This is a genomic window from Streptomyces sp. NPDC047081, from assembly GCF_040643775.1.
Lineage (GTDB): Bacteria > Actinomycetota > Actinomycetes > Streptomycetales > Streptomycetaceae > Streptomyces.
Map to the genome: position 1 here is coordinate 1 of NZ_JBEYUY010000008.1, position 56,181 is coordinate 56,181.

Annotated in this window: 50 protein-coding genes and 1 pseudogene; 15 read left to right on the forward strand and 36 right to left on the reverse strand. The window is 70.1% G+C overall.

Annotated features, from left to right (window positions below; translation table 11 throughout):
• Positions 1 to 152: 152 nt before the first annotated feature.
• The 5 genes from ABZ848_RS16940 to ABZ848_RS16960 all read right to left on the reverse strand — a co-directional run bounded on the left by ABZ848_RS16940 (position 153) and on the right by ABZ848_RS16960 (position 4,943).
• A complete protein-coding gene (locus tag ABZ848_RS16940) occupies positions 153 to 1,100 on the reverse strand; it encodes an SCO1860 family LAETG-anchored protein (protein ID WP_360831983.1) in 948 nt (315 codons plus the stop codon).
• A 219-nt stretch (positions 1,101 to 1,319) separates the two neighbouring features.
• Complete coding sequence (locus ABZ848_RS16945) at positions 1,320 to 2,411, reverse strand: amidohydrolase family protein (protein ID WP_360831985.1); 1,092 nt, start codon at positions 2,409 to 2,411, stop codon at positions 1,320 to 1,322.
• Between the two features lie 71 nt (positions 2,412 to 2,482).
• Entirely contained in the window at positions 2,483 to 3,253 is a 771-nt protein-coding gene (locus tag ABZ848_RS16950) for an amino acid ABC transporter ATP-binding protein (protein ID WP_360831988.1), read from the reverse strand.
• Complete coding sequence (locus ABZ848_RS16955; RefSeq protein WP_360831991.1) at positions 3,250 to 4,083, reverse strand: amino acid ABC transporter permease; 834 nt, start codon at positions 4,081 to 4,083, stop codon at positions 3,250 to 3,252. The genes ABZ848_RS16950 and ABZ848_RS16955 overlap by 4 nt, the downstream gene beginning before the upstream one ends.
• Positions 4,080 to 4,943 (reverse strand): transporter substrate-binding domain-containing protein, encoded by an 864-nt coding sequence (locus ABZ848_RS16960; protein WP_360831993.1) that lies wholly within the window; start codon positions 4,941 to 4,943, stop codon positions 4,080 to 4,082. Before ABZ848_RS16960 ends, ABZ848_RS16955 begins: the two co-directional genes overlap by 4 nt.
• A 105-nt stretch (positions 4,944 to 5,048) precedes the next feature.
• Between ABZ848_RS16960 and ABZ848_RS16965 the strand changes: the two genes are divergently transcribed.
• The 6 genes from ABZ848_RS16965 to thpD all read left to right on the forward strand — a co-directional run bounded on the left by ABZ848_RS16965 (position 5,049) and on the right by thpD (position 10,199).
• Entirely contained in the window at positions 5,049 to 6,095 is a 1,047-nt protein-coding gene (locus tag ABZ848_RS16965; RefSeq protein ID WP_360831995.1) for an aminotransferase class V-fold PLP-dependent enzyme, read from the forward strand.
• A 118-nt stretch (positions 6,096 to 6,213) separates the two neighbouring features.
• Positions 6,214 to 6,738 carry a DinB family protein gene (locus ABZ848_RS16970; protein WP_360831998.1) on the forward strand — a complete coding sequence of 175 codons (525 nt, stop codon included), beginning with the start codon at positions 6,214 to 6,216 and terminating at the stop codon, positions 6,736 to 6,738.
• Between the two features lie 317 nt (positions 6,739 to 7,055).
• A complete protein-coding gene (gene ectA, locus ABZ848_RS16975; protein ID WP_360832001.1) occupies positions 7,056 to 7,574 on the forward strand; it encodes a diaminobutyrate acetyltransferase in 519 nt (172 codons plus the stop codon).
• A gap of 32 nt (positions 7,575 to 7,606) precedes the next feature.
• Positions 7,607 to 8,878, forward strand: a complete 1,272-nt coding sequence (gene ectB, locus ABZ848_RS16980; protein WP_360832004.1) for a diaminobutyrate--2-oxoglutarate transaminase — start codon at positions 7,607 to 7,609, stop codon at positions 8,876 to 8,878.
• A gap of 31 nt (positions 8,879 to 8,909) precedes the next feature.
• A complete protein-coding gene (locus ABZ848_RS16985; RefSeq protein WP_360832006.1) occupies positions 8,910 to 9,308 on the forward strand; it encodes an ectoine synthase in 399 nt (132 codons plus the stop codon).
• A gap of 3 nt (positions 9,309 to 9,311) precedes the next feature.
• The gene (gene thpD / locus ABZ848_RS16990) at positions 9,312 to 10,199 is read left to right on the forward strand and encodes an ectoine hydroxylase (RefSeq protein ID WP_360832008.1); all 888 of its coding nucleotides are present in this window, start codon (positions 9,312 to 9,314) and stop codon (positions 10,197 to 10,199) included.
• 19 nt (positions 10,200 to 10,218) lie between these two features.
• Here thpD and ABZ848_RS16995 read toward each other — a convergent pair whose 3' ends face one another.
• From ABZ848_RS16995 to ABZ848_RS17020, 6 genes are all read right to left on the reverse strand, one after another.
• Positions 10,219 to 11,238, reverse strand: a complete 1,020-nt coding sequence (locus tag ABZ848_RS16995; protein WP_360832011.1) for a maleylpyruvate isomerase family mycothiol-dependent enzyme — start codon at positions 11,236 to 11,238, stop codon at positions 10,219 to 10,221.
• 58 nt (positions 11,239 to 11,296) lie between these two features.
• Positions 11,297 to 11,923 carry a sigma-70 family RNA polymerase sigma factor gene (locus ABZ848_RS17000; protein ID WP_360832014.1) on the reverse strand — a complete coding sequence of 209 codons (627 nt, stop codon included), beginning with the start codon at positions 11,921 to 11,923 and terminating at the stop codon, positions 11,297 to 11,299.
• 45 nt (positions 11,924 to 11,968) lie between these two features.
• The gene (locus ABZ848_RS17005; RefSeq protein ID WP_360832016.1) at positions 11,969 to 13,018 is read right to left on the reverse strand and encodes an aminotransferase class V-fold PLP-dependent enzyme; all 1,050 of its coding nucleotides are present in this window, start codon (positions 13,016 to 13,018) and stop codon (positions 11,969 to 11,971) included.
• Positions 13,019 to 13,113: 95 nt separating this feature from the next.
• Entirely contained in the window at positions 13,114 to 13,830 is a 717-nt protein-coding gene (locus tag ABZ848_RS17010; protein WP_360832019.1) for a DsbA family oxidoreductase, read from the reverse strand.
• Between the two features lie 68 nt (positions 13,831 to 13,898).
• Positions 13,899 to 14,405, reverse strand: coding sequence for a GNAT family N-acetyltransferase (locus tag ABZ848_RS17015; protein WP_360832022.1), 507 nt, complete (start codon positions 14,403 to 14,405; stop codon positions 13,899 to 13,901).
• Entirely contained in the window at positions 14,402 to 15,418 is a 1,017-nt protein-coding gene (locus ABZ848_RS17020) for a helix-turn-helix domain-containing protein (protein ID WP_360832025.1), read from the reverse strand. Before ABZ848_RS17020 ends, ABZ848_RS17015 begins: the two co-directional genes overlap by 4 nt.
• 49 nt (positions 15,419 to 15,467) lie before the next feature.
• Between ABZ848_RS17020 and ABZ848_RS17025 the strand changes: the two genes are divergently transcribed.
• Positions 15,468 to 16,841, forward strand: coding sequence for an MFS transporter (locus tag ABZ848_RS17025; RefSeq protein ID WP_360832028.1), 1,374 nt, complete (start codon positions 15,468 to 15,470; stop codon positions 16,839 to 16,841).
• Here the strand turns inward: ABZ848_RS17025 and ABZ848_RS17030 are convergent.
• Complete coding sequence (locus ABZ848_RS17030; RefSeq protein WP_360832031.1) at positions 16,816 to 17,424, reverse strand: DUF1349 domain-containing protein; 609 nt, start codon at positions 17,422 to 17,424, stop codon at positions 16,816 to 16,818. The two genes, ABZ848_RS17025 and ABZ848_RS17030, sit on opposite strands and share 26 nt — an antisense overlap.
• 26 nt (positions 17,425 to 17,450) lie before the next feature.
• Positions 17,451 to 18,980 (reverse strand): aldehyde dehydrogenase (NADP(+)), encoded by a 1,530-nt coding sequence (locus tag ABZ848_RS17035; protein WP_360832034.1) that lies wholly within the window; start codon positions 18,978 to 18,980, stop codon positions 17,451 to 17,453.
• A gap of 154 nt (positions 18,981 to 19,134) precedes the next feature.
• Here ABZ848_RS17035 and ABZ848_RS17040 point away from each other — a divergent pair, with 154 nt between their 5' ends.
• From ABZ848_RS17040 to ABZ848_RS17050, 3 genes are all read left to right on the forward strand, one after another.
• Positions 19,135 to 19,908 (forward strand): IclR family transcriptional regulator, encoded by a 774-nt coding sequence (locus ABZ848_RS17040; RefSeq protein ID WP_242774417.1) that lies wholly within the window; start codon positions 19,135 to 19,137, stop codon positions 19,906 to 19,908.
• An 18-nt stretch (positions 19,909 to 19,926) separates the two neighbouring features.
• Positions 19,927 to 20,406, forward strand: coding sequence for a GNAT family N-acetyltransferase (locus ABZ848_RS17045; RefSeq protein WP_360832036.1), 480 nt, complete (start codon positions 19,927 to 19,929; stop codon positions 20,404 to 20,406).
• A 93-nt stretch (positions 20,407 to 20,499) separates the two neighbouring features.
• Entirely contained in the window at positions 20,500 to 21,951 is a 1,452-nt protein-coding gene (locus ABZ848_RS17050; protein WP_360832038.1) for a penicillin-binding transpeptidase domain-containing protein, read from the forward strand.
• Positions 21,952 to 21,961: 10 nt separating this feature from the next.
• On the opposite strand, the gene ABZ848_RS17055 is transcribed toward ABZ848_RS17050, so the two are convergent.
• Positions 21,962 to 23,413 (reverse strand): NCS2 family permease, encoded by a 1,452-nt coding sequence (locus ABZ848_RS17055; RefSeq protein WP_360832040.1) that lies wholly within the window; start codon positions 23,411 to 23,413, stop codon positions 21,962 to 21,964.
• Between the two features lie 232 nt (positions 23,414 to 23,645).
• On the opposite strand from ABZ848_RS17055, the gene ABZ848_RS17060 reads away from it, so the two are divergent.
• The 3 genes from ABZ848_RS17060 to ABZ848_RS17070 all read left to right on the forward strand — a co-directional run bounded on the left by ABZ848_RS17060 (position 23,646) and on the right by ABZ848_RS17070 (position 26,822).
• Positions 23,646 to 24,212 carry a SigE family RNA polymerase sigma factor gene (locus ABZ848_RS17060; protein WP_360832042.1) on the forward strand — a complete coding sequence of 189 codons (567 nt, stop codon included), beginning with the start codon at positions 23,646 to 23,648 and terminating at the stop codon, positions 24,210 to 24,212.
• A complete protein-coding gene (locus tag ABZ848_RS17065; protein ID WP_360832045.1) occupies positions 24,209 to 25,054 on the forward strand; it encodes a hypothetical protein in 846 nt (281 codons plus the stop codon). The genes ABZ848_RS17060 and ABZ848_RS17065 overlap by 4 nt, the downstream gene beginning before the upstream one ends.
• An 85-nt stretch (positions 25,055 to 25,139) precedes the next feature.
• Positions 25,140 to 26,822: a rhamnogalacturonan lyase B N-terminal domain-containing protein gene (locus ABZ848_RS17070; protein WP_360832048.1), complete on the forward strand. Its 1,683-nt coding sequence runs from the start codon at positions 25,140 to 25,142 to the stop codon at positions 26,820 to 26,822.
• Between the two features lie 93 nt (positions 26,823 to 26,915).
• Here ABZ848_RS17070 and ABZ848_RS17075 read toward each other — a convergent pair whose 3' ends face one another.
• Positions 26,916 to 28,070 carry a right-handed parallel beta-helix repeat-containing protein gene (locus ABZ848_RS17075; protein WP_360832050.1) on the reverse strand — a complete coding sequence of 385 codons (1,155 nt, stop codon included), beginning with the start codon at positions 28,068 to 28,070 and terminating at the stop codon, positions 26,916 to 26,918.
• Between the two features lie 188 nt (positions 28,071 to 28,258).
• Between ABZ848_RS17075 and ABZ848_RS17080 the strand changes: the two genes are divergently transcribed.
• The gene (locus ABZ848_RS17080) at positions 28,259 to 30,376 is read left to right on the forward strand and encodes a family 43 glycosylhydrolase (protein WP_360832053.1); all 2,118 of its coding nucleotides are present in this window, start codon (positions 28,259 to 28,261) and stop codon (positions 30,374 to 30,376) included.
• Here the strand turns inward: ABZ848_RS17080 and ABZ848_RS17085 are convergent.
• The 19 genes and pseudogenes from ABZ848_RS17085 to ABZ848_RS17175 form a co-directional block, all read right to left on the reverse strand.
• On the reverse strand, positions 30,369 to 31,166 hold the full coding sequence (locus ABZ848_RS17085; protein ID WP_360832055.1) for an HAD family acid phosphatase: 798 nt from the start codon (positions 31,164 to 31,166) through the stop codon (positions 30,369 to 30,371). The genes ABZ848_RS17080 and ABZ848_RS17085 overlap by 8 nt on opposite strands.
• Positions 31,167 to 31,275: 109 nt before the next feature.
• Positions 31,276 to 32,388 (reverse strand): chondroitinase-B domain-containing protein, encoded by a 1,113-nt coding sequence (locus ABZ848_RS17090; RefSeq protein WP_360832058.1) that lies wholly within the window; start codon positions 32,386 to 32,388, stop codon positions 31,276 to 31,278.
• A 42-nt stretch (positions 32,389 to 32,430) separates the two neighbouring features.
• Positions 32,431 to 33,487 (reverse strand): annotated as a pseudogene (locus tag ABZ848_RS17095) (alpha/beta fold hydrolase).
• Complete coding sequence (locus ABZ848_RS17100) at positions 33,474 to 34,556, reverse strand: pectinesterase family protein (RefSeq protein WP_360832061.1); 1,083 nt, start codon at positions 34,554 to 34,556, stop codon at positions 33,474 to 33,476. Before ABZ848_RS17100 ends, ABZ848_RS17095 begins: the two are co-directional and overlap by 14 nt.
• 1 nt (position 34,557) lies before the next feature.
• On the reverse strand, positions 34,558 to 35,721 hold the full coding sequence (locus ABZ848_RS17105) for a pectinesterase family protein (protein WP_360832063.1): 1,164 nt from the start codon (positions 35,719 to 35,721) through the stop codon (positions 34,558 to 34,560).
• Between the two features lie 100 nt (positions 35,722 to 35,821).
• Positions 35,822 to 37,093: a pectate lyase gene (locus ABZ848_RS17110; protein ID WP_360832066.1), complete on the reverse strand. Its 1,272-nt coding sequence runs from the start codon at positions 37,091 to 37,093 to the stop codon at positions 35,822 to 35,824.
• Between the two features lie 58 nt (positions 37,094 to 37,151).
• A complete protein-coding gene (locus ABZ848_RS17115) occupies positions 37,152 to 37,955 on the reverse strand; it encodes a rhamnogalacturonan acetylesterase (RefSeq protein WP_360832069.1) in 804 nt (267 codons plus the stop codon).
• A 121-nt stretch (positions 37,956 to 38,076) separates the two neighbouring features.
• A complete protein-coding gene (locus tag ABZ848_RS17120) occupies positions 38,077 to 39,414 on the reverse strand; it encodes a sugar ABC transporter substrate-binding protein (protein ID WP_360832071.1) in 1,338 nt (445 codons plus the stop codon).
• 65 nt (positions 39,415 to 39,479) lie between these two features.
• Positions 39,480 to 41,477, reverse strand: a complete 1,998-nt coding sequence (locus tag ABZ848_RS17125; protein ID WP_360832074.1) for a pectinesterase family protein — start codon at positions 41,475 to 41,477, stop codon at positions 39,480 to 39,482.
• Between the two features lie 46 nt (positions 41,478 to 41,523).
• Positions 41,524 to 43,023 (reverse strand): family 43 glycosylhydrolase, encoded by a 1,500-nt coding sequence (locus ABZ848_RS17130; protein ID WP_360832077.1) that lies wholly within the window; start codon positions 43,021 to 43,023, stop codon positions 41,524 to 41,526.
• The gene (locus tag ABZ848_RS17135; protein WP_360832080.1) at positions 43,020 to 43,865 is read right to left on the reverse strand and encodes a PmoA family protein; all 846 of its coding nucleotides are present in this window, start codon (positions 43,863 to 43,865) and stop codon (positions 43,020 to 43,022) included. The genes ABZ848_RS17130 and ABZ848_RS17135 overlap by 4 nt, the downstream gene beginning before the upstream one ends.
• Positions 43,865 to 45,010, reverse strand: a complete 1,146-nt coding sequence (locus ABZ848_RS17140; protein ID WP_360832082.1) for a Gfo/Idh/MocA family oxidoreductase — start codon at positions 45,008 to 45,010, stop codon at positions 43,865 to 43,867. Before ABZ848_RS17140 ends, ABZ848_RS17135 begins: the two co-directional genes overlap by 1 nt.
• On the reverse strand, positions 45,007 to 46,293 hold the full coding sequence (locus tag ABZ848_RS17145) for a pectate lyase (RefSeq protein ID WP_360832085.1): 1,287 nt from the start codon (positions 46,291 to 46,293) through the stop codon (positions 45,007 to 45,009). Before ABZ848_RS17145 ends, ABZ848_RS17140 begins: the two co-directional genes overlap by 4 nt.
• Positions 46,290 to 47,162 (reverse strand): carbohydrate ABC transporter permease, encoded by an 873-nt coding sequence (locus ABZ848_RS17150; RefSeq protein WP_360832858.1) that lies wholly within the window; start codon positions 47,160 to 47,162, stop codon positions 46,290 to 46,292. The genes ABZ848_RS17145 and ABZ848_RS17150 overlap by 4 nt, the downstream gene beginning before the upstream one ends.
• 8 nt (positions 47,163 to 47,170) lie before the next feature.
• The gene (locus ABZ848_RS17155; protein WP_360832087.1) at positions 47,171 to 48,088 is read right to left on the reverse strand and encodes a sugar ABC transporter permease; all 918 of its coding nucleotides are present in this window, start codon (positions 48,086 to 48,088) and stop codon (positions 47,171 to 47,173) included.
• Positions 48,089 to 48,289: 201 nt separating this feature from the next.
• Complete coding sequence (gene araD, locus ABZ848_RS17160) at positions 48,290 to 50,020, reverse strand: L-arabinonate dehydratase (protein ID WP_360832090.1); 1,731 nt, start codon at positions 50,018 to 50,020, stop codon at positions 48,290 to 48,292.
• Positions 50,017 to 50,928 (reverse strand): dihydrodipicolinate synthase family protein, encoded by a 912-nt coding sequence (locus ABZ848_RS17165; RefSeq protein ID WP_360832093.1) that lies wholly within the window; start codon positions 50,926 to 50,928, stop codon positions 50,017 to 50,019. Before ABZ848_RS17165 ends, araD begins: the two co-directional genes overlap by 4 nt.
• Entirely contained in the window at positions 50,925 to 51,593 is a 669-nt protein-coding gene (locus ABZ848_RS17170; protein WP_360832096.1) for a GntR family transcriptional regulator, read from the reverse strand. The genes ABZ848_RS17165 and ABZ848_RS17170 overlap by 4 nt, the downstream gene beginning before the upstream one ends.
• A gap of 149 nt (positions 51,594 to 51,742) precedes the next feature.
• Positions 51,743 to 52,504 carry an MBL fold metallo-hydrolase gene (locus tag ABZ848_RS17175; RefSeq protein WP_360832099.1) on the reverse strand — a complete coding sequence of 254 codons (762 nt, stop codon included), beginning with the start codon at positions 52,502 to 52,504 and terminating at the stop codon, positions 51,743 to 51,745.
• Between the two features lie 344 nt (positions 52,505 to 52,848).
• Here ABZ848_RS17175 and ABZ848_RS17180 point away from each other — a divergent pair, with 344 nt between their 5' ends.
• Positions 52,849 to 54,084 carry an MFS transporter gene (locus ABZ848_RS17180; RefSeq protein WP_360832101.1) on the forward strand — a complete coding sequence of 412 codons (1,236 nt, stop codon included), beginning with the start codon at positions 52,849 to 52,851 and terminating at the stop codon, positions 54,082 to 54,084.
• On the opposite strand, the gene ABZ848_RS17185 is transcribed toward ABZ848_RS17180, so the two are convergent.
• Both ABZ848_RS17185 and ABZ848_RS17190 read right to left on the reverse strand, forming a co-directional pair.
• Positions 54,021 to 55,184: a hypothetical protein gene (locus tag ABZ848_RS17185; RefSeq protein WP_360832104.1), complete on the reverse strand. Its 1,164-nt coding sequence runs from the start codon at positions 55,182 to 55,184 to the stop codon at positions 54,021 to 54,023. The two genes, ABZ848_RS17180 and ABZ848_RS17185, sit on opposite strands and share 64 nt — an antisense overlap.
• Complete coding sequence (locus tag ABZ848_RS17190) at positions 55,181 to 56,122, reverse strand: 5-dehydro-4-deoxyglucarate dehydratase (protein ID WP_360832106.1); 942 nt, start codon at positions 56,120 to 56,122, stop codon at positions 55,181 to 55,183. Before ABZ848_RS17190 ends, ABZ848_RS17185 begins: the two co-directional genes overlap by 4 nt.
• Positions 56,123 to 56,181 lie beyond the last annotated feature (59 nt).

The following is a 56,181-nucleotide window of genomic DNA, read 5'->3' on the forward strand; positions in this document are numbered from 1 at the left end:
CGACGCCACGCCGCGCCCCCTCTACACGGCCCGCGCGTCTAAACGGCTCGCACACCCCACCCCACAACCCACAGCGCCCCTACCCGTCCCATCCCCAGGGGCTGCCGCCCCCTCCGGCCCCGCCCAGGGGGCTCCGCGCCCCTGCGGGATCGTCAGGCCCGGCCCCTCCGTGCCACTGCCACCGCTCCGCCGCCCGCCAGCACCAGCGCGATCGCGCCGCCCGCGAGGTACGGCGTCATGGAACTGCCGCCCGTCTCCGCGAGGTTCGCCTCGTCGCCGGCGGCTCCCTGCGCCTTGACGTCTCCGGAACCGGAGCTGGAGCCGGACCCGCTGTCGGAGCCCCCCGCCGGGTCCTTGGCCGGCGTCGTGGCCGCGGCCGTCTTCGGTGTCTCGCACGTGGCCTTCGCGAGGGTCACCGTGCCCTCGACCTCCGCCACGTTGAGCTTCAACGGGTTGACGGAGACCTTGAGTTCGAGGGCGGTTGCCGCCGCCGTGGTCGACGTCTTCTCCGTCTTGGAGAGGTCCAGGCGGACCTCGCCCACCCCCGGCACCTTGACGTCCGTCGTGCCGCCGGTCGTCACCGTGACCTTCTTGCCCAGCACGGTGACCGCGCCGAGCAGGTTCGACGTGGCGACCGGTTCCTTGCCGGCCTCGCAGGTCGCCTTGGAGGTGACCTGGCCGATCTCGATCAGGGAGAGCAGCGGCAGGCCGGGGACGTGCAGCCTGGCGTGGGCGAGGTTCGTGTAGCCCTCGGCCTTCGCGGAGGTCGCGGTCGCCTTCGCCGTCGCCACCTCCGCGTCCAGGACGCTGAAGGGCTTGCCGCCGTCCACGCCGTCCAGCGTGGCGGTGAGCGCGGTCTTCTCGGCGCTCCGCGGCGCCTCGACCTGGTTGAGCGAGACCGCGAGCGGGACGTTCACGGTCTTGTTGAGCAGCGACACGTCGAGCCCGGTGCGCAGGACGACGGCGCTCGCGCGACCCTGGTCATCGGTCGCGTGCGCGGTGCCCGCCGCGGCGAGGGCCGCGGGACCGGCGGCCAGGGCCGTGGCCGTCGCGACGGTGGCGAGACGGCGTGCGGGCATACGGAAGTTCTTGCCGTTCAAGGTGGGGACCCCTCAGAGGAGACTTGCTCGGGACCCGCCAAGAATTACGCACCAAGAGTGAACTGGCGGCGTTCCAGCGCCAGTTCACCCCATCGTGCATTCCCCGTGAACGTTTTCGAATCGCCCGGCACACACGTTCCACATTTTCACCGCCGCACCGCCTTCTGTCCGAATACGGCGGTTGACACGGGGCGCGCAAGACGGCGCGTGCAGCGTCAACTAGCCGACGAGCAAGCCGTTCACGACGATGCGACTCGGCGCCGCCAGTACCCGTACATCGGCCCGTGGATCGGTCTCGTACACGACGAGATCGGCCGGCGCCCCCTCCTCCAGACCGGGCCGCCCGAGCCACTTCCGCGCCGCCCACGTCGTCGCCGACAGGGCCTCGACGGGCGGGATGCCCGCGGTGACCAGCTCGGCGACCTCGCCCGCCACCAGGCCGTGGGCGAGGTGGCCGCCGGCGTCCGTGCCGACGTACACCGGGATGCCGGCGTCGTAGGCGCCCCGCACGGTGTCGTAGCGGCGCTCGTGCAGGCGCCGCATGTGTGCCGACCACTGCGGGAACCTGCTCTCGCCGCTCGCCGCGAGCTGCGGGAAGGTCGCGATGTTCACGAGGGTCGGGACGATAGCGACGCCGCGCTCGGCGAACAGCGGGATGAGGTCGTCGGTGAGGCCGGTCGCGTGCTCGATGCAGTCGATGCCCGCCTCGACCAGGTCCTGGAGGGAGTTCTCGGCGAAGCAGTGGGCGGTGACGCGGGCGCCGAGCCGGTGTGCCTCCGCGATCGCCGCCTCGACCGCCTCGCGCGGCCAGCTGGGGGCGAGGTCGCCCAGGTCGCGGTCGATCCAGTCGCCGACCAGCTTGACCCAGCCGTCACCCCGGTTCGCCTCCTGGGCGACGTACGCGACGAGGTCCTCCGGCTCGATCTCGTGGGCGTAGCCGCGCATGTAGCGGCGGGTGCGGGCGATGTGCCGGCCGGCCCTGATGATCTTCGGGAGGTCCTCGCGGTCGTCGACCCAGCGGGTGTCCGACGGGGAGCCGGCGTCGCGGATGAGGAGGGTGCCGGCGTCCCGGTCGGTGAGCGCCTGCTTCTCGGCGACGTCCTGGTCGACCGTGCCGTGCGGGCCGAGGCCGACATGGCAGTGGGCGTCGACCAGGCCGGGGAGGGCCCAGCCCTCGACGGTACGGATGTCCCGGGCGCCGGCGGGACGGTCGTAGGAGACTCGACCGCCCACCACCCACAGTTCGTCGCGGATGTCCTCGGGTCCCACGAGGACCCGGCCCTTCACGTGCAGCACCGCCTGATCGCTCATGGGCGTCAGCCTAGGACGGCGGGCAGTCCCTGCTCGATACGGGCCACACGCCTCCGGCAGTCCGGCCCGGGTCAGGACTCGTCCTCCTCCACCTCCGCCATCGCCGGGTCCAGCAGCCGGGACAGGAAGTGGCGGGTGCGTTCGTGGGTGGGGTTGCCGATGACCTGGGCCGGGGAGCCGTCCTCGACCACGACCCCGCCGTCCATGAACACCACCCGGTCGGCGACCTCGCGGGCGAACGTCATCTCGTGCGTGACGACCATCATCGTCATGCCCTCGTTCGCCAGCATCCGCATCACCGCCAGTACGTCCCCCACCAGCTCCGGGTCGAGTGCCGAGGTCGGCTCGTCGAAGAGCATCACCTCGGGGCCCATCGACAGCGAACGGGCGATCGCCACCCGCTGCTGCTGCCCGCCGGAGAGGGAGGCGGGATACGCGTCCGCCTTCTCGGAGAGGCCCACGCGCTCCAGGTTCTCGGCGGCCACCTTCGCCGCCTTCGCCTTGTCCCGTCTGAGGACCCTGCGCTGCGGCAGCGTGAGGTTCTCGGTCACCGTCAGGTGCGGGAAGAGGTTGAACTGCTGGAAGACCATGCCGATACGGCGGCGCACGGCGTCGATGTCGACATCGGGGTCGGTGAGTTCGGTGCCGCCCACGAACACCTGGCCCTTGGTGGGTTCTTCGAGCAGGTTCACGCACCGCAGCAGCGTCGACTTGCCCGAGCCGGAGGGGCCGATGACGCACACGACCTCGCCCTGGCCGATCTCCAGGTCGATGCCGCGCAGCACCTCGTTGTCGCCGAAGGACTTGTGCAGGCCCTTCACCTCGATCTCGGGTCGGCTCATTTCACGGCCTCCTGGGCCTTCGCCTCCATACGGCGCACGACGAAGCCGAGCGGGATGGTCACCAGCAGGTAGCACAGGCCGGCGACCAGGATCGGCGTGGAGTTGGCGGTCGTACTGGCCAGGTCACGGCCGTACTTGGACAGTTCGCGCTCCTCCAGCGTGACGCCGAGGAAGAGGACCAGGGAGGAGTCCTTGAACAGGAGCACCAACTCGTTGGTCAGGGGCGGGAGGATGATGCGGAACGCCTGCGGGATGATGATCGAGACCATCGCGCGGGCCGGTGAGAAGCCCAGTGAACGGGCCGCCTCCATCTGGCCCCTGGGGACCGCCTGGATGCCCGCACGGATCGTCTCGGCCATGTAGGCGGCGGCCACCAGACCGAGCGCCAGGGCGACCTTGCCGTAGGTGCCGCCGACGATCTCCGTGCCGGGGAAGGCCAGCGGGACGGCGACCCCGATGAAGATGAAGATCAGCAGGGCGGGCAGGCCGCGGAAGATCTCGATGTAGACGCCGGCCAGCCAGCGGTACGGGCCCACCGACGACAGCCGCATCAGCGCGATCACCATGCCGAGGGCCAGGCCCACGACGAAGCCGGACACCGTGTAGAGCACGGTGTTCTTCAGCGCCATGGTGATGACGTCCGGGAACATCTGCTTGGCGATGGACCACTGCGCGAACTGGTTCTTCAGCCGCCCCCAGTCGGCGCCGACCGCGAACGCGACCACGGCGGCGACGAAGACGACGTACTGCACACCCCGTGACAGGCTGCGCTTCTGACGCCGGGTCAGGCCCTTCTTGCGGGGCTGGAGTTGTGCGTCGGCCGCGGTCATGAGGCGGAGGGCGAGGCCGTGGACCCGTCGTACGGGCCGATCCACTTCTCGTACAGCTTCTTGTACGTCCCGTCGGCCTTCGCGTCCTTGATGGCCTTGTTGATGGCGGCGAGGAGTTTCGTGTTGCCCTTCTTGACCGTGAAGCCGTACTGCTCACCGGTGTTGATGTTGTCGGCGAGCTGGAAGGCGCTCGCGTTGGCCTTGTCCTTCAGCCAGCCCTGGACCACCGGGTAGTCGATGATCACGGCCTTGACCTGGCCGGTGCGCAGGCCGTTGAGGACCGCGTCGGAGGACTCGAAGGAGACGGGGTCGAAGCCCTGGCTCTTGGCGTAGTCCTCGCCGGTGGTCTGCGCCTGCGCGCCGAGCTTGACCTTCTTGGTCTTGGCGTCGGCGAGCGAGGTGATCCCGCTGTCCTTGGTGACCAGGAGTGCCTGGGTGGCGTCGAAGTACGGGTCGGAGAAGTCGACGTTCTTCTTGCGCTCGGCGGTGATGGTCATGCCGGCCGCGGCCAGGTCGCACTCGCCGGAGTTGAGGAAGGCACCCGTCTTGAAGTTCTCGAAGGGCGTGTCGAGGATCTTCTGCTTCACGCCCAGGTCCTTGGCCACCAGGTCGATCAGTGACACGTCGAAGCCCTGCACCTTGCCGTCGATCTCCGACTGGAACGGCGGGTACGGCAGATGCGTGCAGGTGGTGAGCTGTCCGGCCTTGACCAGCTCGACCCCGCCGGCCGCGGTCTTGCTGCCGCTGCCTCCGCTGTCGCTCGAAGTGCAGGCTGCCGCGAGCAGCAGCCCGGCCGTGACGGTGGTGGCGGCCAGGGCGCGGGGCAGGGCGTGGCTTCTGCGGCCGGGGACGGTGTACACGGGAACCTCCGGTGGGGCGGGAGTGCGCAGTCACCGGCAAGGGGGGAAGTGGGGTGCCGGTTACTCTCGACACCTGTACCCCATGACCGAGGAGAAGGCACCGCCGTGACACACCCGTTCCTTGACCTGGCCCCGCTGAGCGCCGCCCGTTTCGCCGAGATCGAGGACCGGGTCGCCCGTTTGCTGGACACCCGGCAGGACGTGGTGATCATGCAGGGTGAGGCGCTGCTGCCGCTGGAAGGGGCGATCCGGGGGACGGCCGGTCCGGGCAGCACCGCGCTGAACGTCATCACCGGGCCGTACGGGCAGACCTTCGGGAACTGGCTGCGGGACTGCGGGGCGACGGTGATCGACCTGTCGGTGCCGTTCCACACGGCGGTGACCGCCGAGCAGGTCCGGGAGGCCTTCGCCGAGCACCCCGAGATCGACTTCGTGTCGCTCGTCCACGCGGAGGCGGCGACCGGGAACACCAACCCCGTCGCGGAGATCGGGGAGGTCGTACGGGAGCACGGCGCGCTCTTCTACCTGGACGCCGTGGCCTCGATCGGGGCCGAGCCGGTGCTGCCGGACGCGTGGGGCGTGGACCTGTGCGTGATCGGGGCGCAGAAGGCGATGGGCGGGCCGGCCGGGGTGTCGGCGGTGTCCGTGAGCTCCCGGGCGTGGGCGCGGATGGCGGCGAATCCGCGGGCGCCGAGGAGGTCGTACCTCTCGCTGCTGGACTGGAAGGAGCGGTGGGTCGACGGCGGGCGCAAGGCGCTGCTGCACGCGCCTGCGCAGCTGGAGATGCTGGCGCTGGAGGCGTGCGTGGAGCGGATCGAGGCGGTGGGGCTGGAGGCGGTGATGGGCCGGCACCGGGCCGCGGCGGAGGCTGCGCGGGCGGGGGCGCCGGGGGCGGGGTTCGAGCCGTTTGTGTACGAGGCTCGGGAGGCGGCGCCGGTTGCCACGACTTTGCGGGCCCCTTCCGGGGTTGTGGCGTCTGAGTTGGTGGCTCGGGCGCTGGAAAGGGACCCCGCGCTGCCGTTGGCGGCGGGTGGGGGTGCGTTGGCGAAGGAGATGATCCGGGTCAACCACTACGGGGTGGATGCGCGGGTGGACGTTGTGGAGGCGTGTCTGGCGGCGCTGGGGGAGGCGCTTGCGGTGGTGGGTGGCTGAGGTCCTGGGGGCGCGCCCCCAGACCCCCATCGGCCCAAGGGCCTCGTCCTCAAACGCCGGACGGGCTGAGAGTGCCGGGCGCGCTGAGATTGTCAGTCCCCGATGGCATGCTCGCTCCATGACCACTCCGACTCTTCCCGACGGCCGCCCCATCCCCCACTTCTCCGGTGACGAGCGCGCCATGCTCGACAGTTGGCTCGACTTTCATCGGGCCACGCTGGAGCTCAAGGTCAAGGACCTGGACGACGCGCAGGTGCGGGTCGCGGCGGCCGAGCCGTCCGCCCTGACGCTGCTCGGGCTGGTGCAGCACCTCGCCGAGGTCGAGCGGAACTGGTTCCAGCGGAAGGCGGCCGGGCTGGACGTACCGCCGGTGTACGGGGTCGAGAACGAGAGCGGATACGGGCTGGATCCCGCACGTGGGCTCGACGAGGCGCTGGACGTGTGGCGCCGGGAGATCGCGCGCGGGCGAGAGCTGTGTGCCGGACTGTCGCTGGAGCACATGGGGCGCGTCCCCGAGGGACCGATGGCCGGCATGGAGGTCAGTTTCCGCTGGGTGCTCATTCACATGATCGAGGAGTACGCCCGGCACAACGGCCACGCCGATATTCTGCGCGAGCGTATCGACGGAGTGACCGGGACCTGAATTCCGCCCCGTTTCAGGCTTTATTCGAGTAGCCTTTTCCTGAGCAGCTTCCCGTCTTCTTCTGCCCGCTTTTCCCGGACCTAAACGCAAAGATTCCGCGAACACCGAGGGGGGTAATTCGGGCAGATCTCGTGAGGGTTACACGGCTGTGACGCGTTACACATCGGGCCCGTTTTGTACGGTATTTACCGGACAGAACGGGCCTTTTGCACGCCCGTCACACCGCCACTCGCGCCCGCGTGATAACACATGCACCACGCACACGTAACCCCGTCCAGCCATGCATTTTTGAATTTCCCTCGGTAAGTTCAATTCGCATGACTGCCGCTCAAGCAGACACGTCAGCAGAACTGGAAATCGACCGTCCGTCGGTGACGGACGGTGCCTCGCTGTGGCGGATCGCCCGGGACTCGAAGGCACTCGACCTGAACTCGTCGTACAGCTATCTGCTCTGGTGTCGCGACTTCGCGGCCACCTCGGCCGTGGCGCGTGACGGCCGCGGGCAGCCGGTCGGCTTCGTCACCGGGTACGTACGGCCGGACCGTCCGCGCACCCTGCTCGTCTGGCAGGTGGCGGTGGACGAGGCGTACCGGGGCCGGGGAGTCGCGGCCGGGCTCCTCGACGGGCTGGTCGCGCGGACCGCCGGCGAGCACCGGATCACCGCCGTCGAGACCACCATCACACCCGGCAACACCGGCTCCGAGCGCCTGTTCACCTCCTTCGCCGAGCGGCACGGGGCCGAGGTGGAGCGCGAGGTGCTGTTCGAGACGGGCCTGTTCCCCGACGGGCCGCACGACCCCGAAGTCCTGTACCGCATCGGTCCCCTCTCCCTCTGACCCCCCACGCATCCAAAGAGGAGCGATTCGTCGTGACCATCACCCAGCCCGACCTCAGCGTCTTCGAGACCCTCGAGTCCGAGGTGCGCAGCTACTGCCGAGGCTGGCCCACCGTCTTCGACCGCGCGCAGGGCAGCCGCATGTACGACGAGGACGGCCATGAGTACCTGGACTTCTTCGCGGGGGCCGGCTCGCTCAACTACGGGCACAACAACCCCGTCCTGAAACGGGCGTTGATCGACTACCTGGAGCGGGACGGCGTCACGCACGGGCTCGACATGTCGACCACCGCCAAGCGGGCCTTCCTGCAGACCTTCCAGGACCTTGTGCTGCGGCCCCGCGACCTCCCCTACAAGGTCATGTTCCCCGGCCCGACGGGGACGAACGCCGTGGAGTCCGCGCTCAAGCTCGCGCGGAAGGTGAAGGGGCGCGAGGCGATCGTGTCGTTCACCAACGCCTTCCACGGGATGTCCCTGGGGTCGCTGGCCGTGACCGGCAACGCCTTCAAGCGGGCCGGGGCCGGTATCCCGCTGGTGCACGGCACGCCGATGCCCTTCGACAACTACTTCGACGGCACGGTCGAGGACTTCCTGTGGTTCGAGCGGCTGCTCGAGGACCAGGGCTCCGGGCTCAACAAGCCGGCCGCGGTGATCGTCGAGACCGTGCAGGGCGAGGGCGGCATCAACGTGGCGCGGCCCGAGTGGCTGCGGGCGCTGGCCGACCTGTGCGAGCGGCAGGACATGCTGCTGATCGTCGACGACATCCAGATGGGGTGCGGCAGGACCGGTGCCTTTTTCTCGTTCGAGGAGGCGGGCATCACCCCCGACATCGTCACCGTCTCGAAGTCCATCAGCGGCTATGGACTGCCCATGTCCCTCTGCCTTTTCAAGCCCGAGCTGGACATCTGGGAGCCGGGCGAGCACAACGGCACCTTCCGCGGGAACAACCCCGCCTTCGTCACGGCCACCGCCGCCCTGGAGGCGTACTGGGCGGACGGCTCCGTGATGGAGAAGCAGACCCGTGCGCGCGGCGAGCAGATCGAGCAGGCGCTCGTCGCCGTGACCGAGGAGAACCGCGCCGACGTCAAGGAGCACCGCGGGCGCGGGCTCGTGTGGGGCCTGGAGTTCCACGACAAGGAGCGGGCCGGGCGAGTGGCGCGGCGCGCCTTCGAACTCGGGCTCCTCATCGAGACGTCGGGCCCGGAGAGCGAGGTCGTCAAGCTCCTCCCGGCCCTGACCGTGACGGCCGACGAACTCGACGAGGGGCTCAGCGTCCTCGCCCGGGCCGTCCGCGAAACCGCCTGACCGCCATCCACCGAGGAGGAAGAGCAGCACTGTGATCGTCCGTTCGTTCAAGGAGATCGAAGGCACCGACCGGCATGTGAAGGCCGCGTCCGGCACCTGGGAGAGCAAACGCATCGTCCTCGCCAAGGAGCGGGTCGGCTTCTCGGTCCACGAGACGATCCTGTACGCGGGTACGGAGACGTCGATGTGGTACGCGAACCACATCGAGGCCGTCGTCTGCGTCGAGGGCGAGGCCGAGCTGACCGACGACGAGACCGGGCGGAAGTACACCATCACGCCCGGCACCATGTACCTCCTGGACGGGCACGAGCGGCACACGATGCGGATCAAGGAGGACTTCCGCTGCATCTGTGTCTTCAACCCGCCCGTGACCGGCCGGGAGGACCACGACGAGAACGGTGTCTATCCCCTGCTGACGGAGGAGGTCTGAACCATGACCACGATCACCGACCTGTACCCGAGCCGTGGCGCCACCGAGGTGTCGATCCCGCGCAAGGACCCCGTCGTCTGGGGCTCTCCGGACACCCCGGGGCCGATCGCGACCGATGAGCTGCAGGCGTTCGAGCGGGACGGCTTCCTCGCCGTCGACCAGCTGATCGGCCCGGGCGAAGTCACCGTCTACCAGCGGGAGTTGGAGCGGCTCGTCACCGATCCGGCGATCCGCGCCGATGAGCGCTCGATCGTCGAGCCGAAGTCCAAGGAGATCCGCTCGGTCTTCGAGGTGCACAGGATCAGCGAGGTGTTCGCGAACCTCGTGCGCGACGAGCGGGTCGTGGGCCGGGCCCGGCAGATCCTCGGCTCGGACGTGTACGTCCACCAGTCGCGGATCAACGTCAAGCCCGGTTTCGGGGCCAGCGGCTTCTACTGGCACTCGGACTTCGAGACCTGGCACGCCGAGGACGGCCTGCCCAACATGCGCACGGTGTCCGTCTCGATCGCGCTGACCGAGAACTACGACACCAACGGCGGGCTCATGATCATGCCGGGCTCGCACCGCACGTTCCTCGGGTGTGCGGGAGCCACGCCCAAGGACAACTACAAGCAGTCGCTGCAGATGCAGGACGCGGGCACGCCCTCGGACGAGGCGCTGACGGCCATGGCGAGCGAGTACGGCATCAAGCTCTTCACGGGCAGGGCCGGTTCGGCGACGTGGTTCGACTGCAACTGCATGCACGGCTCCGGCGACAACATCACGCCGTTCCCGCGCAGCAACGTCTTCATCGTGTTCAACAGCGTGGAGAACACGGCGGTCGAGCCGTTCGCGGCTCCGGTACGGCGCCCGGAGTTCATCGGGGCACGGGACTTCACGCCGGTGCGTTGAACGACGAGGTCCCACGCCCCTACAGCCACGAGAGTTCCGCCGCCCGTTCCAGTACGTTCCTGATGGCGCCCTGGTCTCCCGCCGCGCGGCGCGGCACCTCGTGCGGGGTGTGGCGGCCGCCGACCAGGAGGCAGAAGTCGATCGGGTCCAGGGTGAGTTCGGCGCGTACCGGTTCGGCGTCGGAGCCCAGCACCCACTCGTCGCCGCCGGTGACCGCGAACAGCACCGGCGGTGCGGTGGGGCCGAGGGCCAGGCCGAGGATGCGGACGGCGAGGCGGACAAGGCGCCAGAGGTGCTCGGGGGGCGGCGGCGGTATGGCGAGGCCGAGGGCGCGGCCGATGTCGTCGGTGTGGATCCACGCCTCGAAGGCCCGCACCACGAAGTGGTCGGCGACGGGCAGCCGTACGCCCATCAAGGTCGTGGCGCGCGCGGCCAGTTCGGGGTCGCGGGCCTCGGGCGCGGAGAGCAGCGCGGCGGCCTGGGCGGCCCAGTCGGCGACGGTCTCCTCGGGGGTACGGGCGTGCTCCTGGGCGATGACCTCGGCGGTACGCCGGTTCCAGGCGTCCGTCCAGTCCGCCTCCGTCTCCTCCGCGACGTCCGGCACCCGCGCACCGACACCGAGCCGTCCGGCGAGCGGCTCGTCGGCGGCCAGCAGGTGGGCGACGGTGGCGTGCACGTCCCAGTCGTGCACGACGGGCGTGGACCAGCGCCCCTCCGCCTCCGGCAGCAGTGCCTGGAGCCCGGCGACCGAGGCGGCGTAGGCGGCGGCGTGCGGGGCGACCCGGGCGGCGGCGGGGCGGGCACGCAGGGCGGCGGTCAGGGCACGGGGGGTACCGACGGCGGGCACCGCGCCCTCGGCCCGCCCATTCCCCGACGGCCCGTCCAACAGCCGTACAGTCTCCCGGAGTTGTTCCGCCTCCGCCGCGCAGCTCTCGCAGCGGGCCAGGTGGCGTGGGACCGCCTGCCGTTCGGCGGGAGGCAGGGCGCCGAAGGCCCAGGCGGCCAGCAGGTCGCGTACGCCGTCGTGGTCGTCGGTCATCGCGCGCCTCCTTCCGCCCGTTCCGCCGGGAAACAGCCTCCCATGCACCTTCTCGCCATCATGCGCCCCTTTCCAGCGCGGGGTCCGGCGGGTCGGGCGAATCCGCCAAAGAAACAGCCAAGGTGCGTAGGGCGGTGCGCAGGCGGGTCTTGGCGGTGCCCTCGGGAATGCCGAGTTCCACGGCGGCCTGCCGGTAGGTGCGGCCGGCGAAGTAGGCGAGGTGGACCACCTCCCGCTGGGTCTGCGGGAGTTCGGCGAGGGCCGTGTGCAGCAGGAGGGAGCGTTCGCGGTCGACGACCGTCTCGTCGGGGCCGGGCGCCGCGTCCGGGATGGCGTGCAGCGCGGAGTCGTCGGCGCGGGCGTCCTTGCGGTGCCGGGCCTCGCTGCGCACCCAGTCCACGGCCCGCCGGTGGGCCAGCATGGACAGCCAGGTGCGCAGCGAGCCACGGCGCGCGTCGAAGGCGTACGGGCGGCTCCACAGCTGGGCGAAGACCTCCTGTGCCACGTCCTCGGCGGCGCCCGGGCTCCGGGTGACCCGCGCGGCGACGCGGCGCACCAGCCCGCCGTACGCCGTGTACGCCTCGGCCAGCGCGGACTCGTCTCCGTACACGAGCCGCCTGTGCAGCTCCGCGTCGACGGGAAGCTGGACGGACGTATCGCCCGTGGACTCCACCGGCACCACCACCCCTGGTGCCCTTCCTAGCGTCCCTGCGGGGCCCGCGCCAGTGGTTCAGGAAGACAGCACGTCCAGCAGGCGATCGACGTCGGCCGGTGTGTTGTAGAGGTGGAAGGCGGCGCGGAGGTTGCCCGCGCGGTCCGACACCTCGACTCCGGCTGCGCTCAACTCGGCCTGGCGGTGGCCGAGTTGGGGTACGGAGACGATCGGCGAGCCCGGTGCCGGGACGGGCTCGTGGCCCAGTGTCGCGAGGCCGGCGCGGAAGCGGTCGGCGAGCTCCAGGTCGTGGGCGCGTACGGTGTCCACGCCGAGCTCCTCCAGGAGTTCGAGGGAGCGGCGGGCGCCGGCGTACGAGAAGAGGGCGGGGCTCTCGTCGAACCGGCGTGCGGAACGGGCGAGTTCGTCGATCGGGCCGTAACAGGCGTCCCAGGGATGCTCCCCCGCCACCCAGCCCGCGAACAGCGGGGTGAGCGAGCCGAGGTCCGCCGGGACGACGAGGAAGGCCACGCCCCGCGGCGAGACGAGCCACTTGAAGGCGACGCAGGCGGAGTAGTCGTAGGCGTCCGCGTCGAAGTCCAGCCAGCCTGCGGCCTGGGACGCGTCGATGTACGTACGCGCCCCGTGCGTCTGCGCCGCCGCCCGGATCGCGGGCAGGTCGGCGACCCTGCCGTCGGCGGACTGGGCGGCGCTGACCGCGACCAGGGCGGTGCCGGGGCGCACGGACTCGGCGACGCGCTCCAGGGGGACGGTGCGCACCTTGAGGTCGGCGCGGACGTGGAAGGGGTTCACGACGGAGCTGAAGTCGCCCTCGGCGGTGAGGACTTCGGCGCCCTCGGGCAGGGAGGCGGCGATCAGGCCGCTGTAGACGGCGACCGAGGCGCCGGCCGCCACGCGCGACTCCGGTACGCCGGCGAGCCGCGCGAAGGAGGCGCGGCTCGCCTCGACGTCCCCGAACATGTCGGTCGGCGCGCCCGCGGCCGCCGCCTCGACGGCGGTCCGCATGGCGGCGACGGTACGGGCCGGCAGCAGCCCGGTGCTCGCGGTGTTGAGGTAGGTGTTCTTCGGGGCGAACTCGGCTCGGACGAGGCTCTCGAAGGTCTCCATGGCTCCACTCTGAGCCCGGGAGAAGTCGTAGTCCATTGCCGATTTTTACGTGGATTCGCTAAGCGATCCTTATGGATCCGCCCCGACCTGCACTTTTACTTCTGCGGTACGGCGCACCCGTCCGGGCCGCACGCGTCCGCGTCGCCCTGGTCGATCAGCTGCAGCGGGGAGCGCTCGCCCCAGGCCTGGGTCAGCGCCTGCTGGAAGACCTCGGCGGGCTGGGCGCCGGAGACGCCGTACTTGCGGTCGAGGACGAAGAAGGGCACGCCGTTCGCGCCGAGCTGGGCGGCCTCGCGCTCGTCGGCGCGGACCTCGTCGGCGTAGGCGGTGGGGTCGGCGAGGACCTTGCGCACGTCGTCCGCGTCCAGTCCCGCGGCGACGGCGATCTCCACGAGCCGCTCGTCGCCCTCGGTGAAGAGGGAGCGCTCCTCGGCGAAGTTGGCCTTGTAGAGGAGCTGGATCAGCTCGTCCTGGCGGCCCTGCTCCTTGGCGAAGTGCAGCAGGCGGTGCATGTCGAAGGTGTTGCCGTGGTCGCGGCCGCGGGTGCGGTACTCCAGGCCGATCGCGGCGGCCTGCGCCCCGAGGTTGTCCTCGCCGGCCTCGGCCTGGGCGGCGCTCATGCCGTACTTCTTGGTGAGCATGCTGATCACCGGCTGGACGTCGCCCTTGGCGCGGCCCGGGTCCAGCTCGAAGGAGCGGTGCACGACCTCGACCTGGTCGCGGTGCGGGAAGGCCTCGAGCGCCTGCTCGAAGCGGGCCTTGCCCACGTAGCACCAGGGGCACGCGATGTCCGACCAGATCTCGACCTTCATGTCCACTCCACCTCGTACGGTTACGGAGGCACCCTCCGCCGGGAGCGTGAACGTTCAAGCAGCCGCGATCATTCCCCGGCCACGGAGTACCGCAGGTACAGGTGGTGGTCGTCCTCGGCGGGCGGGTTCTCCGGGTCCGGCACCCAGCCCTGGCGGGCGTAGAAGGCCTGGGCGCGCTCGTTGCCGACGTGCACGTCGAGTACGGCGGTGCGCCGGCCGTCGGCCCGCCACTGCTCGACGCAGGCGGTGTGCAGGGCCGTACCGACTCCGCCGCGCCAGTGGCCGGGGTCGACGTGGAACTGGAAGAGCTTGACCGTTTCCGCGGAGGTGTCCGGCGGGGTGCGGAAGGAGGCGATGGCGATCAGGCGGGAGTCGCGGACGGCGCACAGGACGTTCCCGTCGGGCCGCTCGATGGCCTCGCGCCACAGGGTCGGCCAGTCGAGACCGTCGTCCGGGAGGCCTTCCGGGTAGTAGGTCGCCCGGGCCCGCAGGTGCAGCTCGGCGACGGCGGCCGCCTCGGCGGGCAGGGCCGTTCTGATCACCAGGGAGTCGATGGTCCGGTTCGCTTCGATCATGCAGCCGAGGACGAGTCCGCGTCGCTCCCGGTTCCCAGGCGGCTGAACTGGGCCCGGTAGGCGCTCGGGGTCAGGCCCGTGCGGCGGACCACGTGGGCGCGCAGGGAGTCCGCCGTGCCGAGGCCGCAGGCTCGGGCCAGTTGGTCCATGGGGAGGGTGGTGGTCTCCAGGAGTTCCTTGGCGCGTTCGATGCGCTGGTGGAGGAGCCATTGGAGGGGGCTGACGCCGCTCTCCGCGTGGAAGCGGCGGGTGAGGGTGCGGACCGAGACGCCCGCGTGGCGGGCCAGGTCGGTGAGGGTGAGCGGCTTGTCGAGGTTGCGCATGGCCCAGCCCCGGGTGTCGGCGCAGGCCGTGCCGCGCTCGGGCGGCAGCGGGGTGTGCGTGAACTGGGTCTGGCCGCCGGGGCGCACGGGTGCGACCAGGGCGAGGCGGGCGACCTCGTTGGCGACGGCGGCGCCGTAGTCGGTGCGGATGACGTGCAGGCAGAGGTCGATCCCGGCGGCGTAGCCGGACGCCGTGACGTAGGGGCCGTCCTGGACGTAGAGGACGTCTCCCTGGAGGTCGACGCCCGGGTAACGGGCGCGCAGCGCCTCGGCGTGCGCCCAGTACGTCGTGGCCCGCCGGCCCTCCAGCAGACCCGCCTCGGCGAGCTGGAAGGCACCGGTGCACAGGGACGCGATCCGCTTCCCGGCCTCGGCCGCCTCGCGCACGGCGGCCACGATCCGCGGCTCCGGCTCGTACGGCGCCCCGGTGCCGGCGACGACCACGGTGTCGGCCTCGCGTACGGCCTCCAGACCGTGGCGGACGTACAGGTCGAGGCCACCGCTGGTGGGCACGGGGCCCGGGTCGGCGGCGCAGATGACCACCTCGTAACCCGGCCGTCCGGCCAGCTCGACCTTGCCGAACAGCAGCTCGGGGATGGCGAGGTTGAACATCGAGACCGGCGAGGGCGCGATCACGGCGATGCGGTGCGGGGCGAGCCGCTCGGACATGGCCAGAACCTCCGGATGCATGGCATTCAGGTCACTACTGTACGCGGGCGGCCATCCGCAGCATGGAGGCATGTCGACCGACCAGACCCTCGGGAGCGAACAACTCCCTCTTGCCGAGCGGGACTTGGCGCCCAAGAGGCCCTCTCCCGCGCTCACCCTCACCGCCGCGCTCCTCGGCTTCGCGCTGATCTGCCTGGACGCCTCCGTCGTGAACGTGGCACTCCCCTCGATCGGCGCCTCGCTCCACGGCGGGATGTCCGGGCTGCAGTGGGTGGTGGACGCCTACACGCTGGCCTTCGCCGCGCTGATGCTGTCCACCGGAGCCTTCGCGGACCGGGCCGGGGCGAGCCGCGCGTTCGCGCTGGGCACCGCCGTGTTCACCCTCGCCTCGGTGGTCTGCGGGCTGGCGCCCGGTCTGCCGGCGCTGGTCGGCGCGCGAGTGGTGCAGGGCGTGGCGGCGGCCGTCGTGCTCCCGGCCTCGCTGGCGCTGGTGCGGCAGGCGTACCCGGATCCGGCGCGGCGGGCCCGTGCGGTGGCCGCGTGGGCGGCGGGCGGTTCGGCGGCGGTGGCGCTCGGGCCGGTGGCCGGCGGGCTGCTGACCACGGTGTGGGACTGGCGCGGGATCTTCTTCGTCAACCTGCCGGTGGGGGCGCTGATCCTGGCCCTGCTCGTCCGGGCCCCGCGCTCCGAGCGCCGCCCGGCGCCGCTGGACCTGCCGGGGCAGGCGACGGCCGTACTGGCGCTCACGGGCCTGACCTTCGCGGTGATCGAGGGCGGCACGGCGGGGTGGGTGGCCCTGGCGGTGGCCGTCGTGGCGGCCGTGGTCTTCTTCCGCGTGGAGGCGCGCAGCCCGCACCCGGTCGTCCCCCTCGGCCTCTTCCGCAACCGGACGGTGGCCGTGGCGGTGGCGGCCGGCGCGGCGGTGAGCGTGGCCTTCTACAGCGTGGTGTTCGTCTTCTCGCTCTTCTTCCAGCAGGTCCAGGGCCTGTCCGCACTGCGCGCCGGGCTGGCGTTCCTGCCCATGACGGGCCTGATCGCGGCGACGAACGTGGTCGCGGGCAAGCTCGCGGGACGGTACGGGGCGAGGCTGCCGATGCTGATCGGGCAGGCCCTGGCCGTCGTGGGACTGCTCGTGCTGTTGTACGTCGACGCCGGGACGTCGTCCGTTCTGACGGCCGTGCTGCTCGTGCCCCTGGCCCTGGGCTGTGCGCTGACCGTGCCGCCGCTGACCGCCGCGATGATGGACGCCGTACCGGCGGAGCGGGCCGGGCTCGCGGCCGGGGTGCTCAACTCCGCGCGGCAGGTGGCGGGCGGTCTGGGGATCGCCGTCTTCGGGACGCTGGTCTCCGGCGGGTTCGTCGACGGCATGCGGATGAGCCTGGCCGTCGGCGCGGCTCTGCTGCTGGTGACCTTCGGGCTCAGCTTCCGTCTCGCAGATCGCTAGGCCAGCTGTTCCGGAACTCGATGTGGTCGTACGTCACCACGCACCCCTCCCCCATCGGCGACTGCGTCATGAAGCCGACCAGGGCCGCGTCCGTCTCCTTCTCGCTGCCCAGGGTGAACAGGCGCACGAAGGTCCAGCGGCGGCCGTCGCGGGAGGCGTGGAAGGCGAAGGCGCGGCCGGTGCGGCTGACCCGCAGCCACACCGAACTGCCGTCGACCGTGAAGGAGTTGGAGTCGTCGGAGTGTCCCCGGGTGACCACCGTGCAGACGGTGGGCACGTCCGGGGAGTTCTCCAGGCAGAGCTTGGCCCAGGCGTGCTCGCCGACATGGACGTACAACACCCCCGCGTCGAAGGCCGCCGCGAAGCCGACGGTGACCCGGGCGATCAGCTGGAAGTCGCCTTCGGGCCAGCCCAGCAGCCGGGGCGCGTCGGAGGCGGGCTCCAGCGCCTCCCCGGTGGGCGGCACGAAACGGTCCTGCCGGGGTCCGGCCCATCCGGTGAGGATCCCGTCCTCGTAGGACCAGTTGCCTTTGGGGCCGTACGTGCGGAGGGCGAAGGGGAGTTCGGGAAGTTCCACGTCCATGGAGGGAGTGTGTCAGGTGCGGGTGTTCACCGTTCCAGGCGGCCGTCGAATCGGCGCGGGAGGCCGAGCGGGTTGTCGTCGCGCAGCTCGGGCGGCAGCAGCGCCTCGGGAGCGCCCTGGTAGGTCACCGGGCGCATCCAGCGCTCGATGGCCGTGCCGCCGACGGAGGTCGACGTCGAGGTCGTCGCCGGGTAGGGGCCGCCGTGGTGCTGGGCGGGGGCCACCGCGACGCCGGTCGGCCAGCCGTTGACCAGCACGCGCCCGGCCAGCGGCGTCAGTTCGGCCAGCAGCTCGGGGCCGCGGCCCTCGCCTGCCGCCTCCTCCGTCGACAGGTGGACGGTCGCCGTGAGGTTGCCCGGCAGCCGGGAGAGCACGGCCTGCGCCTGGGCGTCGTCCTCGTAGCGGGCGACGACGGTGACCGGACCGAAGCACTCCTCCAGGAGCAGGTCGTACGCCCCCTCCTCGGCGAGCTTGTCCGCGCCCACCGTCAGGAAGCCCGCGCTCACCGTGTGCTCGCCGCCCGCTCCGGGCGTCACCGGCGACTCGACGTCGGGCAGCTCGGTGCGCTCGGCGACGCCGGCGAGGAAGTTGTCGCGCATGCGGTGGTCGAGCAGTACGCCCGCGTCGGTGTCGCTGACCGCGTCCGTCAGGGACTTGACCAGCCGGTCGCCGGCCGCGCCGCTCGGCGCGAGGACCAGGCCGGGCTTCACGCAGAACTGTCCGACGCCCAGCGTCATGGACCCGGCGAGACCGGTGCCGATGGCCTCGGCGCGCTCGGCCGCCGCGGCCTCCGTGACGAGGACCGGGTTGAGCGAGCCCAGCTCGCCGTGGAAGGGGATCGGGGTCGGGCGGGCCGCTGCCGCGTCGAAGAGGGCGCGACCGCCCCGTACCGACCCGGTGAAGCCGGCCGCGGAGATCAACGGGTGCTTGACCAGCTCGACGCCCGCCTCGAAGCCGTGCACCAGGCCGACGACGCCCTCGGGTATGGCGTGCGCGGCGGCGGCGCGGCGCAGCACCTTGGCGACCAGCTCGGACAGGGCCGGGTGGTCGGGGTGGGCCTTGACGACGACCGGGCAGCCCGCGGCGAGGGCGCTCGCGGTGTCGCCGCCGGCGACCGAGAAGGCGAAGGGGAAGTTGGAGGCGGAATAGACGGCGACGACGCCCAGCGGCACCTTGTAGCGGCGCAGGTCCGGGATGGGCGGGGTCGCGGTGTCGTCGGGGTGGTTGATGATCACGTCGAGGAAGGCGCCCTCGTCGACGATGTCCGCGAAGGCCCGCAACTGGTAGCAGGTGCGGGCGAGTTCGCCGGTGAGGCGGACCGGGCCGAGCGCGGTCTCCGCGTCGGCGGTCTCCACGAGCCAGTCCTTGGCGGCCTCCAGCTGCTCGGCGGCGGTGCGCAGGAAGGCGGCGCGGACGGCACGGTCGGCGAGGGAGCCGCGCGCCTCGTGCGCCGCGCGGACGGTGGCGTCCACCTCCTGGGCTGTGGCCTCCACCGCAACCTGTTCCCGCTGCTTCCCGGTTCGGGGGTCGACACTCCAGACTGGTGCTGCTGCCACCGCGGGTCCCTCCACGTATGTCTTGCGCTCGTTATTGCCGCAGTATCTGGGTCATCCACCAGGGTCGTTCGATATACTGAACGCTGTCTCTGATGATGAATATGCTGTTGGAGACTATAACTCTGTGTCTCGTCGAACGAAGGGGTCAAGGGCGATGTCGGCAGTCGAGACAGGCGGCGGGGCGCAGGTCAAGTCGGCGGTGCGGACCGTCGAATTGCTGGAGTACTTCGCCGGCCGCCCCGGAATGCACTCGCTCGCCTCGGTCCAGGAGGCCGTCGGCTATCCCAAGTCCAGCCTCTACATGCTGCTGCGCACGCTGGTCGAGCTGGGCTGGGTGGAGACGGACGCGACGGGCACGCGGTACGGCATCGGGGTGCGGGCGCTGCTGGTCGGCACGTCGTACATCGACGGTGACGAGGTGGTCGCGGCGGCCCGCCCGACCCTCGACCGCCTCTCCGACGACACGACCGAGACCATCCACCTCGCGCGTCTGGACGGCACGAACGTGGTCTACCTGGCCACCCGCCAGTCGCAGCACTACCTGCGCCCCTTCACCCGGGTCGGCCGCCGGCTGCCGGCCCACTCGACCTCCCTCGGCAAGGCGCTGCTGAGCACGTACTCGGACGAGCAGGTCCGCAAGATGCTCCCGGAGACGCTGCCGGCCCTGACCGAGAACACGATCACCGACCGCGAGAAGCTGATCGAGGAGCTGCACCAGGTCCGCGAGCAGGGCTTCGCCGTCGACCGCGAGGAGAACACGCTGGGGCTGCGCTGCTTCGGCGTGGCGATCCCGTACCGCACCCCGGCCCGCGACGCGATCAGCTGCTCGGTGCCGGTGGCCCGGCTCACCCCGGCCCATGAACAGATGGTGAAGGACGCCCTGTTCGACGCGCGCGACCGCCTCACCCTGGCGACTCGGAGGCTCTGACTCATAGGGTCGGGTCTCATGGACGTCGTACTGCGTGAAGTGCACGACAGCGATCTGCCCGTCTTCTTCCGGCAGATGAACGATCCCGAGGCCCTCCACATGGCCGCCTTCACCGCGAAGGACCCGGCCGACCGGGACGCCTTCGAAGCCCACTGGAAACGGATCCGGGCCTCCGACGCCGTAATTCGCACGATCCTGGCGGACGGCGACGTGGTGGGCAGCACGGCGGTGTACGGGGAGCCGGGCGAACGCGAGGTCACGTACTGGGTGGACCGGGCGTACTGGGGGCGGGGCGTGGCCACGGCCGCGCTGCGGGGGCTGCTGACGGAGGTGCCGGAGCGCCCGATGTACGCACGCGCCGCCGCCGACAACGCCGCCTCCCGGCGGGTCCTGGAGAAGTGCGGCTTCCGGATCACGGCCACGGCGACCGGGTTCGCGAACGCGCGGGGCGCGGAGATCGACGAGGTGGTGCTGACACTGGCCGCCGAGGCCGGCTAGCCCGCGTCGACGACCGCGGCTTTCATGAGCGCCCGATGAGAAATCCGGGCGGACGGGAACGATCCGGGCCGTTTCGTTCGTCTTCTGGGCGGGATGAACAAGACGATCAGGCGGGCCTCCGTCTTCGCGCTGCTGCTCGTGTTCGCGCTGCTGGTCAGGGCGACATGGGTGCAGTTCTACGACGGCAAGGCCCTGGCGGACGACAAGGACAACCGGCGCAACGCGATCGAGACGTACGCGGAGCCGCTCGGGAACATCATCGTGGCCGGGGAGTCGGTCACCGGCTCGGCGCGCACCAGCGGCGGCGACCTCGCGTACAAGCGCACGTACAAGGACGGCAAGCTGTACGCCGCGGTGACGGGCTACGCCTCGCAGGCGTACGCGCCGACCCAGCTGGAGGGCATCTACCAGGACCTGCTCAACGGCACGGACAGCCGCCTGAAGACGGTCATGGACACGATCACCGACAAGCGCGCCGATCCGGGCAACGTGGTCACGACGATCGACCCGGACGTGCAGAAGGCCGCCTATGACGCGCTCGGCGACAAGAAGGGCGCGGCCGTCGCGATCGACCCGGAGACCGGCAAGATCCTGGGCGTGGTGTCGACGCCGTCGTACGACCCGTCGTCGCTGACCGACGCCAACACGGCCGGTACCGCCTGGAAGAAGCTCAACGCCGACCCGGACAAGCCGCTCACCAACCGCGCGCTGCGGCAGCCGCTGCCGCCGGGCTCGACGTTCAAGCTGGTCGTGGCGGCGGCCGCGCTGGAGGACGGGCTGTACTCGTCGGTGGACGAGAAGACGGACAGCCCGGCCCCGTACACGCTGCCGGGCACGGTCACGCCGCTCAACAACGAGAGCAAGTCCGCGCCCTGCGAGAACGCGTCGATCCGCGTCGCGCTGCAGTACTCGTGCAACACCGTGTTCGCGAAGATGGCCGTCGACCTCGGCCAGGACAAGGTGCGGGCGATGGCCGAGAAGTTCGGCTTCAACGACACCGAGCAGGACGTTCCGGTGCGGGCCTACACCAGCGTCTACCCCAAGGACATGAACAAGTCGTCGACGGCCCTGACGGGCATCGGCCAGTACGACGTCACGGCGACGCCGCTCCAGATGGCCATGGTGTCCGCCGCGATCGCCAACGGCGGCAAGCTGGTCACTCCGCACATGGTCTCGCAGATCACCGACAGTGGCGGTGACGTGCTGAAGAACTACGACGACAGCACGAGCACGAAGGAGATCGTCAAGTCCTCGACGGCCGAGCAGCTGCAGTCGGCGATGCAGACGGTCGTCGAGAAGGGCACCGGTACGAACGCGCGGATATCGGGCGCGACAGTGGGCGGCAAGACGGGCACGGCCCAGCACGGCGAGAACAACAGCCAGACCCCGTACGCCTGGTTCACGTCGTACGCCAAGGCCGGCGACAAGGAGGTCGCCGTGGCGGTGGTGGTCGAACAGTCGAACGCGGCCCGCTCGGAGGTCAGCGGCAACGGCCTGGCCGCCCCCGTGGCCAAGGCCATGATGGAGGCGGCACTCAAGAACTAGGCCCGGACGGCTACTTCACGCCGAGGATCTGTTCCACCGGGTCGATCGCGAAGTACACCAGGAACAGCGCGGACACGCCCCACAGCAGCCAGTGGACCTCCTTCGCCTTGCCCAGGACCGCCTTGATGACGACGTAGGCCAGGAAGCCCGCGCCGATGCCGTCCGTGATCGAGTACGTGAACGGCATCGCGGCGATGGTCAGGAACGCCGGGATGGCGATCTCGTACCGGTCCCAGTCGATGTGCTTGACGTGGGTCATCATCAGGAACCCGACCGCGATGAGGGCGGGGGCCGCGGCCTGGAGCGGGACGATCGTCAGGATCGGCGTCAGGAAGAGCGCGAGGCCGAAGAGGCCGCCGGTGATGAGGTTCGCGAATCCGGTGCGCGCGCCCTCGCCGACGCCCGCCGCCGATTCGATGTACGCGGTGTTGGAGGAGGCCGATCCGAGGCCGCCCGCGACCGCCGCCGCGCCGTCGATGAACAGCACGCGCCCGATCCCCGGCACCTGCCCCTGCTCGTCGAGCAGCCCGGCCTCCGCGCTGATGCCGACGATCGTGCCCATCGCGTCGAAGAAGTCGGACAGGATCAGCGTGAAGACGAGCAGTACGGCGGTGAGGATGCCGGCCTTCGCGAAGCCGCCGAACAGGCTGAAGTGACCGACGAGTCCGAAGTCGGGCGTTGAGACGATCTTGTCGGGCACGTGCGGGGTGGTCAGGCCCCAGCTCTTGATGTCGGCGACCGCGTCGATGATGATCGCGACGATCGTCATGGTGACGATGCTGATCAGGATCGCGCCCTTCACCTTGCGCGCGAGCAGCGCGATGGTGAGCAGCACGCCGAGACAGAACACGAGGACGGGCCAGCCGGTGAGCCGCCCGACCGCGCCGAGCTGCACCGGCACCGTGGTCTGCGCCGCGTCCGGGATACGGCTGACGAACCCCGCGTCGACGAAGCCGATGAAGGCGATGAACAGCCCGATGCCGACGCCGATGGCCTGCTTGAGCTGCTGCGGAATAGCGTCCATGATCGCTTTCCGCAGCCCGGTGACGACCAGGACGCAGATCAGGATGCCCTCGAGGACGACGAGCCCCATCGCGTCGGCCCAGCTCATCAGCGGCGCCAACTGGAAGGCGACGACGGCGTTCAGGCCGAGGCCGGCGGCGATGGCGAGCGGGAGGTTGCCACCGACCCCCATGATGATCGTCATCACACAGGCCACCAGGGCGGTGGCGGTGACGAGTTGACCGGTGTCGAGGGTGTGCCCGAACTTGTCCTTCGCGCTGCCCAGGATGATGGGATTCAGGACAAGGATGTAGGCCATCGTGAAGAACGTGGCGAAGCCGCCGCGTACCTCCCGGCCGATGGTGGATCCCCGTTCGGAGATCTTGAAGAACCGGTCGACCCCGTTCGCCCCTGGCGGCGCGGCACTTGGCCCGGCGGTCGCCCTCTTCGTCTCGGACATGGCGGGTGCTCCTAGGTACATGATCGTTCGTGTGCGGATGCTGGCTGGATTGTTCCCGCGTTGAACGCGTTTCAGGTTTTCCTCGTGTTACGGAATCGAAGTCGACCCGTCAGACTGCGTTCGACAGCGCGTACGAAGCATCGAGTCGATCACTGCTACGCTTCCGGATCTCGCCCGGACCACCTCCGGATGATCACATGTCATACACATGACACGCACAGGAAGGTCACCCGTGGGCACTGTCGTCGACGACGCAGCCTCCGTGGAGTTCCATGCCTTCTTCGAGCGGCACTACGCCGAACTCTCCCGGCTCGCCCATCTGTTGACCGGTGAGGCGGACGCCGCCGACGACCTGGCGGCGGACGCGCTGCTCGCACTGTGGCACCGCTGGGACCGGGTACGCGCCGCGGACCACCCGGTCGCGTACGCCCGTGGCGTGGTCGCCAACCTGGCCCGCACCCGCATCCGCAGCGCGGTGCGCGAACGCCGGCGGATCTCGCTGTTCTGGTCGCAACGCGAGGAGAAGACCGAGAACCCCGACATCGCGGGTGTGGTCGACGTCCAGGAGGCGCTGCGCCGGCTGCCGTTCCGGAAAAGGGCGTGTGTGGTGCTTCGTCACGCCTTCGATCTGTCGGAGAAGGACACCGCGCTCGCCCTGGGTGTTTCCGTGGGTACGGTTAAGTCCCAGACGTCCAAGGGGATGGCGGAGCTGCAGAGGCAGCTGGGCTCCCAGGGCGTCCCACAGAAGGTGCACGCGGCGATGGCACGCGGCGGCGAGACCGGAGGACGGGACCGATGAGGCAGCAGGACGTGCACGACGAGCTGCGCGCCCGGCTGCACGAGGCGGCCGAGGCGCACGAGCCGGACCGGGCCAGGATCCTGGCCCGCGTCGAGCGGGGCATGACCGCGCAGGACCGCCGCGACCACCGGGCGACCCGGCCACCGGTGTGGGGCTGGGCGCGGGTGGTCGGTGCCACGGCCGCGGTCGCGGGCATGCTCGCGGTCGGCGGCTACGCGGTGGCGTCGGCCGTCAAGCACGACACCCACCCCCAGCAGCAGACCGTCGAGACCTCGCCGACGCCCACGCCGTCGCCGGACGCGACGAGCCGCGCGCCCGTCCCGCCGGTGAACCCGAAGCCGAGCCGGTCGCAGGAGACCCACAGGGCGAGCAGCTCGCCCACCTCCCAGCCCTCGGCCTCCGTCTCCGTGCTGCCGTCCGCCGGCGGCGAGAGCGACGGCCCGCTGTGGTCGGACGGCTCGGTGGACCCGCACAGCGGCGACTTCTGGGCGCAGAGCAACCTCACCCTGAAGACGAGCTCGCAACTGACCGCGCTCACCGTGCAGTTGAAGATCGCGCAGACGGGCGGGGTCACCAACGCCGGCGCCTGGCGCTCGCTGCCGGAGCAGGACTTCGACCTCACGGTCACCGAGCAGGACGGCTTCCTGGTCTACACCTGGACGCTCAAGCCGGGCAGCACGGTCGCCAAGGGCGAGTGGGTGTTCGCCGGGCAGTACAACCACACGCGCGGCGGCCGGGACGCGAAGGACGACAGCTACACGATCACGGCGACGGCGGACGGCAAGCAGCGTTCGGTGGGCGGCGGCTTCGCGGCCCACACGGACGGCGAGGGCGACTCGTAAAAAGTTCCGAAGTCGCGGCAACCCTTTCCGTGCCGGTGGCGACCAGGAGACAGAAGGTTCCTCGAGTCCCCACGGAGCAAGACCCTTGAGCACGCACAAGAAGCACCTCACCCGCAGACGTGTGCTGGGGGCCTCCGCGATCGGCGTGGCCGCCACCGGCGCCGCGGTCGCGGGCGGCACCGGCCTGCTGGCCTCCGCCTCCGCCGCGGGCTTCGGGTACAGCGACGACGGCAAGAACTACGTCGTGAACACCGGCTCCGCCCTCGTCTTCAGGGTCTCCAGGACGACCGGCGACATCACGTCCCTGGCCTACAAGGGCAAGGAGTACGAGGGGTACGGCGGCAAGCACTCGCACGTCGAGTCGGGGCTCGGCGCCTCCACGGTCACGATCGAGCAGTCCGGGTCGACGATCCTGATCAAGGTCGTGCACGGCGCGATCACCCAGTGGTACGCGGCCCGCAGCGGCCAGGACAACGTGTACCTGTGGACGGACAAGGCGGACGCGTCCTTCACCGCGACCCGCTACATCGTCCGCCTCAAGCCTGGCATGTTCCCCAACACTGGCTCGGACGCCTGGGACTCGACGAAGGACACGATCATCGAGGCGGGTGACGTCTGGCGGGCCCCGGACGGCACGACCCACTCCAAGCACTACTCGGGCAAGCGGACCATCGACTACGACTACGTCGGCCTCACGACGGGTTCGGTCGGCCTCTGGCTGGTCCGCTCCAACCACGAGAAGGCGTCCGGCGGCCCCTTCTACCGCTCCCTCCTTCGCCACTCGAACGAGGGCGGTGCGGGCCTGTACGAGATCCTGCACTACAACGAGGCCCAGACGGAGGCGGAACGTTTCGGCCTCCAGGGTCCGTACGTCATCTCGTTCACGGACGGCGGCGCGCCCTCCTCCTCGCTCTTCCAGGCCAACCTCGACACCTCGTGGGTGGACGGCCTCGGGATCACGGGCTGGGTCGGCAAGGCAGGGCGCGGCAAGGTGGCGGGCGTCGGCCTGAAGGGCATGGACGCGAAGTACCCGTACACCGTGGGCTTCGCGAACGCGGACGCGCAGTACTGGGCGAAGGCCGCGGCCGGCACCGGGGCCTTCTCCTGCAAGGGGATGCTGCCGGGGACGTACACGCTGACCGTCTACAAGAACGAACTGGCCGTGCACACCGAGTCGGTGAAGGTCACGGCGGGCGGTACGACGTCCCTGCACACGCTCGCCATCACCGGCGACCCGTCCACCGCGGGTGCCGTCTGGCGGCTGGGCGACTGGGACGGCACGCCCGGGGAGTTCAAGAACGCCGAGCTGATGACGTACGCGCATCCGTCCGACGGGCGCGCGGCGAAGTGGACCGGCAACGTCACGATCGGCAGCGGCAGCGAGGCCGCGTCCTTCCCGGCGTACATCTGGAAGGACGTCAACGACGGGATCCTGGTCTACTTCAAGCTGACCAAGGCGCAGGCGGCGGCCGCGCACACGCTGCGAGTGGGTGTGACCGACGCATTCTCCAACGGGCGGCCGCGGGTTACCGTGAACGAGTGGGTGTCCCCGATTCCCACTGCGCCCACACAGCCCTCAACGCGTTCCCTCACCACGGGTTCCTACCGCGGGAACAACCACACCTTCACTTTCAGCGTCCCTAGTAGTGCGTGGAAGACGGACACCTCCCAGTACAACGTCCTGAAGATCAACATCGTGAGCGGCTCGGGCGGCGCTGCGTACCTCAGCGCCGGCACGTCGTTCGACGCCATGGACCTGCTGACCTGAGCCCCCCTCGGTCAGCAGCCGCCGACTGAGCCCCCCTCGTCGGCGACAGACGCCCCGCCGGTGACGACCGGCGGGGCGTTCGGTCTTCCCGGTTCAGTTCATGGTGGATCCGATGGTCGTGGACCCCGTGGTGAGGAACGTGGTCGCCGGGAGCGAGCCGTCCGACTTGCGGGCTCCGTACGCCGTCGTCGCGTCCGTCGACTTGAAGGCCGGGGTCGAGACACCGCTGTCCCAGTTGTTCGCCGCGGACACCGTCGACGAACTCAGCTTGTCCAGACCGCCCTTGTTGCTCACCGCCAGGTTGCGGGCCAGGCGGGCCTTGCCCGTGGCGAAGTAGAAGCCGGCCTCGGCGTTGGAGTACGCGGTGTTGCGGTTCAGGACGATCGCGCCGGTGTTGGAGTTCTCGGTGAAGCCGTTGAGCGTGTTGTCCCAGGCCGCGTTGTTGTTGACGACGTGCGCGACCGCGACGCCCCCGCCGCCCAGCTTGAACCCGTTGCCGTTGCCCTCGAAGGCGGAGTCGTTCCAGCGGTTCTTGCCGTTGCCGAAGGCCCAGCTGTGCTCGATGGTGACCGGCGAGGAGAACTGCCACAGGTCGAGGCCGTCGTCGGAGTTGTTGTAGAGGCGGGCCCCGGTGACCTTGTTGCCCGTGCCCGAGCCGAACTTGATCGCGATGCCGTCCGCGTTCTGACCGTGCCCGGCGGCGTCGTAGTTGCCGTAACTGTCCAGGTTCTGGACGAGGTTGTTCACCGTGTCGTCGCCGCGCAGCGTGAACCCGGAGTCGCCGTTGTTCGCGGTGACGAGGTTCTTGAAGACACCGCCGGTGGACGAGGTGACGACGAAGCCCTGGGCCGGGGAGTTCTGGAAGGTGAGGTTCTGGACGGTCCAGTAGCTGCCGTAGATGCCGGTGAGCCAGGAGCCGGCGGGCAGCTTGGAGCCGTCGATCTTCACCTTCTCGCTGCCGTACGCCTGGAGGGTGATCCGGCTCGAACTCGTGCCGCTGGCCGTGGACTTGAGGGTGGCCGTCGGGTAGTACGTGCCGGCGCGCACCTGGATGACGGTGCCCGCGGCGGCGTTCTTCACGGCCGACTCCAGCTGGGCCGTGGTGGACACGGTGACCGTCGTCGTCGCGGCCTGGGCGCCGCCGTTCGACAGGCCGAGGTAGACGCCGCCCGCCCCGGCGGAGACGGCCACCGCCGCGGCGATGGAGAGCGTGCGCGTCCGACGGTGGCGTCCGGTGCTGAGTCGCACTGGGCGTTCCTTTCCTAGGGGATGCCTACGCGATCAGGTCGCCGCCAAGGCCGGAAAGGTTGCCGCGCCCCACCGAAAACCCCCGAAACTTTCGCCCCGCTCCATCCCCCGTCTACCGGTTGACGTGCTGTTTCCCACTGGTGACACTCCGAAGGCGCGCATGCACCGCCCACTCAGGAGCCCCGCCCGTGAACCACCCCAAGTACGCCGGTTACCTCTTCGCCTACTTCACCGGCGAGGGCACCGCCGACGGCGAACAGATCCGCTACGCCCTCAGCCGCGGCAACGACCCCCTGCACTGGCGGGAGTTGAACCAGGGCAAGCCGGTCCTGACGTCGACGACCGGCGAGAAGGGCCTGCGCGACCCCTTCGTGATCCGCTCCCCCAAGGGCGACAGGTTCTATCTCATCGCCACCGACCTGCGCATGTACAAGAACAGCAGCGGCAGTTGGGACTACGTCCAGCGGCACGGCAGCAGGTCCGTCATGATCTGGGAGTCCACCGACCTGGTTCACTGGACCGACCAGCGCCTGGTGAAGGTGGCCCCGGACAACGCGGGCAACACCTGGGCGCCGGAGGCCTCTTGGGACGGCTCGCTGGGTGAGTACGTCGTCTTCTGGGCGTCGAAGCTGTACGCCGACGACGACCCCGACCACACCGGGTCGACGTACAACAAGATGCTCTACGCCACGACGAAGGACTTCCGCACCTTCAGCGAGCCGAAGGTCTGGGACGACCCCGGCTACTCGGTGATCGACTCGACTGTCGTGAAGTACAAGGACACTTACTACCGCTACACCAAGGACGAGCGCGACCCGTCCTCCAGCTCGCCGTGCTCGAAGTTCATCACCGGCGAGAAGTCGACGAGCCTGACCTCGACCACGTACGACTTCGTCTCGGACTGCATCGGCAGCGGCGCGATCGACCGCGGCGAGGGGCCGACGGTCTTCAGGTCCAACACCGAGAAGAAGTGGTACCTGTTCATCGACGAGTACGGCGGCCGCGGTTACGTCCCCTTCGAGACGACCGACCTCGACTCCGGGAAGTGGACGCCGTCCAGCAACTACCAGCTGCCCTCAAGTCCGCGGCACGGCACGGTACTTCCGGTGACGCAGGAGGAGTACGACCGGCTGCTGGCCGCGTATCCGGCGACCCCGACCTCGGTCGTGGACGCGACGGCCAAGGACCAGAAGGGGTACGCCGTCGTCACCGAGGCCTCCTCGAAGGTCGTGCTGCCGATGAAGCCGGACGCGGACCTGTCCCGCCTGGCGCCGAAGCTCGCGGTGGGTAAGGGCGCGAGCGTCAGCCCCAAGTCCGGTACGCACCACGACTTCCGGACCCCGCAGACGTACACCGTGACGGCCGCCGACGGCACCGCCTGCACCTGGACCGTCGAGGCCGTCCGCACCCGCAGCCCGATCCTGCCCGGCCTCGACGCCGACCCGGACGTGCACTGTCTCGACGGCCAGTACTGGATCTATCCGACGACCGACGGCAACCAGGGCTGGGGCAGCACGAGTTTCAAGGCCTACTCGTCACCCGACCTGGTCCACTGGAAGGACCACGGCGTCATCCTCGACCTCGGCCCGGACGTCTCCTGGGCGGACGAGTACGCCTGGGCGCCCGCGGTCGCCGAGCGCGACGGCAAGTACTACTTCTACTTCTGCGCCGAGCAGCAGATCGGGGTGGCGGTCGCCGACTCCCCCGCCGGGCCCTTCAAGGACGCGCTCGGCAAACCCCTGGTGGCGAAGGGCGGTTCGCTGGCGGGCCAGATGATCGACCCGGCCGTCTTCACGGACGACGACGGGACCTCGTACCTCTACTGGGGCAACGGGCACGGGTACGTCGTACCGCTGAACGAGGACATGACCTCGTACGACCCTGCGAAGGTGAAGGACATCACCCCGGACGACTTCCGGGAGGGATCCTTCGTGATCAAGCGGAAGGGCACCTACTACTTCATGTGGTCCGAGGACGACACCCGCAGCGAGAACTACCACGTCGCCTACGCGACGGGACCGTCCCCGCTCGGTCCGTGGACCAAGCGGGGGACGATCCTGTCCAAGCGTCCCGAGTACGGCATCCTCGGCACCGGCCACCACTCCGTGGTGAACGCGCCCGGCACCGACGACTGGTACATCGTCTACCATCGCTTCGCCCTGAACGGGCCTGGCAGGCCCGGCGGTGACGGCATGCACCGGGAGACGACCGTCGACCGGCTGTGGTTCGCCGCGGACGGTACCCTTCAGCCGGTCGTGCCGACCCTGGAGTCGATCGGGCCGGTACGGACCGACAAGCCTAGCTGACGAAGTACGTCGGGTTCGGGAGCTTGTAGGTGCGGTCGGCGTATCCGCCGTCGAGGTCCGAGTACTGGTCACCGAAGTTGGCGACGACCTCGTACCCGAGGTCGTCCTCGATGTGCTTGCGCGTGCCGGACTTGTACTGCACGGTCGTGCAGTTCCAGGTGCCCGGGGTGGCGCAGGCGCTCAGGTAGGCCGGCGGGTTCGCCTTGTCCTTGAGGAACATGTGGTCGGCGTCGAGGTTCACATCGGCGCCGATCTTCTTCAGGTTGGCGACGGCGGCGGTGCGCTGCGCCTCGCTCAGACCGGAGTTGTAGAAGACCTCGACACCCTTGGACTCGGCGTACTGGACCAGCTCGGCGCTGCCGAACACGCCAGGGCGGTCCGCCTTGTTCACGTAGTCGGCCCAAGTGGTCGAGTTGTACGTGTAGTTGTAGCGCTTCTCGTAGTCCAGGCTGAGCAGCAGCGTGTCGTCGATGTCGAAGACGACCGCGGGCTTCTCGCCGCGGTGGTGGGCCTTGCGGGCCGCCTGGTCGATGTACTTGCGGGCAGCGGCGTCGATGCGCGCGAGGTCATCGGCGTACGGGCTGTCCGGGGACGCCTGGTACACGCCGTTGGCGTCGGCCGTGGTGCCGTAGTAGGTGTCGATGTCCTTGACCAGGAGCCCGATGTTGTAGGGCTCGTGGGTGGAGTTGGCCGTGGACTGGCCGGCCGTGGCGGCACCGGCGCCGTAGAGAGCGGCGCCGGTGACGGCACACGCTGCGGCGATCGCCGCGATACGCAGTGGCTTATGCATGACAGGTTTCTACGCGCGTCACCCCCGTGGGCGCGAGACCCGTTGCCCGATCGAGACCTATGTGTCGGGCAAAGAACGGGTCAAGCGCCCCGGACGGGCGGGTTCCGGTTCAGTTCATGGTGGCGCCGATCGTGCTGCTGCCGGTCGTCAGGAACGTGGTCGCGGGCAGGGTGCCGCTGGAACTACGGGCGTTGTACGTGCTGCTCGCGTCCGTCGAGATGAACGCGGGCGTCGAGATCCCGGAGTCCCAGTTGTTGCCGGACGAGGTGACCGAGGAGCCCTTGGTGACCGAGCCGCTGCCGTTGCTCACGGCGAGGTTCTTGCCGAGCTTCGCCGAGCTGGTGGCGAAGTAGTAGCCCCACTTGCTGTTGGCGTACGCGGTGGTGCGGTTGATGACGATCGCGCCGGTGTTGGAGTTCTCGGTGAAGCCGTTGCCGGCGTTGCCCCAGGCCGCGGAGTTGTTGACGACGTGGGCGACCACCTCGCCGTCGCCGCCCAGCTTGTAGCCGTTGCCGTCGCCCGCGAAGGCGGAGTCGGACCAGCGGTTGACGCCGTTGCCGAAGGACCAGGTGTGCTCGACGGTGACCGGCGTGGAGAAGGACCAGAAGTCGATCCCGTCGTCCGAGTTGTTGTAGAGCCGGGCGCCGGTGACGAGGTTCCCGCTGCCGGAGCCGAACTTGATGGCGATCCCGTCGGCGTTCTCGCCGTGGTTGGCGGCGTCGTAGTTGCCGTACGAGTCGATGTTCTTGACCGTGTTGTTGACGGTCCCGTCGCCGGTGAGGGTGAAGCCGGAGTCGCCGCCGTTGATGGTCTTGATGTTGTTCCAGTTGGTGCCGGTGCAGGACTGGCAGACGACCGCGCTGTCCGGGGAGTTCTGGAAGGTGATGTTGGAGACGTTCCAGTAGTCGGCGGTCAGCTTGAAGATCCAGTCGCCGGAGGGCAGCGAGGACCCGTCGATCTTCACGGTCTCCGAGCCGTACGCGGTGAGCGTGATCGGCGACGAGGAGGTGCCGTTGGCCGTGGACTGGAGGGTGGCCGTCGGGTAGTAGGTGCCGCCGCGGACCTGGATGACGGTGCCGGCGGTGGCGTTCTTGATGGCGTTGGACAGGTCGGTCGAGTTGCTGACGACCACGGTGGCGGCCTGCGCCTGGGTGGGGAGGACGGCGAGGCCGGCGCCGAGGGCGAGGGCCGCCGCGGTGGCGAGAGCGGTACGACGAGACATGGAGTGCGGTCCTTTCGTCGTGCGGGGATGTGGATGGGGGGATCACAGGACGCGGTCGAGCCAGGTGAGGACCTCGTCCTGCATGCGGTCGGTGAAGACATGGCCGAGGTCGGGCCAGGACTTCAGGTGCAACCGCTCCTCGGCGTGGCGGGAGCGCCAGACGGCGCGCAGCCGGTCGTAGGCGGCTTGGACGCCCTCCGGCGGGAACAGCGGATCGAGGCCGCCGTCGAAGAAGAGCACCGGCCTGGGTGCGGCGATGCTCGCCACGTCGGGGAAGTCGAGGTAGCGGGGCAGCCCCGGGTGGAGCATGTAGTACGCGGACTGCCCGCGCAGGATGTTGTTGCCGGGCACCATCAGCTGCTTGAGACCGCTCATCCAGCAGACGGCGGCGACGGCAGCGACGGCGTCGGTGAGCGCGGCGGTCTGCCAGGCGCGGTAGGCGCCCATGGAGTAGCCGACGGCCGCGACCCGCCGGGGGTCCACCCGGTCGAGGCCGGCGAGGAACTCGGCCGCGCGCGTCCTCGCGGGCCATGAGTCCGGCGAGGGAGGAGCCGAGGTTGAAGAAGTTGCTTGCCAGGGCCTGCTGTTGCTCGTAGGTGACGGGGCCGCGGTCGCCCCAGCCGGGAGCGTCCAGGCACAGCACGACGTATCCGCGCCGGGCGAGCTCGTCGCCGACGAACCGCCCGCTGAAGTGACAGCCCGCCCAGTCCCGCGCGGAGGCGAGGCGCCGGTCGTCGTACCAGGGCCGGACGAACTTCTCCTTCCCGATGTCGAACCGGGACCCGTGGTCGTGGAGGAGCAGCACGGCGGGGAAGGGCCCGGGGCGGCCCCGCGGGGTGAGCAGGGCGCCGCGGACACGTTCGTGACGGGTGAGGGAGAGGGTGACCAACTCCCTTGTGTATCCGTCACCTTCGGAGATGCCGTCGTACTCGGATGCGTACGGCGTCTCGTCCTGCCGCTCCACCAGGAGGTGCTCCTCGACCTCGGCGCGGGCGGTGTGCCGCCACTCCTCGAAGTCGCGGACGGGTGAAGTGCCCCAGGCGAGGGGGAAGTTGAGCTCCTTCTTCAGCGCCGGGTAGAGACCGTCAGGAGCGCTCATACGGCCGCCAGTCGCCCAGGTAGGCCTTCCTGGTGTGCGAGCCGGCCTCCTCGGGCGTCAGCTGCGGCCGGTTGTCCGGCACCGAAATCACCGCGCCGGGGCCGGAGTTGGCGTACTCCCTGAAACGCATGGTCTGCCAGGGATAGGTGTCCCGCATGTTGGTGTAGGGCACGACGGGGTCGATGCCGGGCCCGATCCAGGAGTCGCGGACGACCAGCGAGGGCCAGGCGGTCGTCTCGTACGACGGGACCCATGGGCGGGCCAGTTTGTACGCCGCGTCCTCCGCGCCGGAGGTGATCCGGGAGCGGACGGCGAGGATGCCGTGCGGGTTGGCACGGGCGGTGGAGGGGGCGAAGACCATGCCCTTGGGGGTGAAGGTGACGTCCCGCTGGAGGGTGTGGAAGTGGCACTCGTCGAAGACGGCGGTGGCCCGCCCGAAGACGAAGTCGACGTCACCCTCGATGTGACAGCGGCGGAAGTACTGCCGGTCGAAGGCGTCGAGCGCGCTCGTGTCGACGAAGAGGGTGTCCTGGCGGGCGAGGAGCCGGACGTTCTCGAAGTACGACCGGTCGCCCGTGACGTAGGCCGCGACCGCCTGGGTGCCGGTGATGTCGGGGTGGTCGGCGCGCAGCCAGTCGTTGGCGAGGGTCAGGTCGCGGACGGTCAGCCCGGGCGCGGCGGAGGTGAAGGTGGCGGAGCCGGCCGTGCCGTAGGTGGTGCCGTCGGGCTTCTTCGTGCCGTTGGCGTGGTCGAAGACGACGACGGTGGCGCGGGGGTCGCGGGTGGCACCGCGGATGGTCAACTCGGCAGTGGTCGCCGGGATGTTGACGACCTCGCGATAGGTGCCAGGGTGGACGACGATCGTCCGGCCCGGGCCGCCCACTGTGTCGACGGCTGCTTGGAGGGAGTCGCCGGGGTGGACGTGCAGGACACGGCGGGAGCCGGTGGAGACGGGGTCGGCGCCGGAAAGGCTTGCCGCAGAGGCGGAGCCGGCTGCGAAAGCGCGGCCGGTGCCCGCGGCGAGGAGGCCTCCGGTGAGGCCCGTCAGGAGAGCGCGTCGGGTGGGCATCTCAGCAGCCCTCCTTCCAGGGCGCCCAGTCGCCGAGGTAGGTCTCGCGGGTCGCCGACTCCGCTTCCGTGCCGGTGAGTTGGGGCCGGTTCGCGGGGACGGTGATCCTGGCCCCCGGCCCGGTGTTGCGGTACTCGGCGAACCGCTGGCTCTGCCACGGATAGGTGTCCGACATGTTGGTGTAGGGCGTGACCGCGTCGATGCCGGGGCCGAGGTGGGTGTCCCGGACGGTCAGCATCGGGCGGGCGGTGGGGTCGGAGCCGGGCACCCAGGGGCGGGCCAACTTGTAGTAGGCGTCCGGGGCTTCACTGCTCACGGTGGAGCGGGTCACCAGGTAGCCGCGCGGATTGGCGACCGCGGTGGACGGCGCGAAGACGAAGCCGTAGGGCGCGGCGGCGAGGTCGGTGCGGTTCAGCGTCCGGAATTGGCAGCGGTCGTAGACGGCCGTGGCCCGCCCGAAGACGAAGTCGACGTCACCCTCGACGTAACACCCCGTGTAGTACTGGCGGGCGAAGGTGCCGAGGGCCATCGAGTCGGAGTACAGGGTGTCCTGGTGGCCGAGGAAGCGGCAGTGGGCGAAGGCACTGCGGTCGCCCTGCACCTTGATGGCCACCGCCTGGGTCCCGGTGATCTCGGGGTGGTCGGCGCGCAGCCAGTCGTTGGCGAAGGTGATCCAGCGGGCGGTGAAACCGTCGGCCTGCACGGTGGTGGTGGCCGAGCCGGTGGTGCCGTAGGTGCCGCCGCCGGGCTTGGGGGTGCCGGCCGCGTTGTCGTAGACGATCACGACATCGCGCGGGTCCTCGGAGGCGCCGATCCAGGTGGCCTCCGTACGGGTGACGTCGACGGAGACCGTCTCGCGGTAGACGCCGGGCGCGAGAACCAGGGTCCAGCCACTGCCGGCGGCCGCTGTGACGGCGTCCTTGACGGTGGTGTGGTCGCCGCGGCCCTGGGCGTCGACATACAGGGTCTGCGGGGTGAGGCGGGCGGCGGGCGAGCCGAAGCGGCCGAAGGGGCGTCGGTGGCCGTCGGTGCCGGTGAATACCGATGCGGACGTGCCGTCGGCCCGGGCCGGGCCCGACGCCAGGCCGAGCGCGGTGGCCGTCGCGGCGGTCGCGAGCAGGAATCCCCTTCTGGACAGGGGGAGTTGGCTGTGGTGCGAGGACATGCGGGTGCTCCTTGGGGGTGCGGCTCAAGCAGGGGGTTTCCTCGCGTGGGGGATGGGGCCGGGGCAGTGGTCGGCATCCGCCCCGGCCGGTACGGCGGTGTCAGCAGATGCGGCCTGCGCCCGCGCCGCGGTCGACGATGCCCGGTACCTTCTTCGCCGGGTCGGTCTTCGTGCGCAGGGTGGGCGTCCAGCCCGCGCCCGACTGGAGGATCTCCGTGGGTACTTCGGCGTTGTGGACGGCGATCAGGTCGGTGAGCTCGCCGTTGACGTAGTTGTCGTCGGCGGTCAGCGGCGCTTCCTTCCACTTCTTCAGGATCGAACCGGCGCTCACCCCGTCGGCCAGCGTGAACGCGTTGTGCTCGGCGACGAGTTGGGACTCCATGCCGATGCCGTAGCTGTAGGAGAAGCCGTCCTGGGCCACGAAGTGGTTGTTGTACGAGTCGACTTGTCCGAACCGGACGCGCGGCGCCCGCTCCACCAGGTTCGAGAACAGGTTGTGGTGGAAGGTGACCTTCAGATGCCCCCGGTCGACGGCGGCCGTCGAGGCGCTGTCGCTGTTGCCGATCAGGATCGTCTTGTCGTGGTCCTCGAAGACGTTCCAGGAGGCGGTGACGTAGTCGGCGCCCTTGACGATGTCGAGCTCGCCGTCGTGCTGCTCGTAGATCCGCCCGAAGTAGTAAGGCAGCGTGCTGTCCGGGTGGTCGCCGTCGGTGAAGGTGTCGTGGTCCATCCACACATGCGTCGACCCGTAGACGACGGCGCTGTCGTACTCGGAGTTCCAGTTGCCGTCGGCGGTGTCGGTCGGGTCCCACTGCGGGAAGCAGTCGAGCGGGCTCTCGAAGGCCAGATTCCGCACGATGACGTTGTCGACGCCCTTGATCTGCAGGCTGGCGCCCTTGAAGCCGGCGTCCTTGCCGACGCCGATGATCGTGGTGTTGGCCGGGATGTCCGCCTTGATGTAGGCGTCCTGCTGGGCGGCCGAGGCACGCCTCAGCCCCTCGGGGCTGTCGTCGGGCTCGGCGTCGAGCGTCTTGTCGTGCCCCCAGACGGCGGGGTCGTACTTGGCGAGGTAGGCGGCGAAGTCGTACCCGGCCACCGCGAACGAGTCACAGCTCGGCCCGTCGGCATCGATGGTGCCCTTCACCTTGATGATCTTCGGCGCGCTGCCTCCGTCGGCGAGGGCGGCCTTGAAGCCGGCCCAGTCGGTGACGGTGTAGACGTGCGCGGAGTCGGCGGCCGAGCCGCCGGTGGTGCCGGTGCCGTAGGAGCCCCAGCCGTCGTTCGCGCCCAGCACCTGGCGGGCGAGGTCCCTGGGCTGGGCCTGGGCGGCGGAGGCCCCGGTGACGCCGAGCACCAGGGCGGTGCACCCCACGACGGACGCTATGACGCGTCCATGACATTTCTGTGTACGCACTGTGCGGCTCTCCTCGTTACACGGCCGAGGCGTCGGTCGCCTCGGGCCAGGTGATCCAGGACGTGGGAATCTCGTCGTGCAGCCGGATGACGTCCCGCGGTGCGAGCACCCGCGTGCGCAGCAGCTCCCGCGCCACGAGCCGCGCCACGGCGATCGCGCCCGGCGGGTTGAAGTGCGTGTTGTCCTGCTCGGTGTCGGTCCAGTTGAAGTAGACCTTCGTCTCCTCGACCCCGAGCTCCTGCCAGAGCGCGAGCGACAACGCCTCGACGTCGAGCAGCGCGACCCGCTCCTCCTGGGCGAGCGCGCGCATGGCCGCGGGATAGTCGCCGTGGGTCGGCACCGCGTTGCCGTCGGCGTCGAACTTCCGGCGCTCGACGGGAGTGGCGAGCACGGGCCGGGCCCCCTTGGAGCGGGCCCCCTCGATGTACAGCCGCAGATAGTCCTGGTACGTCGTCCAGGGCTCGGTGTACCGGATGGGATCGGCGCTCTTCTCGTCGTTGTGCGCGAACTGGATGAGAAGGAGATCGCCGGGCCAGATCAGCCCGAGAATGGCATCGAGCCGACCTTCGTCGACGAAACTCTTCGAACTCCGCCCGTTCACGGCGTGATTGGCGACGGCGAGTTCTTTCCGAAGGAAGAACGGAAGCGCCATGCCCCACCCGGTCTCCGGGGCGGCGTCGGCGTATTTCTGCGCGGCGGTGGAATCACCGGCGATGTAGAGCGTGCGATGGCGCTGCGCTGCTTGAGCGGGATTGCCCGCGAGCGCGAGAGGAACGGCGGCAAGAGCGGCCGCGGTGATTTGTCTGCGGGTGACTGACAAGACCCTGCACCTTTCTGACCTGAGGGGTGCGGGACTGCGGTGAATTTGCGGCTATCGCCGCGCGGGCGCGACCAGCCACAACCGACCGACAGTCCCCCACCAACCGCATCTACGCAAAACCTCAGTGGTTCTTCTTCCAGTCCGCCTGAGCCTTGTTCAGCTGATCGGCCAGCGTGTCCAGGAACTCCTTCACGCTCATCTTCCCGAGCAGCACCTTCTGGAAGTTCGGCTCGTTGTCGGCCTTGGAGATGGTGTTCCAGTCCGGCAGGTAGTACGGCAGCTGCACGATCTTCGTACCGTCACCGTTCAACGCCTCGGCCGCCAGCTTCGTCGGCTCGGCCTTCTGGATCCACGCGTCCTGCGCGGCCTCCGTGTTCGCCGGAATCTGCCCGGCGGACTCGTTGAACTTCGAGTTCTCCGCATGCGAAACCGCGAACTCCACGAACTTCCAGGCGGCCGCCTTGTTCTTGCTGGACTTGAAGACGCTCAACCCGTCGACCGGGTTGGAGATCTGCACCCGGGTCCCGTCGTCCTGTGTCGGGTTGGGCAGCCCCCGGAACTTGTCGGCACCGAGCGCCTTCAAGTGGTCCTGGTACGAGCCGAGGTTGTGGCTCAGCATCCCGATCGTGCCGCTGTCCCACTGCGCGACCATCTTGGTGAAGTCGTTGTTGACGTCGGCGGACGGTGTGTCCTTCTTGTACAGCGCGACGTACTTCTCCAACGCGGCGACGTTCTTGGGGTCGTTGACGGTCGTCGTGTCGCCGTTCCAGAACGAGGTGATTCCGCTCTGGCTGTACGCGGCGTCCAGCGCCGGCGCGATGGACCCCTCGCCGCCGCGAATCGTGAACCCGAACTCGTTCTTGCTCTTGTTCGTGAGCTTGTCGGCGGCCGTGTAGAACTTCGACCACGTGGTCGGCGCGTCCAGGCCGGCCTTCTTGAACAGGTCGGTCCGGTACCACAGCGTGCCGTTGTTCGACGAGGTCGGGATCTGGTACAGCTTGCCGCCGCCACCGGCGGCCCTGCTGCTGTCCAGCAGGTTCTGGCTCAGTTTGCCGTTCAGCGAGCTCTTCTCCAGCCGGCTGTCCAGCGGCTCCAGCGCCCCCTGCACGGCCACCTCGGCGAGCATCGCCGTGCCGACACCGCCGACGTCCGGCAGGCCGCCGCCCTGGATGGCCGTGTCGTACTTGGACTGGGCGCTCGCGGCGGGGATGCCGACGTACTTGACCTTGATGTTCGGGTTGGCCTTCTCGAAGTCGGCGATGATCTCCTTCCAGATGTCGGTGCGGACACCGCCGTTGTTGTCCCAGAAGGTGATCTCGCCCTTGCCGGAGCCCTCGTTCCCCTTGTCCCCCGCGCTGCCGCTGCCGTCGTCGCCGCAGGCGGTGGCGGTCAGCGCGAGCACGGAGCCCAGGGCGACGGCGATGGCGACGCGCCTGCTTCTACGGATGCTGCTCTTCATTGGTCGGCTCTCTTCTTCTGGATCCAACGGAGATATGAAGTTGTGGGGGGTCTGCGAGACGCTGCTCAACGGCGGGCGTAGGGCGCCCAGTTGTCGTCGCCGCTGAGGTAGTCGGCGACGGTGTGCGTCCACGCGTCGGCATCACTCATCTGCGGCCGGTCGGCCGTGACAGCCGCGCCCGGCCCGAAGTTCCGGTACTCGGCGAACCGCGCGTCCTTCCACGAGAACCCGCTCATGTCGGTCCACGGAGACGACTTGACCGCGGCCGGCAGCTCGGTGTCCCGGATCAACACCTGGGCGACTGCGGCCGGTTCACCGCCGGGATGCCAGGGCCGCCCCAGATGGAAGGACTGCTCGGGCGCGTCACTGACGACCTTCGACCGGGTGATCAGGAACCCGTACGGATTGCCCGTCCAGGTCGAAGCGGCCGTCATGTAGCCGTTGTTGGTGGTGGAGCCCCGGCTCAGCAGCCGGATCACCGACCGCTCGATCACGGTCGTGGCCCGCCCGTAGACGAAGTCGACGTCGCCCTCGATGTACGAGTCGTGGATGTAGCCCCGGCTGGTCGCGTCCAGCTTCGGGCTGTCCGTCATCAGCGTGTCCTGGTTGCCCAGGAAGGCCGTGTCCTCGAAGACGATCCGGTCGCCGGTCGTCTTCATCGCGAGGGCCTGCTCGCCGTTCAGCTCGACCGCGGCCTCGTCGAAGTCGTTGCTGAAGGTGAGGTTGCGGGCGGTGACGTCGTTCGCCGCGATCCGCACGGTCGCGCTGCCCGTCGAACCCCCGTACGCGGCGGGCGTGTCGTAGACGATGACCGTGTCCGAGCGGTCCCGGCCGGTCCCCTCCAGCACGACGTTCGGCTTGGTCGCGGGGATGTAGACCTTCGCCCGGTACGTCCCCGGCGCGACGGCGATCGTCACGGGCACGGCGTTCCCGTCCGGCACGGCGTCCACCGCGGCCTGCACGGTCGGGTACTCGCCGGGCACGTGGAGCGTGATCCCGATCCGCCGCTGCGGCCCGGAGAAGCGCTTCACCAGTGCCGGTACGGCGGCGGCCGGGTCCAGCCGGTAGTCGTAGAACTCCCGCGGATCGAACGCGGCACCCCACTCGTCGGTCCGCCCGGTCGTGTCCTTCAGGATCGACCCGCGCTGCACCAACTCCGCGGTGGCGTCGGCCTGGTAGGGGTGCTGGATCCCGTCGTAGTAGCTGTTCTCGATGACCATCTTCGTGTGGCCACGGGACCAGTTCCCGTACGTCCAGACGGGGTCCCCGTCGGCCACCTGGTTCGAGAGGTAGTTGTTGTAGAGGTGGGCATAGGCGCAGTTGTCGGCCGACGGATTGCGCTGCTTCGTACCCGTGAACCAGTTGTGGTCGATGGTCACCTGCGTCTTGACGTTGGTCGTCCAGCCGATCCCGAACGCCTTGTTGTGGTTGCTGAATTGGTTGTACGAGACGGTGATGTACTGGCTGTCCTTGCGCAGGTCGATCAGCCCGTCTCCCATGTGCGTGAGGCGGTTGTGGTCGATCCAGACGTGGTCGACGGTGTCGAGCTGGATCGCGTCGAAGTCCTGCGTCTTGCCGTCCCAGTCGCCCTCGACATAGGAGTCACGGATCGTCAGATTGCGGATGATGACGTTGTGCGTACCGGGGTTGAGATGCAGCTCCCCGTGCACGATCTCGCCGCTGCCGCCGACCCCGATGATGGTCTTGTCCGAGCCGACGACGACGTCCGAGCCGAAGGGCTCGACGGCTATCGACCCCAACACCCTTATGATGTACGGCTCTTCGGCCGCCGCGTACTTCATCAGCGAGGCCTGGTCGGTGACCGTCACGACCTTGCCGCCCGCGCCACCGGTGGTGCCCCCGGCGAGGGAGGCGAAGCCGTGCGCCCGGTCGCTGAAACGGTCGGCGGAAACCGGGGCCTGCACGGTGTTCGCCGCCCTGGCCTGCCCGATCGCCCCGAGGCTCAGCGCGGCCACCAGCCCGATCACGGCGGCCAGAACCTTGCCCGTCCCCGGTCTCGGCACCGGTCTCGGCAAGCGCTTGCTATGAAGGTGCTGCGTCATTGCGGCTCCCAACAGGCGTACAGATGCGGTGGGTTACTGCGCTGGGCTACAAGGAGTCGATCCTGAAGTGCGTGAAGGTTGCCGCGCCGGCGTGACCCGGCCCGACGGGCGCGAGCGCGAACAGCCCGAGCAGGGCGCCGACCCAGCGCCAGGGGGTGGCGGCGAAGACGGGCCCCGACGGAACCGGACCGTCGCCGAGGTCGAAGAAGAACCGGCAGCGCGCCCCGGCCCCGATCTCGATCCGCAGCCGCACCCGCCCCTCGGGCGCGAGCCGCGGACGATCGGCGTCCCGCTCCCTCTCGGCGACGCCCTCCGCGAACCGGTGCACGACCTGCACCACCCCGTCGGCCCCGCGCTCCAGCCCGATCCACCCGAACGCGTCCCCGAGGACGGCCAGCCCCGCCCGCGCCCCCGGCTCCTCGCTGTGCAGCTTCAGCGCGACCTCGACGGCGGACGGCGTGCCGGGCAGCCGCTGAGTAAGGACGTTCGGGAGTTTCCGCAGGTCATGTGCGTCGGCCGAGCGGACGCAGGACAGCCGCAGCCCGTCCCCCGAGTGGTGCGGAGCCCAGCCGTCCTGCGGGTTGGCGGTCCAGCTCCACTGCCGGCCGAAGCGTCCGCCGGGGAAGTCGTCGTCGGTCGCGGGCGCGGCGGCCGGCTGCGGCGGCAGGTCGGGCTTCGCGTGTACGGCGACGGGGGCGCCGTCGACCCCGAGCACCGGCCAGCCATCGGCCCCCCAGCGCATGGGTTGGAGGTGCACGACACGGCCGTACGCGCCCCGATGCTGGAAGTGCAGGAACCAGTCCTCGCCCGATGCCGTGCGCACCCAACCGCCCTGGTGCGGTCCGTTGACCTCGGTGTCCTTCTGCTCCAGGACGGTCTTCTCCTCGTACGGCCCGAAGAAGCCGCGCGAGCGGAAGGCGCCCTGCCAGCCGGTCTCGACTCCCCCGGCGGGGGCGAGGATCCAGAACCAGCCGTCGTGCTTGTACAGTTTGGGGCCCTCAAGGGTGAACCACCCCGGTATCCGGTCGCCGTCGACGATCAGCTTGCCCTCGTCGAGAAGTGACGTCCCGTCAGGTGCCATACGGTGGCCGGTGAGGCGGTTCTTGACGCCGGAGCGGGACTTGGCCCAGGCGTGCACGAGGTAGGCCTCGCCGGTCTCCTCGTCCCACAGGGGGCAGGGGTCGATCAGGCCCTTGCCCTCCTTGACCAGGTGCGGGCGGGACCAAGGGCCCCTGATCTCCGAGGCGTTGACCTGGAAGATGCCCTGGTCGGGGTCGCCCCAGAAGATCCAGAACCGTTCGTCGTGGTGCCGGATCGACGGCGCCCAGACCCCGCAGTCGTGCCGGGGAGTGGCGAACTCGCCGGCGGGTTCCAGGTGTTGGAGTGCGTGGCCGACCAGCGTCCAGTTGACCAGGTCGCGCGAGTGCAGCAGGGGCAGGCCGGGGACACGGCCGAAGCTGGAGGCGGTGAGGTAGAAGTCCTCACCGACGCGGACGACATCGGGGTCGGACCAGTCGGCGTTCAGGACCGGATTCGTGTACGTCACTGGCTCACCGCCTTGCGTACCAGGACCGTTGCCTCGTCGTGGCCGAGGCGGCCGTCGGCGACGACGGTCACGACGCGCCGTACCGAGGTCTCCCCCGGCTCGATCGGCAGCCGCTCGTCGTACGCCAACGACGAGCCCACGCCCGGGTATTCGGCGGTGCGCACGAACCACGGGTCGCGGCGGGTCTGTTCGGTGGCGCCGGCGAAGACGAGGGTCCAGTTCGCGCCGGCGAGGGCGAGCCAGTCGGCACGGGTGCCGTGGACCTCCGTCTCGCCCTCGCGGTCGGGGGTGAAGACGTCCGGTGCCTGCCGCTCCTTGCGGGCGCGCCAGAAGAAGCCGCCGTACGCGGCGCCGGGGCGGCCGTTGGTGGCCGGGCTGCCGATGGAGAGCAGGCCGTTCGTGACGTTGGTGAGGGAGAAGGTGAAGTCCAACGCCCAGGCGGAGTCGGTGAGTTCGGTGGCGGCGACCGTCCTGCGCTCGCGCAGCAGCTCGGCTCCGGAGGCGACCCAGCGCAGCTCCTCCACGAAGCCGTCGGGGTCGCGGAGCTGGAAGGAGCTGTGGCGCTGGGCGCCGTGGTTGTCCAGCTCGGTCGGGCCCTGGTCGCGGACGTACGTACGGCCGCCCCAGAAGTTGTGCCCCTCGACGTCGGGAACGGCGACACCGACGCCGAGGTGGTGGATGTGGTCGGCGGGACTCAGCTCGGTGACCGCCGTGCCGGCCAGGGTGGTGACGGGGTGGAGGTAGGGGCGCGGGGAGAGCCGGGCGGGGAGTTCGGGCCGGGTGACGTAACGGCCGACCGGGCGGCCCGCGACGCGCAGGACCGGCGAGTCGTTGGTCGTCATCAGGTGCTCACCTCTTTCGGTAGGGCCCAGGTGGCGCCGAGCTCGGAGTAGGTGGAGAGGGTGTCCGCGCAGGCCGCGACGAGGCCGTCGATGCCTGGGACGACCCTGCGGTCCTCTTCGGGGATCAGGCGCCAGGCGTCGGACGGGAGCGGGGTCGGGTCCGGAGCCTGTCGAATCGCTTCAACAACCGTCATGAAAGCGCCCGTCGAGTCGGGTGTGACCAGGAGCTCCGTGCCGTCGGTGAGGTGGTCGGCGAGGTTCTCCAGCAGGTCGGTGCGGCCGTACTCGTACTCCTCGGGGCCGTGGTCGGCGCGCTGGAGCAGGACGCGGTCCTGCTTGTACCAGAAGGTGATCCGGCCGCGCGTGCCGTGCACGAGGACGTACGGCTCGTCGTCGCGCTCGGCGCACAGCGTGGCGGCGACGGTGATCCGGCGGCCCTGCGCGGTGCTGACGCGGACGCAGGAGGTGTCGTCGGACTCGATGTCGTTGGCGCGCAGCAGCTCCAGCTCGATGTCGGTGACGTCCTCGGCGCGCGTCGAGCCGTTCAGCGCGAGGGCGGTGGCGACGGCGTGCGCGAGGGGGTTGGTCAGCACGCCGTCGATGACGTCGACGCCGTTCAGCCGCCGCTTCCCCGCCCAGGGCGCACGCCGGTAGTACGCCTGGGCGCGCACCCAGGCCCCGGCCCCGCCGATCCCGACGACCTCGCCGATCGCCCCCTCGGCAACCATGTCCCGGATCGCGGGCACGGCGTGTGAGCCCAGCGACTGGAAGCCGATCTGGCAGGCCACGCCCGCCTCGGCGACCCCGTCGGCCATCCGGCGGAACTCGGCGTACGAGGGCGCCGGCGGCTTCTCCAGCAGCAGGTGCACACCCTTGCGCGCGGCGGTCAGCGCCAGGTCGGTGTGGGTCGGGATCGGCGTGCAGATCACCGCGATCCGGGCCCCGGTGGAGTCGAGGAGGGCGCCGAAGTCCGGGGACTGCTCGGGCGTGCCGAGCCCGTCGGGGATCTCGTCGGCGGCGAGCGGGGTCAGCTCGCAGATCCCCGCCAGCCGGACGATGCCCTTGTCCTGCAGCCGGCGGATGTTGTCCAGGTGCCAGCGGCCGTGGCCGCGCGCGCCCGCCAGGACGATGTCTACGGTGCTCATGGGATCCTCCCTGCGCCCGCGCCGCGCGCCACCTCTCGGTCGGCCGTAGCAGCGCTGTCGATCTTTCCGTGCAGGGTAGGCGTCCAGCCGACGTCCGCGGTCAGATCGCGCTCGCTGCCGGAGTTGTAGGCGTCGTAGATGGCCAGGAGGTCGACCGGATAGCCGTTGAAGAGAGTGCCGGTCTGGTGGAGGACCGTGCCGTTCCAGCTCTTCACGAGGTCGGCGACCTCGACGTGGCCCGGAGTGTGGAAGGCGTTGTTCTCCGCGTAGATCCCGGACTCCGTGGACACGCCGAGCGAGTAGCGGTACTCGCTGCCCTCCGGCACCACGTACCGGTTGTCGTAGACGTGCACCTGCCCGAAGCGGACACGCGGCGCGCGCTGGACGACCGACTCGAACTGGTTGTGGTGCAGGGTCACCCGCAGCTTGCCGCGGTCCCCGGTCGCCGAGTCGCTGTTGCCGATGAGCATCGCCTTGTCGTGGTCCTGGAAGCGGCTCCAGGAGACGGTGACCAGGTCGGAGCCGTTGGTGATGTCCAGCAGGCCGTCGTGGCGCAGGTAGTTGCGGGCGAAGTAGGTGGCCTCGTCGGCGTCTGGGTGGCCCTTGTCGCTCGCCGTGATGTGGTCGATCCAGACGTGCGTGGCGCCGGTCAGCCAGATGTTGTCGTACGACGTCTTCCAGTCGCCGAGGCCGCCGGTGTTGGGCTGCCAGACGGGGAAGCAGTCGTAGGCGTCGCGCAGGTCGAGATTGCGGACGATGACGTTGTTGGCGTTCCTGACCTGGAGGTTCGCGCCCTTCAGGACGGCGTCGCCGAGGCCGACGATGGTGGTGTTGGAGCCGACGGGCAGGGTGACCCGCTCGGCCTGCCTGGCGGCGGAGGCCTGGCGGGCGTCCTCCTGGGCGCCGCTGGGCTTGGCGGAGCCCCAGGTGCGGGGGTCGTAGGCGGTGAGGTACTTCTTGATGCTGTAGCCGTCGGTGGCGTAGTCGGCGCAGTCCAGGTGGTGGCCGTCGTCGTCGGTGTTGGCGTCGATCGTCCCGGCGACCTTGATGATCTTCGGGGTGTCGCTGCCGCCGTCGAGGGCACGGACCAGGCCGGCGCGGTCGGTGACCGTGTAGACGTGGGCGTCGTCGGCCGCGGACCCGCCGGTGGTGCCGGTGCCTTCGGCGGCCCAACCGTCGTTCGCGGGCAGGGTGTCGCGGCTGATGTCACGGGCCTCAGCGTGTGCGGGGACGCAGAGCACTCCCAACACGGCCGTGGCGACGGCGAGCTGACGGAGTCTCATCCCTTCACCGCCCCCGCGCTGAAGCCGGTGATCAGCCACTTCTGGATGAAGGCGAACACGATCACCACGGGTACGGCCGCGATGATGCCGCCCGCCGCCAGCGCCCCCAGGTCCACGCTGTCCGCGCTCATCAGGGTGTTGAGGCCGACCGGGATGGTCTGCTTGCTCTGGTCGCTGAGGAACATCAGGGCGAACAGGAAGTGGTTCCAGGCGTGCACGAAGGCGAAGGAGCCGACGGCGATCAACCCGGGCCGCAGCAGCGGGAGTACGACGATCCGGAAGGCGGTGAAGCGGTTGCAGCCGTCGACCCAGGCGGCCTCTTCGAGCGAGTACGGCACGTTCCGGATGAAGCCGCTGATCAGGATCATCGACAGCGGCAGCTGGAAGACCGTCTCGGCGATGATCACGCTGGCGAGGGAGTTGATCATCCGCAGGTTGGCGAAGATCTCGAAGAGCGGGACCAGGAGCAGCGCGCCCGGCACGAACTGCGTGCAGAGCAGGGCCAGCATGAACGCCTTCTTGATCCGGAAGTTGAACCGGGCGAGGGCGTAGCCGCCGGCCAGCGCGACCAGGGTCGTCATCACCAGGGTCGCGACGCCGACCAGGACGCTGTTCTGGAAGTAGGTGCCGAACGCCCGCTCGTTCCAGACCTTCTCGAAGTGGTCGAAGGTCATCGGCCAGGGCACGAGGGAGGTCGAGCCGGCCGGGCGGAGCGCGAAGAGCAGGATCCAGTAGAAGGGGATCAGGGTGAAGAGGACGTAGATCGACAGGGGGAGGTAGATGTGCCAGCGGGGGACCTCGTCCCAGGCGCGGCGCTTTCCGCGCGACTTGGCCGGCCGGGGCTCCACTCGCTCGGGAGCGGGTGCGATCTCGGTGATCACTTCTCGTCACCTCCGAACTTGCTCAGCCGGAGATAGACCATCGAGCAGAAGAGCAGGATCACGAACGCCACCGTGGTCAGAGCGGATGCGTAGCCGAAGTTGTGCGCGTCGACGCTGGTGTTGGCGATGTACAGCGGGAGGGTGGTGGTCTCCCCCGCAGGGCCGCCGCCGGTCAGCGTGTAGAGCAGGTCGACGTTGTTGAACTCCCACACCGCGCGCAGCAGCGTCGACAGGACGATCGCGTCCTTCAGGTGCGGCAGCGTGATGTGCCAGAACTGCTTGAGGCGGCTCGCGCCGTCCACCTCGGCGGCCTCGTACAGGTCCTTCGAGACGGACTGGAGGTCGGCGAGGATGAGGATCGCGAAGAAGGGGACGCCTCGCCAGAGGTCGGCGACGATCGCCGCGGGGAAGACGGTCGAGGTGTCCGACAGCCAGCTGGTGCCGTACGAGCCGATGCCCGCGTCGGCGAGGTAACGGGTGATGCCCGTCTGGGAGTTGTAGAGCAGCACCCAGATCGCTGAGGTCAGCACACCGGAGACGGCCCACGGGGAGAAGACCAGGGCCCTTCCCAGCGCCCGCCCCACGAAGGTCTGGTTGACGATGAGGGCGAGTGCCAGGCCGAAGAGCAGCTGGAGCCCGACCTCGACGATGACCCACTTGGCGCTGAAGGTCAGCGTGTCCCAGAACTGGGTGTCCTTGGTGAAGATCTGGACGAAGTTGTCGAAGCCCGCGTAGCCGTTGCGCCAGGGCTTGGTGGGGTTGAAGTTCTGCAGGCTGTAGTAGAAGACGCTGAGGACCGGGTAGGCGATGAAGCCCAGCATCAGCAGGGCCGCCGGCGCGATCAGCAGGTACGGGAGCCTGCGGGGCGTGGCGGAGGCACGGCGCCGCGGGTTCGCCACAGCGGCTTGGGCCATCACTGGTCTCCGTTCTCAGTACGTGCGGCTTGCTTTCGTGGTGCAGGAAGCGCTTTCTCGCTGTGCGGGGGTCCGCCTGTATTTCGCGGTACGGGGTGCCTCTTGCTGTTGTGTGGCGGGTGCGGTGTTCGTTGTGGCTGGTCGGGCCCACGCGGCGGAGCCGCATATCGATACAGTCCCGCGCCCCTTGGGTGGGTTCAGTCAGCCTGCGTATGGATCTGGGGCCTTGCCCGGCCTGGCCAGGAACTCGAAGTCGCAGCCGGTGTCGGCCTGGGTGATCTGCTCGTTGTAGAGCGCCCCGTAGCCGCGCTCGTAACGGATGGGCGGGGTCTTCCAGTTCGAACGGCGCCGCTCCAACTCCTCGTCGTCCACGTGGAGATGGAGGCTGCGGGCCTCGACGTCGAGGGTGATGAGGTCACCGGAGCGGACCAGGGCCAGCGGGCCGCCGATGTACGACTCCGGCGCCACGTGCAGCACGCACGCGCCGTAACTCGTGCCGCTCATGCGGGTGTCGGAGATGCGGACCATGTCCCGCACGCCCTGCTTGAGCAGGTGGTCCGGGATCGGCAGCATGCCGTACTCGGGCATGCCGGGGCCGCCCTTGGGGCCGGCGTTGCGCAGCACCAGCACGCTGTCGGCGGTGATGCCCAACTCCGGGTCGTTGATGGTGTGTTGCATGGTCTTGTAGTCGTCGAAGACGACCGCGGGACCGGTGTGCTTGAGCAGGTGCTTCTCGGCGGCGATGTGCTTGATCACGGCGCCGTCCGGGCAGAGGTTGCCGCGCAGGACGGCGACCCCGCCCTCGGCCGCGACCGGGTTCTCGCGGGTGCGGATGACGTCGTCGTCGTGGACGACGGCGCTCTCGATCTGCTCGCCCAGCGTGCCGTTGACCGTCGGCCGGTCCAGGTGCAGCAGGTCGGTGATCCGGGAGAGGAAGGCGGGCAGTCCGCCGGCGAAGTGGAAGTCCTCCATGAGGTACGTCTGTCCGCCGGGCCGGACGTTCGCCAGCACCGGCACGGTACGCGCGATGCGGTCGAAGTCGTCGAGGGTGAGCTCGACCCCGGCTCGGCCCGCCATCGCGATGATGTGGATCACGGCGTTGGTGGAGCCGCCGAGCCCGAGCACCGTGGTGACCGCGTCCTCGAAGGCCTCGCGGGTGAGGATCTCCGACGGCTTGTGGCCTGTCCAGGCGAGCTCCACGGCCCGGCGCCCGGAGGCGGCGGCCATCCGCTCGTGCCCGGACTCGACGGCCGGGATCGAGGAAGCGCCGGGCAGCGTCATCCCGAGGGCCTCCGCCGCCGCTGTCATCGTGGACGCGGTCCCCATGGTCATGCAGTGGCCGGGCGAACGCGCCAACCCGCCCTGCAGCTCCCGCAGTTCACAGTCCGTCAGGTTGCCCGCGCGGTGCTCGTCCCAGTACTTCCACATGTCGGTGCCGGATCCGAGGGTCTCCCCGCGCCAGTGGCCGGGGAGCATCGGCCCTGCGGGAACGAAGATTGACGGTACGTCAGCGGAGGTGGCGCCCATGAGGAGCGCCGGGGTGGACTTGTCGCAGCCGCCGAGCAGCACCGCCGCGTCGATCGGGTACGAGCGCAGCAGCTCCTCCGTCTCCATCGCGAGGAGGTTGCGGTAGAGCATCGGGGTCGGCTTCTGGTAGGTCTCCGAGAGGGTGGCGACCGGGAATTCGAGCGGGAAACCCCCCGCCTGCCAGACACCCCGCTTGACGGCCTCGGCGCGCTCGCGCAGATGCACGTGGCAGGGGTTGATGTCGGACCAGGTGTTGAGGATCCCGATCACCGGGCGGCCCCGGTACTCCTCGGCCTCGTAACCGAGTTGGCGCATCCGGGCGTTGTGCGACCAGGTGCGCAACTGCCCCTCGGTGCCGTACCACTGATGACTTCTGAGCTCTTCCGGACGCTTTCTGTCGGTCATATCGACCACCCGGCGGCTATGGCGGCGACCTCCGCGCGCTCGCCCTCGGGCAGTTGCCTGCTCGGCGGGCGGACGTCGCGGCGGCACAGGCCGAGGGAGGCGAGGGCCTCCTTGACGACGGTGACGTTGTTGGCGGAGCCGTTTGCGGCGCGCAGTTCCTCGAAGCGGCGGATCTGCTCCCAGACCTTCATCGCGGCCGGGTAGTCGCCGGATCGAAGCGCTTCAATCATGTTCAGCGAAACGGACGGGGCGACGTTCACGAGTCCGGAGGTGAAGCCGGTGGCGCCCGCCGAGAAGTAGGAGGGGGCGTACGGCTCCGCGAGCCCCGCCACCCACACGAAGCGGTCGAGGCCGGCGTCCCGCGCGAAGGCGGCGAACTTCGCGGCGTCCGGGACGGCGTACTTGACGCCGATGACGTTCGGGCAGGCCTCGCCGAGCTGGGCGAGCCGGGCGCCGGACAGCTGCGCGTTGCGGATGTACGGGACGACGCCCAGCTCGGGGACGGCCTCGGCGATGGCGCGGTGGTAGTCGACCCAGCCGGCCTGGGAGACGTAGGGGTGGACGGGCTGGTGGACCATCACCATCCCGGCGCCGAGCTCGCGGGCGTGCCGGGCGGAGGCGACGGCGGTGGGTATGTCGTGGCCGACGCCGACGAGGATCGCGGCGCGGTCGCCGGCCTCGTCGAGGGTCAACTCCGTGACGAGGCGGCGCTCTTCGGGGGTGAGGGCGTAGAACTCGCCGGTGTTCCCGTTCGGCGTGAGGGTCCTGATGCCGCCCTCCAGCAGCCGACGCAGCAGGGTCCGGTGGGCGCCGGCGTCGACGGAGCCGTCCTCGGCGAACGGGGTCACCGGGATCGCCACCACGTCGGCCAGGGCCGCCCGCTGGGACTCGAACGTCACGCTGCTCATTCCTTGCCTTCCTCTGCCTGGTCGTCGAGGCGGGCGCCGGGGAAGGCCCGCTGCACGAACGACGCGATGTGGTCGTGGAGGGCACGTCCGGCGCCCTCGGCGTCGCCCTCCAGGGCGAGCCGCAGGATCTCCCGGTGCTCGCCGGCCTCCCGCTCCCAGGAGGGCTGGGCGGCCCAGGCGACGGCGGAGACCAGGGCGGCCTGGTCGCGGACCTCGTCGAGCATCCGGCCGAGCAGCGGGTTGCCGCAGGGCAGGTAGAGGGCGCGGTGGAACTCCCGGTTGGCGAGGGAGCGTTCGGCGGTGTCGGTGGCTTCGTCGGCCCTGCTGAGCGCGTCGCGCGCGGCATCGAGGGAGGCCCCGCGCCTGACGGCCCGCTTCAGCGCCTCGGGCTCGAGCAGCAGCCGCACGTCGTAGACCTCGCGCGCCATGTCCGCGTCCACCATGCGCACCGTGACGCCCTTGTACTGGCTCATCACGACGAGCCCGGTCCCGGCGAGGGTCTTGAGCGCCTCGCGCACCGGGGTCTTCGACACCCCGAACTGCGCGGCGAGCTCCGTCTCGACCAGGGCCTGACCGGGCGTCAACTGCCCGGTGAGGATGCGGTGCTTGATCGCGTCCAGCACGAACTGCGTGCGGGACGGGATCGGCATGGGCACAGAGGTCATGCGCGCCTCTCGGAAGTCACGTATCAGATCTCGGGTATCTGATCTCGCGTATCGCGTCTCATATATGACGTACGAAGTACGACGCGTTGAAGGTAGGAGGGGGCGCATGTTTCGTCAATGCTTCTGACAAAGGAAGTCGGGGTTGCGCGTCAGAGGGTGTGGGTCTCGCCGACTCGGGCAGGGGCCGTCGGTCCGCCGAACGCCGAGGCGGCGCGGGCGACGGCCGACTCGACGGTGAGGGTGGGGCCGACATGGGTGACCAGCAACTTCCGTACGCCGCCTGCCAGCCGGGCGCCGGCACCGGCTTCCTCGGGCGTCAGATGCACCGGGTCGTGTTCGCCTTCGCGATGGGCGTCGACGTCGGCCTCGCAGAGGAACGCGTCTGCTCCACCGGCGAGTTGAAGCAGCCCGTCGCACGGTCCGGTGTCGCCGGAGTACGCGAGGACCTTGCCCTCCGCCTCGGCTCGCAGTCCATAGGCCTCGGTGTCGTGCTCGACTGCATGGGCGGTCAGGGTCAGTTCACCGTGCCGGACGGTGTGCCCGCCGTACAGCGTCCGGAAGTCGAGGACGTCGTTCAGGAAGGCGGTGTCCGGCCGTCCGAAGAACCCGGCGAGCCGCTCGGCGCAGCCGGCCGGGGCGTACAGGGGGATCGGCGCGACGGGGGTGAGCCCGCCGTACGCGAACGCATAACAGGCCGCGAGGAGATCGGCGGTGTGGTCGGCGTGCAGATGGGAGATCCAGATCGCGCTCAGTCGCGCCGGATCCGTGTGCCGCCGCAACTCCGCGAAGCTCCCGAACCCCGCGTCCACCCACACCTCCGCCCCTCCCCCACGCACCAGGTAGCCGGAGCAGGGGGTGTCCGGGCCGGGGTGCGGGGAGGCGGTGCCGAGGATGGTGAGGGTGAGCGCCATGGGAGGGAGAGTACGGGCCGCTCCTTCGGGCTCGCCTCCGGTTTGTCGACCGTTGCGTCGCCCACAAGCTCCCGCCGCCCGCTCAGCCCCACCGCCCGGTCCAGCATCGGTGCCTCGGCCGGGACCGGGATCACCGGGCCGAAGCTGCCGCCGCCCCTGCTCGGGTCGTTCGCGGCGGCGAAGAGGAAGTGGTGGGAGAGCTGGATGGCCTCGCACCGCTGAGGTAAGCGGCCCGGCCGGGGACGACCGACAGGTTCCGACGGGTTCCCGCCGCCGCCCGCCCGCCGTTTATAGGGCACTTGCCTCATCCGCCACCGACGCCCTTAGCCCCACGATGGCCAGCCATGACGACATCGACATGGGCGGTCGTACGGGTCCTGCGCGACCGCGACGCCGGGCTGTATCTCACCGGCGTCGTGGTCTCCGGCTTCGGGACGTCCGCGCTGTGGCTGGCCTCCGGCGTCTGGGTCAAGCAGCTGACCGGCTCGGACGGCCTGGCCGCGCTGTGCCTGCTCGCGATGTGGGCCCCCACGCTCGCCGGCCCCCTGCTCGGCACCCTCGCCGACCGGTTCCGCCGCAAACCCCTCCTCATCGCCGCGAACCTCCTGCTCGCCGCCCTCCTCCTCACCCTCCTCACCGTCGACTCCCCCGGCCGGCTGTGGCTCCTCTACACGGTCCTCTTCGTGTACGGCGCCACAGGCGTCGTCCATGACGCGGCCGAGTCGGCGCTGGTCGCGGCCGCCGTCGACCGCTCGCTGCTCGGCGACTTCAACGGACTGCGCATGACCGCGACCGAGGGCATGAAGCTCCTCGCCCCGCTCGCCGGCGCAGGCCTCTTCGCGGCGTACGGCGGCCCTGGCGTCGCCCTGCTGGACGCCTTCACGTTCGTACTGGCCACGGGCGTGTACGCGCTGCTGCGGGTCCGCGAGGAACCGCCCGCACCACCCGCGGGCGGCTGGTGGGCCCGGACCGCGGAGGGCGCCGGCCACCTGTGGTCGCACGCGCGGCTGCGCCCCCTGGTCCTGGCGGGCGGCACGATGATGTTCTGCGCCGGACTGGCCGGTGCGCTGCTCTACGCCGTCATCGACGGCCTCGGCCGCTCCCCCGCGTACGCCGGTGTCCTGTACGCCGTCCAGGGCGCCGGCTCGGTCGCCGTCGGGCTGGTCTCCGGCCCGGCCCTGCGCCGACTCGGCGAGCGCCGGTTCGCGGCCTGCGGGATCGCCCTGACCGGCGTCGCGGTCGCCGCGCGGGCCGTCCCCGCCGACCCGGTGGCGCTGGCGTCCAGTCTCGCCAGCGGCCTCGGGCTGCCCTGCGTCCTGATCGCCGCCCTGACCGCCGTGCAGCGCGAGACGCCGGACGCGCTGCTGGGCCGTACCGCCGCGACCGCCAACACCCTGATGTTCACGCCGAACGTGCTTGGGCTGGCCGCAGGAGCTGCCCTCGTCGAACTCCTCGACTACCAGCCGGTGTTGCTCACCCTCGGCGCCTTCCTGCTCGTCACGGCCGCCCCGCTGTTTCAGAGCCCGGCGAGCGCCGAGCGCACCGCCTCCAGGTCGCCGTCCGACGCCAACCCTGCGTGATACAGCCGCAGTTCGGTGGCGCCCCGGCCCCGGGCCTCCGCCGCGTCCGCGGCCAGCGTGCCCGGGCTGCCGCCCATCCCGGACACCACCGGGAAGTTGGCCGCGATCACGGCACCCTCCCGGCCCTGCTCGGCGAACGGCGTCAGCAGTCCCGTACCGCCCGCGCACGGCACGACCACGCCGTCCGCGACGGAGAGGATGTGCTCGGGGTCGACGCCCGGGTTGGCGCCCACGTGGTACGTCACCGGGTCCGCGTGCAGCAGCACCTGGAAGCCCTCGGGGGCCGCCTCGCGCACCGCGCGGACCGCCGTCTCCTGAAGTGTGCGGGCGGTTTCGTCACGCCACGCGCGCGTGGCCGCCGCCTTCGCCTCGCCGAGCAGCTTCTCCACCCCGGCCCAGCCTCCGTCGTCGGGCGCGCCCTGCCACAGCGGCTCCAGCGCGTCGCGTACGGCGGCCGCCAACTCGTCGGCGTCCAGGCCCTGTTCGCCGTAACCCTCCCGGCAGGCCGGGCAGAAGCAGAGCGCCATCAGGTAGTGGCCCGCGTCGCCGAGGCCGACGCCGGCGGTCTTGTCGTGGGCGTGCAGGTGCTGGAGGCCGTACCAGCCGAGGGATTCGAGTTCGGTGCCGCGCGCGCCCGGCCGTACGGCGGCCTCGGCGGCCAGGTCGACGAGGTACGCGCGCGTGGCGGCCTGGGCGATGCAGGGGGCCCACGGGTAGCGGTCGCCGTAGGCGTTGACGACCGAGGTGTCCGGACGGTCGGCGCCCAGGCGGGAGTTGTGCGCGAGGACGACCCAGGTGTGGACCTCCAAGCCGGCGCCCGCGAGGGCCTCGGCGGCCTCGCCGTACGCGTCGCCGGGCGCCCAGTCGCCGGCCGCGTACGGCCGCAGCTCCCGTCCTTCCCAACGGTCTCCGGCCGGGTACAGCACGGCCGCGTGCTCGGCCGTGACGATGCGGTGGCGGGGGTGGCGGGGCGTGAGCGCGCGCGTGGAGTGGTAGGCGGCGGCGAGCGTCACCTGCTGCACGCCGAGCGCGGCGATACGGTCCGCGGCCTCCGGGTCCCCGTTGACGTCCCAGGGGTAGACGAAAGTCGACGCCTTCACTTGCCTTCCTCCAGCAGCCCGTAGCCGCGCTCGATCAGCTCGGCGAGTCGCTTCACATGCTCCTCGGTGGGCTCGTGCAGCGGCGGCCGGACCTCCCCCACGTCGAGCCCGCGCAGCCGTACGCCCGCCTTGACCAGGGAGACGGCGTACCCGCGGCCCTGGGCGCGCAGCTCCACGAACGGCCGGTAGAAGCCGTCCAGCAGGCGGTTCACCGTCGTGTCGTCACCCGCCTCCAGCGCCTTGTGGAAGGCGAGCGCGAGCTCCGGCGCGAAGCAGAACACGGCGGAGGAGTAGAGCGGGACTCCGATGGCGCGGTAGGCGAGCTGGGTCTGCTCGGCGGTCGGCAGGCCGTTGAAGTAGAGGAAGTCGCCGGGGACCTCGGTGCGTACGGCGCTGACGATGCGCTGCATCAGGTCGAGGTCGCCGAGCCCGTCCTTGAAGCCGATGATCCCGTCCGTGCGGGCCAGCTCGACGACGGTCTCCGGGGTGAACACGGCGTTGTCGCGCTGATAGACGATCACCGGCAGCGCGGTCGCGGCGGCCACCTCGCGGTAGTGCCGCAGCAGCCCCTCCTGCCCGGCGACCACGAGGTACGGCGGCATGGCGAGCAGCCCGTCCGCGCCGGCGGACTCGGCCACGCGCGCGTACCTGACGGCGAGCGCGGTGCCGTACCCGGCGCCCGCGACGACCGGAACCCGCCCGTCCGCCGCCTCGACGGCCGCCCGTACGCACGTCTCGAACTCCTCGGGCGTGAGCGCGTGGAACTCGCCGGTGCCGCAGCACGCGAAGACCGCGGCGGCCCCGGCGTCGACCCCGCGGCGCACATGGGCGCGGTAGGCGTCGAGGTCGGGCGAGCCGTCCGGGCCGTAGGCGGTGACGGGGAAGAACAGCGGCCCGCTGGGGATGCTGAGTCGAGCGGCGAGGGGGGCAGTCGTCACGGGCTCTCCCTGAGGCAGGCGCGTACGTTCTTCTGATCGGTGTCTATATTTCTGAACAT

What these genes read in the sequence shown, in the direction of transcription:
- ABZ848_RS16945 (WP_360831985.1), bottom strand. Translation starts at nt 2,411, where the DNA reads ATGAGCGATCAGGCGGTGCTGCACGTGAAGGGCCGGGTCCTCGTGGGA.
- ABZ848_RS16950 (WP_360831988.1), bottom strand. Translation starts at nt 3,253, where the DNA reads ATGAGCCGACCCGAGATCGAGGTGAAGGGCCTGCACAAGTCCTTCGGC.
- ABZ848_RS16955 (WP_360831991.1), bottom strand. Translation starts at nt 4,083, where the DNA reads ATGACCGCGGCCGACGCACAACTCCAGCCCCGCAAGAAGGGCCTGACC.
- ABZ848_RS16970 (WP_360831998.1), top strand. Translation starts at nt 6,214, where the DNA reads ATGACCACTCCGACTCTTCCCGACGGCCGCCCCATCCCCCACTTCTCC.
- ectA (WP_360832001.1), top strand. Translation starts at nt 7,056, where the DNA reads ATGACTGCCGCTCAAGCAGACACGTCAGCAGAACTGGAAATCGACCGT.
- thpD (WP_360832008.1), top strand. Translation starts at nt 9,312, where the DNA reads ATGACCACGATCACCGACCTGTACCCGAGCCGTGGCGCCACCGAGGTG.
- ABZ848_RS16995 (WP_360832011.1), bottom strand. Translation starts at nt 11,238, where the DNA reads ATGACCGACGACCACGACGGCGTACGCGACCTGCTGGCCGCCTGGGCC.
- ABZ848_RS17005 (WP_360832016.1), bottom strand. Translation starts at nt 13,018, where the DNA reads ATGGAGACCTTCGAGAGCCTCGTCCGAGCCGAGTTCGCCCCGAAGAAC.
- ABZ848_RS17010 (WP_360832019.1), bottom strand. Translation starts at nt 13,830, where the DNA reads ATGAAGGTCGAGATCTGGTCGGACATCGCGTGCCCCTGGTGCTACGTG.
- ABZ848_RS17015 (WP_360832022.1), bottom strand. Translation starts at nt 14,405, where the DNA reads ATGATCGAAGCGAACCGGACCATCGACTCCCTGGTGATCAGAACGGCC.
- ABZ848_RS17020 (WP_360832025.1), bottom strand. Translation starts at nt 15,418, where the DNA reads ATGCATCCGGAGGTTCTGGCCATGTCCGAGCGGCTCGCCCCGCACCGC.
- ABZ848_RS17025 (WP_360832028.1), top strand. Translation starts at nt 15,468, where the DNA reads ATGTCGACCGACCAGACCCTCGGGAGCGAACAACTCCCTCTTGCCGAG.
- ABZ848_RS17030 (WP_360832031.1), bottom strand. Translation starts at nt 17,424, where the DNA reads ATGGACGTGGAACTTCCCGAACTCCCCTTCGCCCTCCGCACGTACGGC.
- ABZ848_RS17040 (WP_242774417.1), top strand. Translation starts at nt 19,135, where the DNA reads ATGTCGGCAGTCGAGACAGGCGGCGGGGCGCAGGTCAAGTCGGCGGTG.
- ABZ848_RS17045 (WP_360832036.1), top strand. Translation starts at nt 19,927, where the DNA reads ATGGACGTCGTACTGCGTGAAGTGCACGACAGCGATCTGCCCGTCTTC.
- ABZ848_RS17050 (WP_360832038.1), top strand. Translation starts at nt 20,500, where the DNA reads ATGAACAAGACGATCAGGCGGGCCTCCGTCTTCGCGCTGCTGCTCGTG.
- ABZ848_RS17055 (WP_360832040.1), bottom strand. Translation starts at nt 23,413, where the DNA reads ATGTCCGAGACGAAGAGGGCGACCGCCGGGCCAAGTGCCGCGCCGCCA.
- ABZ848_RS17065 (WP_360832045.1), top strand. Translation starts at nt 24,209, where the DNA reads ATGAGGCAGCAGGACGTGCACGACGAGCTGCGCGCCCGGCTGCACGAG.
- ABZ848_RS17085 (WP_360832055.1), bottom strand. Translation starts at nt 31,166, where the DNA reads ATGCATAAGCCACTGCGTATCGCGGCGATCGCCGCAGCGTGTGCCGTC.
- ABZ848_RS17090 (WP_360832058.1), bottom strand. Translation starts at nt 32,388, where the DNA reads ATGTCTCGTCGTACCGCTCTCGCCACCGCGGCGGCCCTCGCCCTCGGC.
- ABZ848_RS17100 (WP_360832061.1), bottom strand. Translation starts at nt 34,556, where the DNA reads ATGCCCACCCGACGCGCTCTCCTGACGGGCCTCACCGGAGGCCTCCTC.
- ABZ848_RS17105 (WP_360832063.1), bottom strand. Translation starts at nt 35,721, where the DNA reads ATGTCCTCGCACCACAGCCAACTCCCCCTGTCCAGAAGGGGATTCCTG.
- ABZ848_RS17120 (WP_360832071.1), bottom strand. Translation starts at nt 39,414, where the DNA reads ATGAAGAGCAGCATCCGTAGAAGCAGGCGCGTCGCCATCGCCGTCGCC.
- ABZ848_RS17125 (WP_360832074.1), bottom strand. Translation starts at nt 41,477, where the DNA reads ATGACGCAGCACCTTCATAGCAAGCGCTTGCCGAGACCGGTGCCGAGA.
- ABZ848_RS17135 (WP_360832080.1), bottom strand. Translation starts at nt 43,865, where the DNA reads ATGACGACCAACGACTCGCCGGTCCTGCGCGTCGCGGGCCGCCCGGTC.
- ABZ848_RS17140 (WP_360832082.1), bottom strand. Translation starts at nt 45,010, where the DNA reads ATGAGCACCGTAGACATCGTCCTGGCGGGCGCGCGCGGCCACGGCCGC.
- ABZ848_RS17145 (WP_360832085.1), bottom strand. Translation starts at nt 46,293, where the DNA reads ATGAGACTCCGTCAGCTCGCCGTCGCCACGGCCGTGTTGGGAGTGCTC.
- ABZ848_RS17155 (WP_360832087.1), bottom strand. Translation starts at nt 48,088, where the DNA reads ATGGCCCAAGCCGCTGTGGCGAACCCGCGGCGCCGTGCCTCCGCCACG.
- araD (WP_360832090.1), bottom strand. Translation starts at nt 50,020, where the DNA reads ATGACCGACAGAAAGCGTCCGGAAGAGCTCAGAAGTCATCAGTGGTAC.
- ABZ848_RS17165 (WP_360832093.1), bottom strand. Translation starts at nt 50,928, where the DNA reads ATGAGCAGCGTGACGTTCGAGTCCCAGCGGGCGGCCCTGGCCGACGTG.
- ABZ848_RS17170 (WP_360832096.1), bottom strand. Translation starts at nt 51,593, where the DNA reads ATGACCTCTGTGCCCATGCCGATCCCGTCCCGCACGCAGTTCGTGCTG.
- ABZ848_RS17175 (WP_360832099.1), bottom strand. Translation starts at nt 52,504, where the DNA reads ATGGCGCTCACCCTCACCATCCTCGGCACCGCCTCCCCGCACCCCGGC.
- ABZ848_RS17180 (WP_360832101.1), top strand. Translation starts at nt 52,849, where the DNA reads ATGACGACATCGACATGGGCGGTCGTACGGGTCCTGCGCGACCGCGAC.